The organism is Devosia geojensis (genome assembly GCF_000969415.1).
GTDB lineage: Bacteria > Pseudomonadota > Alphaproteobacteria > Rhizobiales > Devosiaceae > Devosia > Devosia geojensis.
Map to the genome: position 1 here is coordinate 1 of NZ_JZEX01000199.1, position 54,113 is coordinate 54,113.

A 54,113-nucleotide genomic window follows, 5' to 3' on the forward strand; every position below is an offset into this window, starting at 1 on the left:
CCCCAATCCCTCCCCCTTGAGGGGAGGGGCAGGCATGTGCGTGTGACACAATCGTCCACCCCACCGGCTGTCATCCCGGCGAAATCCTGGATCCAGCCCCGGTGTCATCCACGCGCAGCCGGAAAAGCCCTCACGCCACCTGCTGGATCGCCGCCTCGATCTCGGCGACGATGGAGGTGACGAGCGCCGCGTCGTCGGCTTCGCCCATCACGCGGATGACGGGTTCCGTGCCCGATTCGCGGATGACGAGACGCCCGGCGGTGCCGAGGCGGGCCTGGCTCTCGGCGATGAGCTTCTTGATGGTCTTGTCCTCGAGCGGCTTGCCGGCCTTGAAGCGCACGTTGCGCAGCAATTGCGGCACCTTCTCGAAGCGAGAGCATATCTCGGAGACCGAGCGCTCCTCCTCCTTGATGACCGAGAGGAGCTGCAGCGCGGCAACGAGCCCGTCGCCGGTGGTGGTAAAATCGGAAAGGATGATGTGGCCGGACTGCTCGCCGCCGACGTTGAACCCCTTGGCGCGCATGGCCTCGAGCACGTAGCGGTCGCCGACCTGGGTGCGCTCCAGCGTCAGGCCGATGGACGACAGGTACCGCTCGAGCCCGAGATTGGACATGATGGTGGCGACGATCCCACCACCGATCAGCATGTTGCGCTTCAGCCAGCTCTGGGCGATGACGGCCATGAACTGGTCGCCGTCGACGACCTGCCCCTTCTCGTCGATGATGATGACGCGGTCGGCGTCGCCGTCGAGGGCGATGCCGATGTCGGCACGCATCTCCTTGACCTTGGCGGCAACCGCCTCGGGAGCGGTGGAGCCCACCTTGTGGTTGATGTTGAAGCCGTCCGGCTCGACGCCGATGGTGATGACTTCCGCCCCCAGCTCCCAGAGCGCGAGCGGGGCGACCTTGTAGGCGGCCCCGTTGGCGCAATCGAGCACCACGCGGATGCCGGTCAGGTCCATGTTCCGCGGCAGGGTGCGCTTGGCGTACTCGATGTAGCGCGTGCGCGCCTCGTCGTCGCGATAGGCGCGCCCGATGTCGCGGCCCTGGGCAAGCTTGGGCAAGAGATCGGAATCGATGAGCTTTTCGATCTCGGCCTCGACATCGTCGGAGAGCTTGTAGCCGTCCGGCCGGAAGAGCTTGATGCCGTTGTCCTCGTAGGGATTATGCGAAGCCGAGATCATCACCCCGAGATCGGCGCGCAGCGACCGGGTGAGCATGGCGACGGCCGGCGTCGGCATCGGGCCGAGGAGGTAGACGTCCATGCCGACCGCGGTGAACCCGGCGACAAGCGCATATTCGATCATGTAGCCGGACCGGCGCGTATCCTTGCCGATGACGACGCGGTTGCGGTGGTCGCCATTGACGAATTTGAGGCCGGCGGCCATGCCGACCTTCATGGCCAGATCAGGCGTGAGCTTGGGCCCGTTGGCCTTGCCCCGGATACCGTCGGTTCCGAAATATTTCCTGCCCATCGGGAAGCCTCTCAACAGAACGGCGCGCATTATAGCGCAGCCCGGGCGCCGATGCGAAACAGGCGCTTGCGAGCGTTAATACCCATTTTGGGCGGAAAATCGATAGGGTCGGGTTAACGGGGTTAGGGGGCCTTCAGCGAGGCAAACCTTCAGAACAAGAAAAGGCCGCCCGGAGGCGGCCTTTTCGTATTCTAGCTGCCCGGCTGCGGCTCGAGGCCGCCTTCGGGCTCGGGGCCGGGGCGCTTGCGGCTCGACTTGCCGGCGCTCGGCACGCTCGAATGCTTGATGGGCGAGGCGTCGGCATCGTCCGGGCGCACCGGAGGCTTGCCGTCCATCAGGGCGCGCAGCTCGTCGCCGGTCAGCGTCTCGTATTCGAGCAGCGCCTGGGCGATGGCCTCGAACTGGTCGATGTTGCCGGTGATGAGCTCGCGCGCGGTGCGCTCGCCATCCTCGACGAGGCGGCGAACCTCCTCGTCGATCACCCGCGCCGTCTCGTCCGACATGTGCTGGGACTGGGTCACCGAGTGCCCGAGGAACACTTCCTGGTCGTTGGACTTGTAGCGCACCCGCCCGAGCTTCTCGCTCATGCCCCACTCCATGACCATGGAGCGCGCCAGGTTGGTCGCCATCTGGATGTCGCCGGACGCGCCGCTGGTGACCTTTTCCGGACCGAACTTGTAGATCTCGGCCTCGCGCCCGCCGAAAAGCATGGCGAGCCGGGAAATGGCCTTCTCGCGGCTGAACGAGTAGCTGTCGTTCTCGGGCAGGGTCATGACCATGCCCAGCGCCCGGCCACGCGGGATGATCGTCGCCTTGTGGATCGGATCGATGCCGGTGAGCTTCAAGGCGATGAGGGCGTGGCCGGCCTCGTGATAGGCGGTCAGCTTCTTCTCATCGTCGGTCATCGCCATGGTGCGCCGCTCGGCGCCCATCATGATCTTGTCCTTGGCGTCCTCGAATTCCTGGTGGGTGACGAACCGCTTGTTGCGGCGCGCCGCCATCAGGGCGGCCTCGTTGACGAGGTTCATCAGGTCGGCGCCCGAGAACCCGGGCGTGCCACGGGCGAGAATCTTCAAGTCGACGTCGGGCGCCAGCGGCACCTTGCGCACATGGACCTTCAAAACCTTCTCGCGGCCGGAAACGTCGGGATTGGGCACCACGACTTGGCGGTCGAAACGGCCCGGACGCAGCAGCGCCGGATCGAGCACGTCGGGACGGTTGGTGGCCGCGATGAGGATGATGCCCTCATTGGCCTCGAAGCCGTCCATCTCGACGAGGAGCTGGTTCAGGGTCTGCTCGCGCTCGTCGTTGCCGCCGCCAAGGCCGGCGCCGCGCTGGCGGCCGACCGCGTCGATTTCGTCGATGAAGATGATGCATGGCGCGTTTTTCTTGGCCTGCTCGAACATGTCGCGCACGCGGCTGGCGCCGACGCCCACGAACATCTCGACGAAGTCGGAGCCCGAGATGGTGAAGAACGGCACGTTGGCTTCGCCGGCGACGGAGCGGGCGAGCAGCGTCTTACCGGTGCCCGGAGGGCCGACCAGCAGCACGCCGCGCGGAATGCGCCCGCCCAGCCGCTGGAACTTGCCCGGATCGCGCAGGAACTCGACGATCTCTTCCAGGTCTTGCTTGGCCTCGTCGACGCCGGCGACGTCCTCGAACGTCACCTTGCCCTGGGTTTCGGTCAGAAGCTTTGCGCGCGACTTGCCGAAGCCCATGGCGCCGCCGCGCCCGCCGCCCTGCATCTGACGGATGAAGAAGAACCAGACGGCGATGATGACGATGAACGGCAGCCAGGAGGACAAGAGGATCGACCAGAAGGGCGAGCCTTCCGGCTCGCGCGCCGTGATCGACACGTTCCGGTCCTCGAGGCGGTTGATGACGTCGGCCCCGTCCGGGATGATCGTCTGGAAGCGCGTGCCGTCGCGCAGCGTTCCCGAGACGATGTTGTTGGTGATGGTGACGGCCTGGACGCTGCCCGCCTCGATGTCGGTGACGAACTGGCTGTAGCTCTTGTCCATCACCGAGATGGAACGGGTCGAGGACTGAAAGACCTGGAAGAGGCCCATCAGCATGAAGAGGATGACCAGCCAGATGGCGAAGTTGCGGAAATTTCCGTTCATCAAGAGTTCCGTCCCGGGAGGGGCGCCGGACTCCTCGAGCCCGGCTGTTGGCCCGAATGTATGACCAGCATTCGGGCGTTACAAGGGCAAGACCTGCGGCCCTTTCGCGCCGGCGTCCAGCTTTGCGTCACTTTCCGGTTAACGCAAAGCTCAGGGCAGGAGGTTCCCGAGCGCGTGGCGCTCAATCGATCAGCAGCTTCACCGCGATCCGCTCGTCGAACGACCAGCCGCCGAGCGAGAGCACGCCCCCCTCCCCGTCGCGCACGATCGGCGCGGTACGAATGGCCTCGGCGGGGGCGGTGACCTTGAAGCCCAGCACCTCCTGCAGCCGGAGGCGCGGCAGGTAGTCGGCGACCCCGGCGGTGAAGGCCGTGTCGGACGAGGCGTTGCGGATGAGGAAGCGCTGGTCCCAGACGATCTCGCCGTTGGGCGCGAGGACGAGATCGGCGGGAGCCCGCCGGCCCGGCTCGCGCGCGATCGAGATCGCCTCCTCCTCGGCCCGGATAACGCAGCCGAGCAGCGTCGTCGCCTTGACGGCACCGGGGGCGGCAAGCGCCTCGGCGAGCCGCTCGACCTGCGAAAGCGCGCGCGGGCGCTGGCGGCCGCCCACGATATTGAGGACGCGCGAGAGCACGCGGATGCCGATGGCCGGCGCAAGCGCCCGGAACGCGGCGCGGTCGAGCCGCGCGGCGCCGAACCCGTCGAGGAGAACGAGGCTTTCGAAGGCGGCTTCGGCGATCTCGGCGAGCGCCTTGTCGGCTTGCCCCATGCGGCGGGCGAAACGGGCGAGCGTTTCACCGTCGAGGCCGAGCTCCCTCAGCGGCCCGAGCATGGCGCGCCAGCGCACGCGTTCATAGGCCGTGTCGGCGTTGGAGGGATCGACGACGGGCGCCAGCCCCGCCTCGGCGACGAGCGCGGCAAGGTCCGCCGGATCGGCGTCGAGCAGCGGGCGGAAGATCGGCACGCCCTCGACTGCCGAGAACGACTCCATGCCCTTGAGGCCCTCGATGCCGCTGCCGTGGGCGAGGCGCATCAGCACCGTCTCGGCCTGGTCGTCGCGGTGGTGGGCGGTGAGCAGCACCTCGCCCCCGTCCTCGGCCATGGCAGCGCCGATGAGCCGGTAGCGCGCGGCGCGCGCCGCCTCCTGCAGGCCGCTCGCCGGATGCCCCTCGCGCCAGGCGAGGCCGCGCGCCGGCAGGCCGAGCTTGGCCGCCTCGGCGAGGACGAACTCGACCTCGCCGGCCGCCTCCGCCCGCAAGCCGTGATCGACGCTGTAGACGATGAGCCTGGGGGCCTTGGGCAGGGCCGCGGCCCAGCGCACCGCCAGCAGCATCAGCGCAAGACTGTCGGCGCCGCCCGAGACGGCAAGGCCGAGGCAGGATCGGTCGGCGACCGGCGCAAAGAGCCTGCCGAGCGCGGCGTCGTCGGTGAGCGGCGGGGTCAGGCCGGCGGGCATTCGGCGGTGGCCTTCTCCGTCTCGAGCCGCGCCCGGAAGGCGTCGGTGATGGCGGGGAAGCGCTGGGGGATCTCGTTGAAGGTGCGGCACGCGGTCTCGCGTTCTTCGGAGCGCGCCAGCGCGATGCCGAGGCGCAAGAGGATATCCGGCGCGCGCGGGCTTTCGGGCGCCGCCTGGAAGGCGTTGAGCAGCACCTCGGCCGCTTCCTGGTTGGCGCCGCGCGCCAAGAGCGCCTCGCCCAGCCAGTTGGCCGCGTCCGGCGCTTGCGGATTGTCGGGATAGAGCTCGACGAACTGGCCGAACTGGTCCTCGGCGAACTCGGTCTCGCCGCGCTGCAGCGCATCGTAGGCGGCCGAGAACTGCGCGTCGGCGTCGGGATCGCCGGTATCCATGCCCGGGCGCAGGTTGAGGTCCAGCGGCTGCGTGCCGGCCGAACCCGGCGCGACCGGCAGCTCGCCCAGAATGGCCGGCGTGCGCCCGTCCCCGGTGCCGATCAGCGGGTCGGCGGAATCGCCGACGTCCGGAGACGGCATGGCGCCGCCTCCGGTCATGCCGGCATCGCCCGGCGGCGTCGCGGTCGAGCCGTCGTCGAAGGTCGGATCGAATTCCTGCTCGCCCGGCAGGGGCCGGACCCCCTGCTCGGGAATGATGGTGGGCGCGACGTTTTGCTCGTCCGGCGGCGACCCCGCGGGCGGCGTTGCGCCCCCGGGCTGGGTCGCCGCCCCGTTAGGGTTTGCGGGGGCGCCCCCCTCGAGCTGCTGGAAGCGGAACTCGTTGTCCTCCTGCATGCGCTGGATCAGCGTCTGCATCTGGGTGATCTGGAAGGTCAGTCCCTCGATCTGCCCGTTGAGCACGCGCATCTGCTCTTCCATCTGCTGGATGCGTACGGCCAGCTGCGCCGATTCCTGGGTCTGGGCGACGAGCATGCGCTCACCTCCGATACCTGCCGGCGGCAGGCCGGGCGCGGCCTCGAAGGCGAGCGCGGGCGCGGCGAGCGCCAGCCCCGCGGCGAGCGCGGCAAGCCGCATCCGCACCGGTTTGCGTTTGAATTCCAAGTTCACATCGAGCCTCCAATTGCTGCGGATGACGCCACCCGCACTGTGCGTGTTCAGAGCCGCGCCATAAAAGCAAATTTTGGTGCTTTGGTGTCGCGTAAGGCGCATCGGTTTTGCGCCAACGCGTCGACCTGGGCGGCCGCCCCACAAAAGAAAGCGCCGGGACCACCTACGCGGCCCCGGCGCTCCTGCCTCCAGTTTTCCGCTGGATCGGCGGTCCTTCTGGACCGAACTCGAGCCTACTGGACGACCGTCACCGCGCGGCGATTCTGGCTCCAGCAGGAAATATCGTTGCAGATGGCCACCGGCCGCTCCTTGCCGAAGGACTGGCTCTGGATGCGGTTGGCCGCGACCCCGCGCGAGACGAGGTAATTGACGACCACCGAGGCGCGCCGGGCTCCGAGCGCGATGTTGTATTCGCGCGTGCCGCGCTCGTCGGCATGGCCTTCGATCATGATGCGGTAGTTGCCGTAGCGGTTGAGCCAGGCGGCCTGCTTGTCGAGGGTCGCCGAGGCTTCGGCGGTGAGCGAGGAGGAATCGGTCTCGAAGAACACGCGGTCACCCACGCTCACCAGGAACTCCTGCTGGCTGCCGGGCGTGGCGGCGCCTGCCCCGACATTGCCGACGCCGGTGGGCATCGTGTTGGGGGCGCGCGAACATGCGGCGAGCGCGACGACGAGGAGGGTCAGCGCGAAAAAACGCAAAACCCCGGAAATGGGTGCAACGATCGGCATCCGGGTGAGGCTCCTGAAAGCTAAACTCTTTGAACCGGTGTTTACCGTGTTCAGTGTTAAGGCCGGGTTTGCCCGCTTGGTTAATTGTTGCCTATTCAGGCGCGAATGTGGCGGGAAACGGGGCTTTTTCGTGATGTTGCCGGCGGGCAACAGGAATGTGATGCGAGAGGGTAGGGTTAAGGAGGCACAGCGCCATGTTCTCTACAGGCTGTCATCCCGGCGAAAGCCGGGACCCAGTAAACGGCGCCGCTTCGGCTCCTGACACAGAAGTTGCGTTGCAGATCCCCGGCAAGAGTCGCCTAACCAGCGTGTACTAGGTCCCGGCTTTCGCCGGGATGACAGCCTGTGGGTGGGCGACTTCGTGGCATAAGCTCCCCCCTTCCACAAGGTGAGGCGCCCCGGTGCGTCCTTACGCCCGCAGCGCCGACCAGGCGGGGTCGGAGGCGAAGCTGTCCGTCGGGACGGTCAGGGGATTACGGCCCCAGATGTCGACCGAGTGCAGGCGCGGCCCGTCGTTGCCACCGGGATCCTGGAAGAACATGATGACGCGCCCGTTGGGCGCCCAGGTCGGCCCCTCGGCATGGTAGCTCGAGGTGAGGAGCCGTTCGCCCGAGCCGTCCGGGTTCATGATGCCGATGGAGAACTGCCCGCCCGACTGGCGGGTGAAGGCGATGAGGTTGCCCTTGGGCGACCACACCGGCGTCGAATAGCTGCCCTGCCCGTAGCTGATCCGCTGCGCCTGCCCGCCGCCTGCACCCATGATGTAGAGCTGGGGAGAGCCGCCGCGGTCGCTCTCGAAGACGATGCGGCTGCCGTCCGGCGAATAGGAGGGGCTGGTGTCGATGGCCGCGCCCGAGGTCAGCTGCATGGGCTGGCTGCCGCCGATGTCGAGGGCGTAGATGTTGGTGGCGCCCCCCTGCTCGACTGAGAACACCACGCGCCGCCCGTCGGGCGAGAAGCGCGGGGCAAAGCTCATCTGTCCGAAGGAGCCCAGCCGCTGCTGCTGTCCGGTCGAGAGCTGCAGCAGGTAGACCTGCCAGTTGCCGCCGTCGAAGTTCATGTAGGCGACGAGATCGTTGTTGGGCGAGAAGCGCGGCGTCAGCACCAGGCTGTTGCCCTGGGTGAGATACTGGGAGTTGGCCCCGTCCTGGTCCATGATCGCCAGCCGCTTGACGCGGTTGGCCTTGGGTCCGCTTTCGGCGACGTAGATGACGCGGGTGTCGAAATAGCCGGTCTCGCCGGCGAGCGATTCATAGATCGAGTCCGAGATGATGTGGCCGATGCGCCGCCAGCTCTGGGCGTCGGTGCCCAGCTGCCTGCCCACCACCTGCACGGCCTGGGCCGTATCCCACACGCGCACCGACGCCGTGATCTGCGCCCCGCGCTCGACCGCGCCCATGACGACGCCATCGACGTTGACCGCCCGCCAGGAGGCGAAGTCGGGCTGCGCGTTGACGTCGCCGACCCGCACCGGGAGCGAGGCCGGATCGAGCGGCAGGAAGAGGCCGGAGCGGCGCAGATTGTTCCTGACGATCTCGGCGACCTCGCGCCCGAAGGTCGGGTCCGAGGAGGCGAAATCGGGAATGGCGATCGGCAGGGGCTGAAAGTTCGCGCCCTCAACGACGATCTGCAGCTGGGCGAAGGCCGGGCTCGCGGCGAGGGCTGCGCCGCCGACGAGGCCGAGCTTGATGGCATTGCGCCGGGTCAAAAGGGTCATCTTGGTCTCCATCATGCGCATTCGCTCGTCTTTTGCTTCTGTTGTCTTCCGCAAATGCGACAATTCTAATCATGCGGGGCGGGTCTGCACCCTCTTACTTCATTCTCAGGGTCATTCCCGCGAAAGCGGGAACCCCTGTTTGCTTGTCCGGTCCGTTCGAAACGCAGGTCCCCGCTTTCGCGGGGATGACCGGTGGAAGGAACCGCATATCCACTGCACGCTCCTCATGTTACGGCCGCAGCGTGACGTCGATCTGCCGCCACTGGTCGTAGGAGGCCGAGGACAGCCGGTAGGGCCCGCACTGCATCACCGCGCGCTGGGCCGCCCGCGCCATCGAGCCGCCGAGCGGCGAGCTGTCGGCCTCCAGCACCTGCGGCGTGCCCGAAACGGTCCCGTCCTGGTTGAGCGAGACCATCAGGCGCACCGAAAGTCCCGAGTCGATCTCGCCAGGCAGGAGCGACCAGCACTGCTTGATCTGCCCGATCAGCCCGTCGATCTCCGACCGGCTGAGGCGCGCCGAGGTGCCGGTGGTGTCGCCCAGCGTCGGCGAGCCGCCCTGGCCCGTCGTGCCGCCGCGCGAGGTTTCCTGGTTGATTATGGCGGAAATATCGTCGGCCGGCCGCGTGTTCGTCGGAGTCGGGCTCGGCTGTTGCGCGGCTGCCGCAGCGCGGGCGCGCTCCTCCTGCTCGCGGCGGCGGCGTTCTTCCTCTTCGCGGCGGCGCTGCTCCTCGGCACGCGCGAACTCGGCCCGCCGCTGGTCTAGCGAGGCGGTGCGCATGGCCGGCTGCGGCGCGACATTGGCCGGCGCTTCGGGCTCGGGTTCGGGCTGCGGTTCGGGTTCCGGTTCCGGGGCGGGCTGCGGCTCGGGTTCGGGCACAGGTTCCGGCTCGGGTTCGGGTTCGGGCCCCGGCTCCGGGGCAGGTTCCGGCTCGGGTTGCGGGGCCGGCTGCGGGCGCGTCGCCGGGGTCGGTGGCTGCGGCGTCGGTTCCGGCTCGGGCTCGGGCTGCGGAGCCGGCTCGGGTTCGGGTTCCGGCGTCGGCTGCGGTTCGGGCGTGGGAGGCGCCGGCGGCGCGGGGGCCGTGTTCTCCACCGGCCGCGGGCTCGGCGTCGGGGTGTCCTGCGGGGTCGGCTGGTCTTCCTGCGTATTGCCGGCGGGGCGCGCCAGTTCCGGCGGCTCCTCGGACTGCACGGGCGAGGGCGTCTGCGTCTCGACCACTTCGCTCTCGAGCGAACCGACGCGGATGTTGGAGAACTCCTCGATCGGCACCAGGTCGACCGCGATGGCCTCGACGACCGGCGGCTCGAGATGGCGGCTCGGCGCCAAGGTGATGAGCCCTACCGCCAGCAGCAGCGCATGCGCCGTGACCGATACTGCAAGGCCCGTTCTCACGTTTTTACCTGGGTTCCTGCTCGGTGATGAGCCCGATCCGCGAATAGCCCGCGCCCGACAACAGCCCCATGACCCGCATCACCGAGCCGTAGTTGGCGGTGGTGTCGCCGCGAACGAAAACGCGCTCCTCGGTATTGCCGCCCGCCCGCTCGTTGACGACGGCGGCAAGGTTCTCATAGGGAATCTGCTCGTTCTCGATGTAGATGAGCCCATCGGGCGTCACCGAAACGGTGATCGGCTGCGTCTCGGAATTCAATTCGCGCGCCTGCGTCTGCGGCAGATCGATCGGCACGCCGACCGTCATCAGGGGTGCCGCCACCATGAAGATGATGAGAAGCACCAGCATCACGTCGACCATCGGCGTGACGTTGATCTCGCTCATCAGCGCGCCCGAATGACGCCCGCGCCGTCCCCGGCGCCGGCCGCCGCCAGCTCCACCGCCGCCTGCCGACATACCCATCAGCGGGTGCTCCTGGCTTCGAGCTGGCGCGACAGGATCGTCGAGAACTCATCGGCAAAGCCCTCGAGCCGCGCGATCATCTTGCCGGCGTCAGACGAGAGCTTGTTGTAGGCGATGACCGCGGGAATCGCCGCGACAAGGCCGATGGCGGTGGCGAACAGCGCCTCGGCGATGGGGCCGGCAACGACCGCAAGGTTGGTGCTCGAGGCCTGGGCGATGCCCGTGAAGGCGTTCATGATGCCCCAGACCGTGCCGAAGAGGCCGATGAAGGGGCCGGCCGAGCCGACGGTCGCCAGGAAACTCAGGCGCTTCTCGAGGGTCTCGCTCTCGCGTGCGATGGCGACGTCCAGCACCTTCTCGAGCCGCGCCTGGACGCCGATGAAGGAGGCCGCGTTCTGCTCGTGGCTGCGCTTCCACTCCTTCATGGCGGCAACGAAAATCGCCCCAAGCCCGCCGCTCGTGCGCTGCGATTGGGCCTGGTAGAGCTCTTCCAGCGACTGGCCGGACCAGAACAGGCGCTCGAACCGGTTCATCTCCGACTTGGCGCGGCGATAGTGCACGGTCTTGTCGACGATGATCGCCCAGCACCAGATCGAGGCCGCCAGCAGCCCCAGCATGACCGATTTGACGACGATGTCGGCGGCCCAGAACAGGCCCCAGATCGACAGGTCGGTGTGGGTCGCCACCTGACCCACGGCATCCATCGCTTCCATTGAGTGATCCTTTTCGGCTCGGCCACCATTGCCTGTTGAGCCAGAGCGGTCCCGATGCGGTCGAAATTTGTCAAATTTAAGAGAAAACCCCCGGATTTCCGGACCTCTCGCGGGCGTTATCCCTATGGGCCGATCATGGTCAACAACTGGTTAAAAAAGGGTCTCCACCCGCATCATCACGTTGTTGTCATGAGGAACGACGGGCCGGGCGAAACCGTTGTCGCAGTGGAACGCCGATGCGTTCCGATCCAACAGGAGGAGACATCATGACCACCCGCTTCATGCCCGCGGCAGGCATCGCGCTCGCCGCAGTTCTGCTTGCGGCAGGCGCCGCCCGGGCCGAAACCGTCAATCTCCACGCCGAACTCACCGGCGCCGCCGAGGTGCCCGCCAACGACAGCGCCGGCACCGGCACGCTCGAAGGCACCTTCGACACCGAGACCATGGAGCTGACCTGGACGATCACCTATGAAGGCCTGACCGGCGAGGCGACCGCCGCCCACTTCCACGGGCCGGCCAGCCCCGAGGAGAACGCCGGCCCGGTCGTGCCGATCGAAGGCGACCTCGCCAGCCCCATCGAGGGTTCGGCGACGCTGACCGAGGAGCAGGCGACGGATCTGCAGGGCGGCATGTGGTATTTCAACATCCACACCGAGCAGTATCCGGACGGCGAGATCCGCGGCCAGGTGATGACGGGCGGCGCGATGTAGCCTGACCCAGGCGAGAGAGGGGCTCGCCGCCCCTCTTTAGCGTTCGACGTCCGCGGCAAGGCGCGCCCGCAGCTCCGCCGGCATGCGCGCCGCTCCGCCTCCGACCTTGATGGCGACGACCGTGACCTCGGCGCTGGTCAGCGTCGTCTCTTCACGCAGAATTGTCTGCCGGAGGGTCAGCCGCGCGCCGGTGAAGGCACCAACCTGCGTAACCACCGTGAGGAGATCGTCGATATGCGCGGCCGCCGCGAAATCGATGGTCATGGCCCTGACGGCAAAGGCGATGCCGTCCTTGACGAGCTCGGAGTGATGGATGCCGAGATCGCGCAGGAACTCGGTGCGCCCGCGCTCGAAGAACTTCAGATACGCGGCATGGTAGACATTGCCGGAAAAATCCGTGTCCTCGTAGTAGACGCGCACGGAAAAACGATGCGCGCTCATGCCTTGAAGCCTACCCCGCGCGCCTTCATCGCCGGCTCGAGGAAGACGAAGGTTTTCGGCCCGACGCCGTGAAGGTCGGCGACCTGCCTGCGCGTCCATTTTGTCAGGTCGGCATAGGTCACGATCCCGGCAGCCGCGAGCGCCGAATGCGCCGGCCGGCTGAGCTTCAGGGTATCGGCGATGCGGTCCGACGCCGCCGTCACTGGGCGGCCTCCACACGCTCGTCGAAAACGATATGCGCCGGGTTCGCCGGCAGGTTGCGCAGGAACGTCGGCAGCCAGCGCGGCAGGAGGTTCATGCGCTCCAGCGCATCGCCGGCGAGCGGCAGCCAGTAATTGTGGAGGAGATGGCCCTCGTCCTCGCGCACCAGCCAGGGCGCCTTGCCGTCCGGAACCGCGTGCAGCGGGAGCGTCGCGCGGTAGAAGAGGCCGATCTCGTGGAAATCCTCTCCGGCCCGATGATAGAAATTCTCCGAAGTCGCAAGAAGCGCGCCCACGGTGCCCGGCATGCCCAGCTCCTCGGCGATCTCACGCTCGAGCGAGAGGGCGCTGGCCTCCCCGAGCTCGACCCGCCCGCCGGGCAGCATCATGTAGTCATCGTCATCCTCGCGCGAGGCCAACACATGCCCGTCAACGACGATGACGGCGGCGACCCGATAGTTGAACCTCCGCCCTCCCAAGGGAAAGCTCAGCACCCACCGCTCGCTCATTCGTCCTCCTGCTCTTCGAAAAGGCTGGCCTGCAGCCCGACGAACCCCTGCGGCACCGATTTACCCAGGTGCTGGAAGGCGAGCGCGGTGAGGAGGCGTCCGCGCGGGGTGCGCTGGATGAAGCCCTGCTGGATGAGGTAGGGCTCGACGATCTCCTCGATGGCGTCGCGCGGCTCGGAGAGCGCGGCCGCGATGGTCTCGATGCCGACCGGTCCGCCGCCGTAGAAATCGGCGATGGTGGTCAGATACCGCCGGTCGAGCTGGTCGAGCCCGCGCGCATCGACATCGAGCCGCAACAGCGCCTTGTCGGCGACGGTGCTGGTGATCTCCTTGGCGCCATCGACGAGGGCGAAATCGGTGACGCGCCGCAGGAGCCGCCCGGCGATGCGCGGCGTGCCGCGCGAACGGCGGGCGACTTCCATCGCCCCATCCTGCGACATCGGCATGCCCATGAGCCGCGCCCCGCGCTCGACGATCTGCACCAACTCCTCGGGCGTATAGAAATTCAACCGCACCGGAATGCCGAAGCGGTCACGCAACGGCGTCGTCAGGAGACCGGCGCGGGTGGTGGCGCCGACGAGGGTGAACTTGGCGAGGTCGATCCGCACCGAGCGCGCCGCCGGCCCCTCGCCGATGATGAGATCGAGCTGGAAATCCTCCATGGCCGGATAGAGCACTTCCTCGATCGCCGGGTTCAGCCGGTGGATCTCGTCGATGAAGAGCACGTCGCGCTCTTCGAGGTTGGTGAGGAGCGCCGCCAGGTCCCCCGCCTTGGCGATGACCGGGCCGGAGGTCGCGCGGAAGCCCACCCCCAGCTCCTTGGCGATGATCTGGGCCAGCGTCGTCTTGCCGAGCCCCGGCGGGCCGACGAAGAGCACATGGTCGAGCGCCGCGCCGCGCTGCCTGGCCGCCTCGATGAACACCTCGAGATTGGCCCGCGCGCCCGCCTGCCCGATGAAATCGGCGAACCCCGAGGGCCGCAGCGAGACGTCGAGCTGATCGTCGCGGCCGGCGGAGGCGGAGGTGAGGGAGGTCACGCGAGGAGTTCCATTCCGGGCACACGTTTGGCAGCTTGCTTGTCGAATGTGGCCACTGCAACGCAGCCATCACGCATGGCGATGCGCGAAATCAGGACGTCGACGATGCCCACTTTGGGTTGTTCCGACATCCTCAACGCCTCTTCGACCAGATTCCGGCCTTCAATGACGAAATCGGGGCTTTCGAGCAGAGCAGTCAAGGCCAGCGCAATACTCTGCTTGGAATAGTCGTATGTCTTGCCGAGCAGCCACACGAACTCGGCAACAACAACCAGACTGACATAGGCAGGATCGTCAAGTGATCTTCTGGCGAAGAAGGCACCCGCAACCTCCTGCTGACTTGGATCATCGTCCACGAACAGGCGCGCAAGAAGGTTGGTATCCACACCAATCATTCTTGCGTCGACCGCTCAAAACGCTCGGCAACCGCCTCGGCTATCGCCTCGTCCATTTCCTCGATGGTCACATGCCGGCCATTCGGCGGCTTACCGAGCAAGCCGATCAAATCGACCGCCCGCCGCGTCCGCGGTTTCACCGTCGCCTTGCCGTCCTCGACGATCCACTCCACTTGCGCCCCCTCGCTCAGCCCCAGCTTTTCCCGCACTTCCTTGGGCACGGTCGTCTGGCCCTTGCTGGTCATTCGACCGAAGAAAGATTCCTTCCGAGTCACTGGCATTCTTACATCCAATCTATTCCTTACAATTAAGTTTAGTAAGGAATACGCGCCAGCGCAAGGAACTACACACTCAACTCCTTGAGCCCCAGCCGGATCAACCGCTCCGTCGCCGTCCCCTCGCCTTCCTTGGCGACCACCCGCGCCACTGCCGCCGAGGCCTGCGCACTGGAATAACCCAGGTTGGTGAGCGCCGAGACGGCATCGGCAACGTTGCCGCCGGCGATACCTTCGCCCAGCGCCGCCTGCAGACCGAGGACGCCCGCATCGACGGCGCCGATGGCCGGCACCTTGCCCTTGAGTTCGGTGACGATGCGCTGGGCAAGCTTCGGGCCGACGCCGTTGGCGCGGCCGACCATCGCTTTGTCCTGCAGGGCGATGGCGCTCGACAGTTCAGAGGGCGTCAGCGCCGAGAGGATGGCGAGGGCGACGCGCGCGCCCACCCCCTGCACGGTCATCAGGATGTTGAACCAGGCCTTCTCGGCTTCGCTGGCAAAGCCGAAGAGGCGGATCATGTCCTCGCGCACATAGGTTTCGATGAAGACGACCGCTGCCTCGCCGACCCGCGGCAGGGCCTGCAGGGTCTTGCCCGAGCAATAGGCCTCGTAGCAGACCCCTCCGACATCGATGAGGACATGGTCTTCCCCGAAGCTGTCGACGAGACCCTTGAGCTTACCGATCATCGTGCTTGCCGATCATGCAATGACCCTCGCGCGCCGCGCGGAAACCCTGTGATGGGCGTGGCAGATGGCGATGGCGAGCGCGTCGGCCGCATCCGCGCCCTTGAAGTCGGCCGTCGGCAGCAGGATCTTGACCATCAGCCCGATCTGCGCCTTCTCGGCATGGCCGGTGCCGACCACCGATTTCTTGACGAGATTGGCCGCGTATTCGGCCACGGGAAGCCCCCGCGCCGCCGGCGTCATCAGGGCGACGCCCCGCGCCTGCCCCAGGATCAGCGCCGAACGGACCCCCTGGTTGACGAAGGTTTCCTCGACGGCCACCTCATGCGGCAGGAACTTGTCGAGCACCTCGCAGAGCCCCGCGTTGAGCTCGGCCAGCCGTTCGGCAAGCCCTGCGTCCGTCCGCGGCGTCAACGTACCGCACGCGACGAACCGCAGCCGGTTGTCCTCGGCCTCGATCACCCCCCAGCCGCACCGCCGCAGCCCCGGGTCTATCCCCATGATTCGCACGACTTCGCCCATGCCCCCTCTTACGCTTGCCGAACGAGCCTACCAAGACGAAAGTGAACAAAGCGGCAACGAGATCTGTGGATCAGTAAACTTGCAACCGTTGGGGGAAGCTCTTCTTCAACCGGTTCGCCCTAGCCTCGCGCCGGAATCAGGAGAGGCACGACTTGTACGAGATCAGCACGAAACTTCCGCCGGCCGCATGGCGCCGCATCAGGCGCTTCACCGGAGTGCTGACACTGGTCTCCGTTGCCGTCTCGGTGATCGCCTCCAACATCATTCTCGAGGTCTTCTCGCAAGGCATCAACCTGCCCGGTCTCGCGGCCGCCGTGGTCATGCCGGCGCTGCTCGGCGGCCCGATGATGTTCTATCTCTCGGTGCGCCATGAGCAGCTTCGCCATGCCAACCGGCAGCTGCAGGTAATGGCCGAGACCGATTGGCTGACCGCCTGCCTCAACCGTGGGGCCTTCACCCGCAAGGTCGAAGCGGACCTGGTAAGCCCCGCGTCGGCCGGCGGGACCGGCGCCCTGCTCGTGGTCGACGCCGATGATTTCAAGCGCGTCAACGACCGCTTCGGCCACCAGGCCGGCGACGAGGCGCTGCGCCGCATCGCCGACGTCATCCGCGCGAATGTGAGAAAGAGCGATCTCGTCGGGCGTCTCGGCGGGGAGGAGTTCGGTGTCTACCTCGCCGAGGCCAGCCATGCCAAGGTCGACGAGATCGCCGAACGGGTGCGGCACGCCATAGCCGCCCTCGTCTTCACGCCATCGGGCATGCCCTGCCCGCTATCGGTCAGCATAGGCGGCATCAGCTTTTCCAAACCCGCCGCCTACGAGGATATCTATCGGCTCGCCGACGAGCGCCTCTACATGGCCAAGAGCAACGGACGCGACTGCATCGCGCTGACCAAAGCGGCGTGAGGATTCTCCAACGCCGGTGGCCGCTCCCTAGTATTCCCCGCCAGGTCATCCCCGCGAAAGCGGGAACCGCCGTTTGTGTAGCCGTGTCGAGTAACAGAGGTCCCCGCTTTCGCGGGGATGACCCGGTGGATAGCTGCGGATTGTGGTCAAAGGCACCAGGCCCTCAGGCCGACAGGCGCTCCACGTCCTCGTCGCTGAGGTCGTAGTTTGCATAGACGTCCTGCACGTCGTCGTCCTCTTCGAGGATCGAGATGAGCTTCAAAAGCGTCGTGCCCTTGTCGTCGTCGACGGGCGTCAGGTTCTGCGGCTTCCAGATGGCCTTGACCGATTCGGCCTCGCCAAGCGCCTTCTCGAGCGCCGAGGCGACCTCGCTCATGCCCTCGAAGGTCGTGTAGATGGTGTGGCCTTCCTCGTCGCTCTCGACGTCGTCGGCACCGGCATCGATCGCCGCTTCCATCACCTTGTCGGCATCGCCGACGCTCGCCGGATAGTAGATCTCGCCGACCCGGTCGAACATGAAGGAGACCGAGCCGGTCTCCCCCAGCGCCCCGCCGTTCTTGGAGAAATAGGAGCGCAGGTTCGAGGCGGTGCGGTTGCGGTTGTCGGTCAGCGTCTCGACGATGACGGCGATGCCACCCGGGCCGTAGCCCTCGTAGCGCATCTCCTCGTAGTTTTCGCTGTCGCTGCCCGCCGCCTTCTTGATGGCGCGCTCGATGTTGTCCTTGGGCATGGACTGGGCGCGCGCGTTGGCGACCGCCAGGCGCAGGCGCGCATTCATCGCCGGGTCGGGCACGCCGAGCTTGGCCGCGACGGTGATCTCGCGGGCGAGCTTGGAAAAGATCTTGGAACGGATCGCATCGCTCTTGCCCTTGCGATGCATGATGTTCTTGGCGTGTGAATGGCCGGCCATAGGTCCTCGGTCGACTTGCTGACGAGTGGATTTGGCGGCCTTATAGGGCCCCGAACGGCAAAAATAAAGCCGAACGGAACACGCGTCAGAAGTCCGGTATCGTCTGTGCGAGCGTTCCCCCGGAGCGCAGCGGGGCAACGCGAAGGACGAGGCCCGTCGCCGGGTCGGTTTCGATCATCACGCCTGAAAGCGTCGCCTCGCCCTCGGCCGGGGTGAAGCGCGCATTGGGCACGCCCGTCAGGAACCGGCTCAGTGGCTCTTCCGCATCGACCCCGATGACCGAGTCGTAATCGCCGCACATGCCTGCGTCCGCCATCAGCGCCGTGCCGCCCCTGAGGATGCGGTGGTCGGAGGTCGGGATATGGGTGTGGGTGCCGACGACGAGGCTGGCGCGACCGTCGAGGAAATGGCCCATCGCCTGGATCTCCGAGGTCGCCTCGGTATGGAAATCGACGACGACGGCGTCGGCCTGTTCGCCGAGCGGACAGGCGGCGATGGCGGCTTCGACGGCGCGGAACGGATCGTCGATCGGGTTCATGAACACGCGCCCGAGCGCGTTGACCACCAGCACCCGGTGTCCGCGCCGCCCCTCGACCAGCATGGCGCCGCGTCCGGGCGTGCCCTGCGGGAAGTTGATCGGGCGCAGCAGGGTCGGCTCGCGCTCGATGAAGGTGATCGTCTCGCGCTGGTCGAAGGCATGGTCGCCGAGCGTGACGATATCGGCGCCGGCGTCCTTGAGACCGGCAAAGTGGCTTTCGGTCAGCCCGCGGCCATGGCTGGCGTTCTCGCCGTTGACGACGACGAAATCGAGCTTCAGCCGTTCGATGAGGCCGGGCAGGCGATCGGCCACCGCGTCGCGCCCGACCCGGCCGACGACGTCTCCGAGAAACAGCAGCCTCATTGGCCCGGGCCGAAATGAATGACGCCGGCCTCGGTCACGACGGCGTCGAGCGGGATGTCGTGAGCCTCGCGCGGGATATGGTCGAGCTTCTGGGCGGCGAAGGCGAGGCCGACCAATCGCGGTTTCCTCGCCAGCCCGGCGAGCGTGCGGTCATAGTAACCCCCGCCATAGCCCAGTCGCGTGCCGCGATCGTCGAACCCCAGAAGCGGCATGATGATGACGTCCGGCTCAGCCGTGGGCGCCAGATCCTCGGGCGCCAGCGTGCCGAAGCCCGCCGGATAGAGCGGCGCTCCATCCTCCCAGACACGCAGTTCCAGCGGCTCGCCGTCGCCGGTGACGACCGGCAGGCACACGCGCTGCCCGCTGTCCATGAGCCTGACCAGGATCGGCTGGCAATCCATCTCGTCGCGGATTCCCCAATAGGCGGCGACGACCTCCTCCCCGGCGAGCGCGATGCCATCGAAGAAGTGCGCGCAGGCTGCCTGAGCGGCTTCGGCGCGCGCCGAAGCAGAGAGCGCAGCGCGCTTCTCATGGGCCTTTACCCGCAGCGCCGCCTTGGCGCGTTCGATGTCGTCCTCCACCATGGGCGGCTGCCGGTCCGGTCGTACTGGAGCGTCATCGGGAAAAGCCTGGCCGCTTTTCCGGTTCGAGACGCCGTAAAAAACAAAGAGCCAAGCTCTGGCAAATTCGGTGCCGCCCTGGCCGTGGGACAGTCGATCCCGGGAACCTACACAAGTAGGTGGGCGCCGTTTGTCCGAGCCCACGGGCCCGGTCAGGGACAGCTCCCTTAAGGATCGATAAGGCCCCGGGGATAATGATGGTCCTACACGCGCCGGGCAGCCTGCGAGATATAGGACGATTGAGGGTCGCGTGCAAAGGGGATGGCGCCGCGATCAGAGTTTGTTGATCCAGTCCTGTCTCTGGTGAAATACCCTGATGATCTCGATCCCTCTTGCATCGATACGATAGACGATGAGATGCGAGCCCTTTGGATAGGCACGCATCGCTGGCCGAAGTTCGTGGCGTTCCGGGGCCGCTTCGGGAAAATCGGCGAGCAGTTGGATCGCCTCATATAGACCGTCGTGATATTTGTCGGCCTGAGCCAAACCGAACTGATTGGCCGACTCCCGGTATATCGCGCGCATGTCTTTCGATGCTTGGGCGCTCAGGCGATAGCGCGGGCTCAATCGTCGAGCCCCAGATCCTTGCGTGCCATGCGGCGGATATCTTCCATCGTATAGTCGGTCATACCGCTATCGATCCCCTCCTGCACCAGTCGCTGGAACTCGGCGATCTTTTCCGTCCGCTCCTGATCGTGCCGGATGAGGTCGCGCACATAGTCGCTGGCGTTGCCGTACTTGCCGGATTTGGCCTGGGCATCCACCCAGTCCTTCATCTGGTCGGGCAGCGAGATGTTCATGGTGGCCATGGCTATTCTCCTTTGCACCGGAGAATAGCAAAAATTGGCAAACTTTGCCAATCATGCCTGCGGAATCTGCCCCGCGGTCTCGTCGATGGCTCCGGCCACCGCTTCGAGCTTTGCCGCGGCCTCGCCGAGCTTGCCGGCAAGCCGCCCCTCGATCTGGTCGATCTCCTCGGCCAGCGCCTCGCCGGCGCGGGTCAGTTCGGCCACCTGCTGCTCGAGGGCGGCGATGCGCCGTTCGGATTCGGCCAGCTCATCGAGCACGGCGATGCCGGCCATCACCGTCAGGCGCCCGTCGCCGATCTCCCCGATCGCCCCTTTCAGCCCCTCGACCTGCGCGTTGAAGCGGTCGGCAAGATCGATGAGGTGCTGCTGCTGGCCCTCCTCGCATGCCATGCGGTACTTGCGGCCATTGATCTCGACATTGACCTCGGGCACTTGGCGCCACTCCCCTATTTGGCCAGGACCGCGCGCACGGTCTCCATGGCCTCGACCAGCCGGCGCGACACTTCGTGCGCGCTGTCGTCGAGGCGCTTGGCCCGCGCCGACGCCTTGTCGAGGTCGGAAGCGAGCTTGGCGCGCTCGTTGATGAGCTGGCGGGTGTCCACCTCGATGCGCGTCAGCGTGCGCATGCGGGCCCGCAGATGCTCGAGGCTCGTATCGAGCCGCCCGATGGCTCCGTCGAGGCGCGCGATCGCCGCCTCCAGTTCCTCTTGGCGCTGAGTTCCGCTCATGGCTTTCGCCCGTTCCCCGTGGCCGATTCCGGCCTGACCAGTAAGCCCGACGCCTCAAGCGAATGCAACCGGCATGGCTGCAAACGTCGCGGCCGCCCGTCCAGCCTTGTCATTGACAGGCCTTTTGAACCTGTTATGCCCTTGTCCCGCCTTTGGGAGGAGGCCATCGGGCCTTTCTCCCCCCAGATTCGAGCGAATTTAAGAGCGAGCGACATGACCAACACGCAGGAGCAGAACGACCTGGCCAACGCCATCCGGTCCCTTGCCATGGATGCGGTGGAGAAAGCCAACTCGGGCCATCCGGGGCTGCCGATGGGCTGCGCCGACATCGCCACCGTGCTCTTTACCAAGGTGATGAAGTTCGACCCCGCCGATCCGCACTGGCCGGACCGCGACCGCTTCATCCTCTCGGCCGGCCACGGCTCGATGCTGCTCTACTCCTCGCTCTACCTCCTCGGCTACGAGGACATGACGATCGACGAGATCAAGAACTTCCGTCAGCTCAACCATAAGACCGCCGGCCACCCCGAATACGGGCACGCAACCGGTATCGAGACCACCACCGGGCCGCTCGGCCAGGGCCTTGCCAACTCGGTGGGGTTTGCCGTCGCCGAAGCCAAGCTTGCCGCCGAGTTCGGATCGGACCTCGTCGACCACCACACCTGGGTGCTGGCCGGCGACGGGTGCCTGATGGAAGGCGTCTCGCAGGAAGCGATTTCCCTTGCGGGGCATTTGAGGCTCAACAAGCTCACCGTCATCTGGGACAACAACTCGATCACCATCGACGGCGCCGTCTCCAACGCCGACTCGACCGACCAGGTCGCCCGCTTCAAGGCCGTCGGCTGGCACACCATCGAGATTGACGGCCATGACCAGGCGGCGGTCGAAGCCGCGTTGCTCGAAGCCAAGCAGGCCGACCGGCCGACGCTGATCGCCGCCAGGACCACCATCGGCTACGGCGCCCCCAAGAAAGCCGGCACCGAGAAGGTGCACGGCAATCCGCTGGGCGCCGAGGAACTGGCCGCCGCCAAGGAAAACCTCGGCATCACCTACCCGGCCTTCGAGATCCCGACCGAAACGCTCGCCAAGTGGCGCGCCGCAGGCACGCGCAGCCAGAACCTGCGCGGCGAATGGCAGGCGCGCCTTGCCGCGTCTTCGAAGAAGGCCGAGTTCGAGCGCCGGATGGCCGGCACCCTGCCCGAAGGGTTCGCTGCCGCCATGGACGCGCACAAGAAGAAGCTCGCCGAGGACAAACCCAAGGTCGCGACCCGCAAGTCGAGCCAGATGGCCCTCGAGGTCATCAACAAGGTCGTGCCCGAAACCGTGGCCGGTTCGGCGGATTTGACCCACTCCAATCTCACCAATACGCCCGAGACGCTGCCCTTCACCGCGTCCGACCGCACCGGCCGCTACATGATGTACGGCATCCGCGAGCACGAGATGGCCGCAGCCATGAACGGCATCGCCCTGCACGGCGGCTACATCCCCTATGGCGGCACGTTCCTGGTCTTTACCGACTATGCCCGCCCCTCGATCCGCCTCTCGGCCATCATGGGCCAGCGCGTCGTCTACGTGATGACCCACGATTCCATCGGGCTGGGCGAGGACGGCCCGACCCACCAGCCGGTCGAGCACCTCACGGCGCTGCGCGCCATTCCGGGCATGACCGTCTTCCGTCCGGCCGACGCAATGGAGACGGCCGAGTGCTGGCAGCTCGCCCTCGAGCACCAGGGCCCCTCGATCCTCGCGCTCTCGCGCCAGAACCTGCCGGCGGTGCGCACCGAATATACGGCCGAGAACAAGTCGGCCCTCGGCGCCTATACGCTTGCCGGCGCCGCCGACGCCGATGTCGTCATCTTCGCCACCGGCTCGGAAGTCGCCATCGCCGTCGACGGCATGAAGCTGCTTAATGATCAGGGCATCTCCGCCCGCGTCGTCTCCGTGCCTTCGATGGAGCTCTTCGCCAGGCAGTCCGACGCCTATAGGGCAGAGGTCTTCGGCAAGGCCAGGGCGCGCGTCGCCATCGAAGCCGGGATCGAGATGAGCTGGGGCAAGTTCCTGGGCGAGAAGGGCCGTTTCGTCGGCATGCACTCGTTCGGTGCCTCCGGCCCCATCGCCGATCTCTACGAGCATTTCGGGCTTACGCCTAAAGCCGTTGTTGAAGCGGCCACTGCTCAGTTGTAAGAGAGCGCCCGCCCACCCCTTTCTAAACCCTTTGCCTCCCAGGGAGCCCCACATGGCAGTCCGCGTCGCCATCAACGGATTTGGCCGTATCGGCCGCAACATTCTGCGCGCCGTCATCGAGTCGGGCCGCACCGACATTCAGGTCGTTGCCGTCAACGATCTCGGTCCGGTCGAGACCAATGCGCACCTCTTGCGCTTCGACAGCGTGCATGGCCGCTTCCCGCACGAGGTCAAGGTCGATGGCGATACGATCTCCACGGGCGGCCAGACGTTCAAGGTGACGGCCGTACGCGATCCGGCGGAACTCCCCCATGGCGAGATGGGCGTCGATATCGTGCTCGAATGCACCGGAATCTTCACCAGCAAGGAAAAGGCCTCGGCCCACCTCAAGGCCGGCGCCAAGAAGGTGCTGGTCTCCGCCCCTGCCGACGGCGCTGATCTCACCGTCGTCTATGGCATCAACCACGACCAGCTCGGCAAGGACCACGTCGTCATCTCCAACGGCTCTTGCACCACCAATTGCCTGGCGCCGATGGCGATGGTCATGAACGAGTTCGTCGGCATTGAGAAGGGAATGATGACCACCATCCATTCCTATACCGGCGACCAGCCCACTCTCGATACCATGCACAAGGACCTCTACCGCGCCCGCGCGGCGGCCCTGTCGCAGATCCCGACCTCGACCGGCGCCGCCAAGGCGATCGGCCTGGTGCTGCCCGAGCTCAAGGGCAAGCTCGACGGCATCTCGATCCGCGTGCCGACCCCGAACGTGTCGCTGGTCGACCTGAAGTTCGTGGCCAGGAAGTCGACGACCGCCCAGGAGGTCAATGAAGCCCTGATCGCCGCCTCGAACGGAAAGCTCAAGGGCGTCATGACCTACACCAACCATCCGCTGGTCTCGAGCGACCTCAACCACGACCCGCATTCGGCGACGATCCTGCTCGACCAGACCAAGGTCATCGACGGCAACTTCGTCAACATCCTCGGCTGGTACGACAACGAGTGGGGTTTTTCGAACCGCATGTGCGACGTCACGGCGGCGTTCGCCAAGACGCTCTGAGGATCGCCAGGCGTCATCCCCGATTCCATCACCACCAGGTCATCCCCGCGAAAGCGGGGATCTCCGTTTAGCGGCTCGGCAAGGTGAAACGGAGGTTCCCGCTTTCGCGGGAATGACCCAGTGGAGGTGGGACACCATGTGGTCACCGCTCCGATGTCACCCCGGCGAAAGCCGGGGCCCATCCTGAGCTGCCACGCCAGCCGCAAGGTGCGTGGACGGGAAAACGTGCGGTACCGCTCCTTCCGAGCGCATGGATGCGTTCAGGGCTGGGTCCCCGGCTTTCGCCGGGATGACAGCCGGTGGATGCGTTGATCCCATGCCCGACTGACCAGCCATCACGCTTCCAGTGCCCCGTGCGGAGCGCTTTCTTTTGCGTGGAGACTTGAAGCCCATCTGTGCGTTAGGGTTCGTCCCAACCTTTGACGCGAGGCTCCCATGCTCTCCCGATCCATCCGCTGGCGCACCCTCGACGGCGACGGCCTCGAGCACCTCCTCATTACCGAGGAGGCCGACGGCATCTTCGCCCGCGGCGTCATCGTCAGCGAGAACGAACGGCGGTTCGCCGCGAGCTATACCGTGTCGCTTTCGCTCGACTGGCTTTTCCGGGAAGTCGACATAGAGACCGTCGAAGGCACGCGCCTCAACCTCACCCGCGATCCGCTCGGCAACTGGACGGCCGACGGCATTGCCCTGCCCGAGCTCGGCGGATGCGTCGATATCGACATGTCGGCGAGCGCCTTCACCAACTCGCTGCCCATTCGCCGCGTCGGCATGCAGGTCAACGAGCCGCAGCGCTTCGACATGGCCTGGATCCCCCTCGATACGTTGAAGCCCTTTCCCGACGGCCAGATCTACACTGCCCTCGGCGAGGGGACTTACCGCTACCAGTCGGAGGCCAGCGGCTTCGAGGGACGGATCACCGTCGACAGCGACGGGCTGATCCTCAAATACGATCCGCTCTTCGAGCGGGTGTGATCGTCACCCACCCGCCACCGAACTGTCACACGCACGCAAACAAATCAGTGCAAAGGGCGGGCGATCGATCGGATCGGGTGACCGCATGTTCGTGACCGCGCGCCGCATCGCCCTCCTGGGCACGCTCACCAGCGCTCTCTTCGGCTGGCTGGGCCAGCCCATGTGGCTCATCGTGCCGCCCGCCTGCTACCTTGCCTACGTCGTCTGGCGCGACCAGGCTATCCGCGCCCGCATCGGCTCGGCTGCCTGGGCGAGCGACGGGTTCGCCCGCTTCCTCGTCGTCGCGGACGTCGCGCTGATGCTGCGTAACGCGGCCGGCAACGTCATCGTCTTCCTCCTTGCCGGCTTTACGCGCCAGAGCCTCGGCCTCGCCTGAGCGGTACCCCCTCATGTCACGCCGGGGCTTTCCCGGCATGCCGGCTTCTGTTACGCCAGCCGGAAGTTGCGCTAAAGTCCGCGCGCGTTCGGCAAACGACAACGGTGATCCCATGACCTCGGCCTTTAAGACCCTGAAAGACATCGATTTTAGGGGCAAGCGCGTGCTGCTGCGGGCCGATCTCAATGTTCCCGTCGCCGACGGCAAGGTGACCGACGCCACCCGCATCGAGCGGATCGTGCCGACGATCCGCGAGCTTCTGAAGCAGGACGCCAAGGTCGTCCTCCTCTCGCACTTCGGCCGTCCCAAGGGCAGGGTCGATCCGGAGTTCTCGCTCGAGCAGGTGGTGCCGGCCATTGCAGACATCACCGGCCACCCCGTCGGCTTCATCGCCACCGACTGGACCGATGTCGCCAACGCCAAGAGGGCCATCGAGGGCGCTCCCGAGGGCAGCATCCTCGTGCTGGAAAACACCCGCTTCCACCCGGGCGAGGAGAAGAACGACCCCGAGCTCGTCGAGCGCATGGCCGAACTCGGCGACGTCTACGTCAACGACGCGTTCTCGGCCGCCCACCGCGCCCACGCCTCGACCGAAGGCCTCGCCCACGCCCTGCCCGCGGCGGCGGGCCTTGCCATGCAGGCCGAGCTCGAGGCGCTGGAAGCCGGCCTCGGAGCCCCGAAGAAGCCCGTGGTCGCCGTCGTCGGCGGCGCCAAGGTCTCCTCCAAGATCGACCTCCTTGAAAACCTCGTGACCAAGGTCGACGCCCTCGTCATCGGCGGCGGCATGGCCAACACCTTCATCCATGCGCTCGGCTACGGCATCGGCAAGTCGCTGGCCGAAAAGGACCTCGCCGAGACCGCCCAGCGCATCCTCGACAAGGCCGACAAGGCAAGCTGCGCCGTGATCCTGCCGATCGACGCGCAGGTGGCCTGGCACTTCGAGGCCAACGCCCCGCACCGGCTCTATGGCGTCGACGCCCTCGACCCCGAAGGCATGGTGCTCGACATCGGCCCGGGCTCGGTCGAGCGCATCAAGGGCGCCATCGACGAGGCCCAGACCGTCGTCTGGAACGGCCCCATGGGCGCCTTCGAGATGGCCCCGTTCGACAAGGGCACCGTCGAGGTCGCAAAGCATGTCGCCGAGCGCACCAAGGCCGGCAAGCTGATCTCCGTTGCCGGCGGCGGCGATACCGTCGCCGCCCTTGCCCACGCCGGCGTCAAGGACGCTTTCACCTACGTCTCGACCGCGGGCGGCGCGTTCCTCGAATGGATGGAAGGCAAGCCGCTGCCGGGCGTCGAGGCGCTGCGGGCGGGGTAGGCGCTAACCTTCTTCCAGCGGCTCCGGCCACGCGTGCGCAGGCAGCAACTCGCGCAGTTTCCGGGTTTCGGTGCCGCCGAGGATCACGTCCGCTTCGAGATTGTCGTCGTCGATCTGCCGCATGAACTCCCTGCACACGCCGCAGGGCGCCAGGACGTGCAGTCTGCCGGTCTCTTCGTTCCGCCAGACCGCGACCACTTTGTCGATCCTGTATTCGCCCCGGCCGATCATGGCGGCGAGGGCGCTGCGCTCGGCGCAAAGTCCCCAACTCGGCGTGTCGACGCACACGCCCGTATAGATGTTGCCATCCGCCGACAGCACCGCCGCACCCACATCGCCGAGCAGCCTGCCCTGACGCGTCCTATGGGGCCTGAGCACCGCCGCCGCCCGGCCGATCAGGCTCCGGATCGTTCCGTCATCTTCCATACCAGTTCGCCTTTCGTCTCATATCCCTTGGTCTAATCGACGCTCTGCAACTTTCGGCCCTATCGTGAAGTTGAAGCTCCCGCCTCAACTTTCGCGAAGGACCAAAATGCCCTCCATGTCGCTCAATGCCATCGCCCAGAAGCTGATGACGCAGGGCCAGGGAATCCTGGCGGCCGACGAATCCGAGCCGACCATCGCCAAGCGTTTCGCCAAGATCAACCTGCCTTCGACGCTGGAGCTGCGCCGCGATTACCGCGAGATGCTGTTCCGCTCGACCCAGGCCATGCAGAACTACATCTCGGGCGTGATCCTGACCGAGGAAACCCTCGAGCAGTCCGCCGCCGACGGCACCACCTTCCGCGCCATCCTTGCCGATGCCGACGTCATTCCCGGCATCAAGGTCGACCGCGGCGCTTTCCCGATGCCGGGAGACACCGGCGAGAAGATCACCGAAGGCCTCGACGGCCTGCGCCAGCGGCTCGCGCGCTATGGCGAGCTCGGTGCGGGCTTTGCCAAATGGCGCGCCGTCATCACCATCAACGACATCGCCCCGACCCGCAACAACATCCGCGCCAACGCCCATGCGCTCGCCCGCTACGCCATCCTCTGCCAGGAAGCGGGCATCGTGCCGGTGGTCGAGCCGGAGGTGGTGGGCGACGGCGAACCCGGCAACCACTCCATGGAACGCTGCGCGCAGGTGACCGGCGAGGTGCTCGAGAACGTCTTCAAGGAGCTGCGCCTGGCCGGCGTCGACCTCTCCGGCATGCTGCTCAAACCCAACATGATCCTGCCCGGCATCAACTCGCGCGAGCGCCCCTCGGTCGACGAGGTCGCCCGCCGCACCGTCGAGGTGCTGCGCCAGCAGGTGCCGGCGGCCGTGCCCGGCATCGCCTTCCTCTCGGGCGGCCAGACCGACGAGGAGGCGACCGCGCACCTGTCGGCCATGAACCAGATTGAGGGCAAGCCCTGGCCGCTGACCTTCTCCTATGGCCGCGCGCTGCAGAACGTGGCGCTGCGCCTCTGGGCTGGCCGGCGCGAGAACTTCCCGCAGGCGCAGGCGGCCTTCACCCACCGGGCGCACATGAATTCGCTCGCCGCCCTCGGCCAGTGGACCAACGCCCTCGACCGGGCGGCCTGACGGTTCCGACGTCCCGACGTCGCTCCTGGCGGGCGCATGCTCCAGCATGCGCCCGTTTTCTTTTCTGGCGTCCGGATCGCTCACGCACTATTGCTCACGCAATCCCTTTTTCTCGCCAAAATGGCGAAGGAAGAGAACGCCTTCGTTGTCTGCCCGGTACCCATGGCTGCTGCACAGATCTTTCTCGTCACTCCGCGATCCGCCGAACCGGCGGCTTTTCCGGCCGTTCTTGGCGCGGTGTTCGCCGCCGCCGACATCGCCGCGCTCCTCGTGCGCCGGCACGAGCGGAGCGAGGCGGACTACCGCGCGCTTGTCGGGGCGGTGCTGCCGGTCGCGCAGGATGCCGGCTGCGCGGTGCTGGTCGAGGATGACGCCGCGCTCGCCCGCGCGCTCGGCGCCGATGGCGTGCATGTCAGCGGCAATTTCCGCGCGATCCGCGACGCGCTCGCCGCCGTCAAGCCGGACCTCATCGTCGGCGCCGGCCCGGCCCGCACCCGGCACGAGGCCATGACCATCGGCGAGCTCGGCGTCGACTACATCTTCTTCGGTGACCTCGACCAGCCCGCCGACGCGCCCGCCCGCGAGATGGGCGCCTGGTGGAGCGAGACGTTCGAGGTGCCGGCCGTCCTCTCGGGGGCCGCCGGCGAGGACGCGGCGGGCTGCGAATTCCTGGCCCTCGGCGAGGGCTTCTGGGCGGGCGGCGAGCCGCCGGCAGTCCTGGCCGCGCGCGCCGCGAGCGCACTGGAAACCGCATGATGGCGGTCCGCGCGCGCTTCCTCGCCGGCCTTCTCGCCCTCGGCCTTCTGGCCGGGCCCGCGATCGCGCAGGAGGCCGCGCCGACTGAAATCCCCGAGGTTCCGAACCCAACTGCCCCCGACCCGGCGGACACCGAGGCGGCCGACGACATCAGCGCCGACATCTTCGGGGGACCGCGCCGCCCGGTCGACATGGCCTATGGCGCCTTCCAGCGCGGCTTCTACCTCACCGCTCTCGAGCTCGCCCTGCCCCGCGCCGCCGAACACGATGCGCCGGCCCAGACGCTGATCGCCGAGCTCTATGCCAAGGGGCTGGGCGTCGGCCAGAACCTGGAGCGCGCCGCCAGCTGGTACCAGCTCGCCTCCGACAACGGCGACATGATGGCCTCGTTCGAGCTCGCCCTCCTCTACCAGAACGGCCAGGGCGTCGAGCGCGACCGCCAGAAAGCCGCCGATCTCTTCCGCAAGGCCGCCGAGGCCGGCAGCATCGAGGCCAAGTACAACCTGGCGCTGCTGCACGTCGAAGGCGTCTATGCCGAGCCCAGCCTGACCACCGCCGCCGGCCTGATGAAGGAAGCCGCCGACGCCGAGCTGCCCGAGGCGCAATACGACTACGGCGTGATGCTGATGGAAGGAGCGGGCGTCGCGCCCAATCCGGCCGAAGGCGTGCGCTATGTGGCGCTGGCGGCCGAAGAAGGCCTCGCCTCGGCGCAGATCGACTACGCGACCATGCTCTACCTCGGCCGGGGAGTGGAGCGCGACCTTGCCGGCGCGCTCGAGTGGTACCGGCGCGCCGCCGACGGCGGCAATCCCGTAGCCCAGAACCGTTACGCCAAGCTTCTCGCCGCCGGCGAAGGGGTCGAGCGCAACTTCGAGGATGCCGCCATGTGGCGGGTGCTCGCCCGCCGGCAGGGCGTGACCGACCCGACCCTCGACGAGCTCCTGGCCGCTGCTCCGCCCGAAGCCATCGCGCGCGCCGAGACCCGGGCCCGCTACTGGCCCGCCGAACCACCGAGCGCGGAACCCGCACCCGCGCAGGGCTTTGCGGCCGAGCCCGCGGCGATCGAACCAGCTCCGGCCGGTGAGACCGCCGACGAGACGGAACCACCGGCGCCCGAGGCCGAAACCCAAGGCCCTTGAACGCAGCGGCGTTCTCGGGCAATAAGCCCGCCTGAATTCACGGGTCGACGTATAACGCTTACCCCCTCATCCGCCCTTCGGGCACCTTCTCCCACGAGGGGAGAAGGGAACGGGCGGCACCCTCCCCTCTCCCCTCGTGGGAGAGGGTGGATCGCGCAAAGCGCGAGACGGGTGAGGGGGATGCGCGACCCGGTATCACCGGCCCTTCTTTCCACACGGTACTCCAAGGAACTTTTCGCCCATGGCCCGCTCCGCCCTCCTCCATGTCATGGTCCAGGCCGCCTTCAAGGCCGGCAAGTCGCTGACCCGCGATTTCAGCGAGGTGGAGAACCTGCAGGTTTCGCGCAAGGGCCCGGCCGATTTCGTCTCCGCCGCCGACAAGCGGGCCGAGCAGATCGTCTTCGAGGAGCTGCGGAAAGCCCGCCCGACCTACGCGTTCCTGATGGAGGAGAGCGGGGAGGTCGCAGGCACCGACGGCCAGCACCGCTGGATCATCGACCCGCTCGACGGCACCACCAATTTCCTCCACTCGATCCCGCTCTTTGCCGTCGCCATCGCGCTCCAGCGCGGCGACGAGATCGTGGCCTCCGTGATCTACAACCCCATCCTCGACGAGCTCTATACCGCCGAGAAGGGCGGCGGGGCGTGGCTTTCGGACCGCAAGCGCCTGCGCGTCGCCGGCCGCCGGCACCTGGCCGACTGCGTCGCCGTCACCGGCATCAAGACGCAGGGCACCGCCAACGACACGCTGGCGCTGCGCCAGGTGGCCGCCGTCAACCCGGCCGTCGCGGGCCTGCGCCGCTCCGGCTCGATCTCCATGGACATGGCCTGGCTCGCCGCCGGCCGCTACGACGTGCTCTGGGAAGCGGGCCTCTCCCCCTGGGACGTCGCCCCCGGCCTTTTGATGGTGCGCGAAGCCGGCGGGTTCGTCTGCGACTATTCGGGCGGCCCCGGCTCGATCTGGAATGGCGAGGTCGTCGCCGGTAACGAGACCGTGCAGGCCGCGCTGCTGAAAGTGCTGAAGACGGTGAAGTAAGTTTCGCCCGCGCTGCATCGGCTTGCGCACCAAATCCCTCACCTCACCGGGTCATCCCCGCGAACGCGGGGACCTCTGTTCCGGTATTCGCCATACAAACCGAGGTTCCCGCTTTCGCGGGAATGATCCTGTGATTGTTTTCGCCTGACGTGAAAATCGACACCAACTGTGGTTACCGGTCCCGGCTCTCGCCGGGATGACAGCCGGCGGAGGGGGTGAGTGAATGCGCACCCTTATGACAACTTCGTGCGCCCCCTGCCCGACCAACGCTCTGTTAACCTTTGTCATTGTCAGGCCACGTTGGTCTGACTAGTCTCATCTGCATATCCGCCAGATGATTTGCCGGACCGGGGGCCAGGGTTTCACCAGACGATGACGCAAGGATACGATCCCTACCGCCTCGCCAGCCCCACCGTTTATCTCATCAAGATGCTCATCTTCCTGGTGCTGGCGGCGCTGGTGGGGGCAATCCTCTATACCACCCTCGTCACCTTCTTCTGGGCCAACCCGTTCATCAACTCGATGATCCTCTTCACCCTGGCCGTGGGGATATTCCTCTCCTTCCGGCAGGTGGTGCGGCTCTTTCCCGAGGTGAAATGGGTCAACTCGCTCCAGGAGGGCGGGCTTTCGGGCGGCCGTCCGCCCGTGCTGCTGGCCCCGGTCGCCGGCATATTGCGCGAGCGGATCGGCGAGGCGGTCATCACGCCCTCGGCCATGCGCTCGATCCTCGATTCGGTCGGCAACCGGCTCGACGAGGCCAAGGACACCTCCCGGTACCTCACCGGCCTCCTCGTCTTCCTCGGCCTGCTCGGCACGTTCTATGGCCTCCTCGAGACCGTCACTTCCGTCGCCGGCGTCATCAATGCCCTCGACGTCACGACGAGCGACACGACAACGCTCTTTTCCGACCTCAAGGACGGCCTCACCGCCCCTCTCGGCGGCATGGGCACGGCGTTCTCGTCCTCGCTCTTCGGCCTTTCCGGCTCGCTGATCCTCGGCTTCCTCGACCTGCAGACCAGCCAGGCGCAGAACGCCTTCTATACCGACCTCGAGGACTGGATGACCTCGATGACCGAGCTCGACCATCCGGTGACCGCCATGCAGGCCTCGGGCCTTGGCGTCTCCGGCAGCGAGATGCAGGCCATGCTCGAGCGCCTCGGCACAACCATGCAGACGACGAACTCGTCCCAGAACGCCATCCGCGCCATGGCCGAGCTCGCCCGCGGCATCGACGGCCTCGTCAAGCACATCCGCACCGAGCAGGACGACCTGCGGCGCCACATCCTCGAGCAGGGCGAGACCAACAAGAAGCTGCGCGACCTGATCGAAGCCATGCTCGCCGAAGGCGACGACGAGCGGCGGGGCTGACGCCATGGCGCTCGCCACCCGCGCCCGCCGCCGGGAAGCTACCAACTACTGGCCGGGGTTCGTCGACGCGCTGTCGAGCCTGCTGCTCGTCATCATCTTCATGCTCAGCCTCTTCATGCTGACGCAGTTCTTCCTCAATCAGGAGATCCAGGGGCGCGACACGGCGCTGCAGCGCCTCAACAGCCAGATCGCCGAGCTGACCGAGCTCCTGCAGCTCGAGCGCGCCAATTCCGACGACCTCGAATCGACCATCTCGATGCTGACCGCGACCCTCTCCAGCGCCGAGGCCGAGCGCGACGACCTCGCCAACCAGCTCTCGGGCGTCGGGACGGGCCTCGAGGGTCGCGACGCCGAGATCGCGCGGCTGCAATCGGAGCTGACGAGCGCCGAGGAGCTGTCGGACGAGGCGAACGCTGCCGTCGCCTTGCTCAACCAGCAGCTCGCGGCGCTGCGCACCCAGATCAGCGCCCTCGAGGCCGCGCTCGAGGCCTCCGAGGCGCGCGATACCGAGAACCGCACGCAGATCGCCGACCTCGGCCGCCGCCTCAACGTGGCGCTGGCCCAGCGCGTGCAGGACCTGACCCGCTACCGCTCGGACTTCTTCGGGCGCCTGCGCGAAATCCTGGAGGGACGCGCGGACGTGCGCGTCGTCGGCGACCGCTTCGTCTTCCAGTCCGAGGTGCTGTTCGCCGCCGGCCAGGCGACGATCTCGCAGGAAGGCCTGCCCGATCTCGATGCGCTGGCTGATGCCATCCTGCAGCTCGAGGACGAGATCCCCGACGACATCAACTGGGTGCTGCGCATCGACGGCCACACCGACCGCCGCCCGATCTCGAGCGCCCAGTTCCCCTCCAACTGGGAGCTCTCGGCCGCCCGCGCCATATCCGTCGCCAAATACCTCGTCGAGCAGGGGGTGCCGCCCGCCCGGCTCGTCGCGGCGGGCTTCGGCGAATTCGCCCCGCTCGACCCGGCCGACAACGACGAAGCCTACCGCCGCAACCGCCGCATCGAGTTCAAGCTGACCGAGGGGTGATCTCTCGGGGGATGCAGGATTCGCGGAAAGGCCCCCTCACCCGCCGGCTTCGCCGCCGACCTCTCCCCCAAAAGGAGAGGTGGCGGGCTTGCGAGCCAGAGTGCCCCTCTTCACCTCTCCCTTCGGGGGAGAGGTCGGCGCATAGCGCCGGGTGAGGGGGCCTTTCCCACGGCGCCCAACCATCGAAGTCCGCTTTTCCTGGAAACGCTCTAAAGCGGCAGGAATTCCAGTCCGATGTGTCCGGAGGCCGTGCGCCCGATTCGCACATCCACGCCGTAGACCTCGCGGATGCGCTCGGCCGTCAGCACCTCCTGCGGCGCGCCGGCGGCGACCACCTTCCCGGCCTCCAGCATCACCAGCCGGTCGCAATACTGCGCGGCGAGGTTGAGGTCGTGGAGGGCCGCGAGCGTCGTGAGGCCCAGCCGCTTGACCAGCCCCATCAGTTCGAGCTGGTAGCGGATATCGAGGTGGTTGGTCGGCTCGTCGAGGATGAGGACATCGGTCCCCTGCGCCAGCGCCCGCGCCATCAGCACGCGCTGCTTTTCTCCGCCCGAGAGCGTCATGAACGCGCGCTCGGCCATGCCCGCCATGCCGACTTCGGCAAGGCTCGTGCGCACAATCCGCCGATCCTCGTCCGTCTCCGGCTCGAAATCGCGCTTGTGGGGCGTGCGCCCCATCATCACGATCTCGGCGACGGTAAAATCGAACTCGCCCATGCGTTCCTGGGCGACGACGGCCAGCCGCTGCGCGGCGTGCCGCGCGGGCAGGGCCCAGAGATCGCTGCGGTCGAGCCGGACGACGCCTCCTTGCGGCTTTAATACCCGGTAGAGCGTGCGTAACAGGCTCGACTTGCCGCTGCCGTTGGGTCCGACGAGCCCGAGGAACTCGCCGGGCCGCAACTCGAGCGTCACCCGATCGATCAGCGCGCGGCCCTCGACTGCGTAGGAGACGTCTTGCGCTGCGAGCGTCATGAGAGGCTCTCCTTTCGCCGCACGCGTTGGGTCGCGAGCATGTAGACGAAGAACGGGCCGCCGATGAGCGCGGTGATGACGCCGACCGGCAGCTCCACCGGCGCAAAGAGCATGCGCGCGCCCACATCCACCCAGATGAGGAAGATCGCCCCGCCGAGCACCGCGACCGGCAGCACCCGGCGGTGGTCGGTGCCGACGAGCATGCGCACGATGTGCGGGATGACGAGGCCGACGAAGCCGATGGCCCCACTGACTGCCACCATCACCCCGGTAAGGAGCGAGGCGAGGAGGAAAAGCGTGCGCCGCACCTGCGTTACTTCGATGCCGAGTGTCGCCGCCGTTTCGTCGCCGACCATCAGCGCGTTGAGCGCGCGCGCCCGCAGCAGGAGCAGCCCCGTCCCCAGCGCCAGCACCGCCGCCGGCACGCCGAGATCGCTCCAGCTCGCCCCGGCGAGGCTGCCGAGGATCCATTCCATCGCCTGGCGCGCCAGTTCCCGGTCCGGGGAGGTGAGGACGATGAGGCTCGTCAGTCCCGAGAGTGTATAGGAGCAGGCCATGCCGGCGAGCACCAGGCGCAGCGGCGAGATGGTGCCGCCCGCATGGGCGACGAGGTAGACGATGAGCAGCGCCAGCATCGCGCCCGCGAATGCCCCGAGCGACACGGCAAAGACCCCTGCGAACGCGAGCCAGCCGAGCCCCAGCACCGAAACCGCCCCGACCGAGGCGCCCGAGGAGATGCCGAGGATATAGGGGTCGGCCATGGGATTGCGCACCACCGCCTGCATGGTGACGCCGACCGCCGCGAGTCCGGCTCCGACCATCGCCGCCAGCAGTACGCGCGGCAGGCGCAGCATCAGCACGATATTGGCCTGCGCCGCGCTCCAGTCGCCCTCGCCCCCGACGATCTGGGCGAAGATGATCTGCCACACCCGATGGGCCGGCAGCGGCACCGGGCCGATGGCGACCGCCGCCGTGACCGTGGCGAGAAGCCCCGCGACCAGAAGCCCGACGATCGCCCCGAACCCGAGGCGCGCCGCCGCCGGCGCCCGATCGAGCGCCCGCCCAACCACCTCCCCGCTCACTGGAAGAGCTCGGGATAGAAGCCGCTCGCAAGGGTGCGCACTGCATCCGGATTGCGCACGCCCTCGAAGGCGCTCGGCAACGGCATGACGACGAAGCGCTCCTCGGCGATGGCGGGGATGGTGGCGAGCGCCGGGTTGGATTTGAGGAACGCGATCTTCTCCTCGGCGCTGACCTGGCCATAGTCGTTGATGACGATGACCTGCGGCGCCTTGGCGACCGCCTCCTCCCAGCTGACGTTCGCCCAGGTCTCGTCGAGGTCGGCGAAGACGTTGACACCGCCGGCGAGTTCGATGAGGTGCGTCTGCAGCGCCTTGCCGGTGGTGTAGAGCGTGTCGGTGCCGCTGTCGTAGACCATGACGGTCACCGGCTCCTCGACGTCCTCGACCACCGCCGTCACCTCGGCGATCTCGCTGCGGATACGGTCGATCAGCGCCTCGGCCTCGTCGTTGATGTCGAAGATCGCCCCGAGATTGGCGATGTCGAGATAGACGTCGTCCATGGTGGCGCCCTTGATCAGCGTGCGCCGGTCACCGCATAGGCCTCGATCCCCAGTTCCTGCAGCACCGGCACCGGGGCGACAGCGGTGTCGCGGAAGGCGCTGAGGCGCCCGAGCGCAAAGTCCGGCTCGACGCCGAGCACCACCTCGAGCGAGGGCGACTGCTCGGCAAGGACCGGGATCGCGTCGTACTCGGCCTTGAGGCTCTCGAGCACGGGGTGGTTCATGTAGGCGGTGCCCACCATCCGGTCGGCCAGCCCCAGCGCCAGGAGCAGCTCGGTCGTGTGCCCGTTGAAGGTGACCGCGCGCTCCGGCGCCTTCTTGAAGGTCAGGGTATTGGGGCCGTTCTCGATGGTCAGCGGATAGACCGTCGGGTCGGCGGCCGCCGGCAGGGCAAGGCCGAGGGTGACGAGGAGGGCAAGGCTCAAGCGGCGCATCAGGTGGTCTCCGGAACGGATTGGGAAAGCGCGGGCCGTTGCTCGACCCGGTGGATGAGGTGTTCGGACAAGGTCCGCCCCTCGCCGACGACCTGCGTCACGAAGTCGGCGACCGCCGTCTCGTCTGCGAGGCGATACCACTCGCCGGCCGGATAGATGGCGAGCAGCGGCCCCTGGTTGCAGGGATAGAGGCACCCGGTCTGGGCGATGAGGCAGAGTTTTGAAAGGTCCTGCCGGGCCAGCTCCTCGGCCAGCGCCGCCCGCAACGAGCGCGCCCCGTGGAAATGGCAGCGCGGCCCGGTGCAGACGAGGATGTGGTGGACGAAGGGCGGCGGATGCTGCCAGCCGGGCTTGCCGAGGCTCGGCTTCACGCCCTCGACCGCCGGCGCGGAGGCGGCGTTGCGCATCGCCTGCGCCGCGACCTCGGCAAGGACCGGACGCTCATCGCACTGGTCGGCGCCGAGCCGCAGCACCATGCCGTGCCCCTCGCCCTGCTGCGCGAGCCAATGGGCGAGCACGCCCGGCAGCCAGGCTGTCAGGCTCTCGGAAAGGGGAAAGCCCAGCGGCTGCACGCTGATCTCGCGCCAGCCGGCATCGCGCATCGCATCGAGCGCTTCGGCAAGGTTGGTGCCCACGCCTTCGAGCCGGACCAGCCGGCTCGGCAGGGGCGTCAGTTCAGCCAGGTGCGCCTCGAGCAGGCGCTGCCGCCTGGCGCTGAGGTTCTGCTGGGAGATGAGATAGACGATCGCCTCAGCCAATCGCACGCCCTCTCCCGATGGGAGAAGGCAATCGATGTGGGACGATCACGTTTGACGTGCCGGTTACCATTCGCGCCCTCTGCCGGCACACCTCGTCCGGCTTGTGGTTGATTGCGAACGGCAGGTCTCCTGGCTCGCGGCTCTGTCGCGTCCCGCCCCTTCCCGGTCCCGCTGGACCAGTGGTTATGGCAGTCGGCTTGCCGCTTACAGTTGCGAGGGCAGCTCCGGTCTTGGCCCCTGATGGGTAATCCGCACCGGCATTCCCTTTTCATCCGCGCGTCATGGCGGAACCGTCAGCCCGGTGATGATTAAGGGCGAATGTGTTGTGGCGCAAGACCTATTCGGCCGCTTCCGGCAGGCGGAACTGCAGGCGGGCGAGCTCGGCATAGCGCCCGCCCTTGGCGACAAGCTCGTCATGGGTGCCTTGGTCGATGAGGCGGCCGCTGTCGATGACGAGAATGGCGTCGGCATCGCGGATGGTGGCGAGCCGGTGGGCGATGACCAGCGTCGTGCGCCCCTCGCGCAGATGGTCGAGCGCCGTCTGCACCGCCTTCTCGCTCTTGGCGTCGAGAGCGCTCGTTGCTTCGTCGAGCAGCAGGATCGGCGCGTTCTTGAGGATGGCGCGGGCAATGGCGAGCCGCTGCTTCTGACCGCCCGAGAGCATCACCCCGCGCTCGCCGACGACCGTGTCATATCCGGCCGGGAGCTCGGCGACGAAATCGTCGACGAGCGCCGCGCGCGCGGCGGCGCGCACCTCCTCGTCGCTCGCATCGGGCCTGCCGAAGCGGATGTTCTCGGCAATGGTGCCGGCAAAGATCGTCGGCTCCTGCTCGACATAGGAGATGCGCCTGCGCAATTCCGCCGGGTCGACCTCGCGCACGTCGATCCCGTCGACCCTCACCGCGCCGCCCGCCACGTCGTAGAACCGCTGCAGCAGCGCCAGGATCGTCGACTTGCCCGATCCGGACGCACCGACCAATGCTACCGTCTGGCCGGCGCCCACCGCAAAGGAAAGGTCGTGCAGCACCGGCCCGTCGCTGTCGGCCCCGTAGCTGAACTCCACGTGCTCGAAGGAGAGCGTGCCGAGCGGAGGCTGCGGCATGGGCTGAGGGGTTGCGGCGATGCGGATGCCGGGCCGCGTTTCCAGAAGCTCCACCAGCCGTTCGGTCGCGCCGGCGACGGTATTGAGCGTGCCCATAACTTCCGAAAGGTTGGTGAGCGCGCCCGAGGCCATCAGCGCATAGATGAGGAACTGGGCGAGCTGGCCGGCGCTCACCGTGCCGTCAAACACCGAGCGAGCCCCCCACCAGACCATGAAGACGACCGACGACGTGCCAAGGAAGATGACGAGCGCCACGAGCGCCGAGCGGGCAAAGAGGCGCTTCACCTCCGCATTGTAGCTCGTTTCCGTGCGCTCGGCGTAGTTGGCCCGCTGCTGGTCCTCCTGGGTGAAGGATTTGACCGTGCGGTTGGCGCCCAGCATCTCGGTCGCCATGGCGGAAAGCTCGGCCAGCGCATCCTGGGTGCGGCGCGACATCCGCCGCAGCCGGCGCGCATAGGCGATGATCGGCAACAGGATGGCGGGCCCGGCGATGACGACGGCCAGCGTCAGCATCGGGCTCGTCAGGAACATCATGATCAGGGCGCCGATGATGGTGACGAGCGAGCGCAGTGCCAGCGACGCGCTCGAGCCCACCGCCGAACGGATGACGGTGACGTCGCCGTTGAGGCGCGAGGTCAGCTCGCCCACCCGGTGGGTGTCGAAGAAGCGCGTGTCGAGCGAGAGCAGGTGCGAGAACACCGCCTGGCGCAAGTCCGCCACCACGCGCTCGCCGATGACCGAGATGAAATAGAACCGCGCCCCGCTCGCCAGAGCCATCACCACCGCGATGCCCACGATCACCCAGCCGTAGCGTGCGATGTTGTCGAGGTTCTGCTCGAGGAACCCGTCGTCGATCACACCGCCGAGCATGGCCGGAATGGAGAGCGAGGCGATGGCCGAGATCAGGAGGAACGCGACCGTCAGCGACAGGCGCAGCGGATAGCGCAGCACGAACGGCAGCAGCCGCCTCAAAGGCTGCAGCCGGCCAACCTGCGCCTCGGCGCCGTCGACCGCCTTTTCCTGCGTGCTGGAAACCTTGACGGCCTCGTTGGTCATTGCCTGCGCCCGGTTTGAACGTGGCCCACTAAATAGGCCCCCCGGCCCAACCCCGCAACCGCCTTGGCTGCGACCAATTCGGCTGACCTCGATAAGTTTGACTTTCGATTGTGATAGCACATATACTATCAGTAGTGATCGACATCGTCCTTGATACCAACGTTTTCGTTTCCGCCTTGCGCTCGGATGGCAGCGCTTCGCGCGAGCTATTGCGGCGCGTGTTGCTTGGAGAGTACCGACCGTTGTTCGGTAACGCACTTTGGCTCGAGTACGAAGACCTCCTTGGGCGCAAGGTATGGTCGGATGCGACAACTGCGGAAGAGCGATTGATCATTCTGGCAGCTCTGGCTGAGGCAGGCAGATGGGTGACGAACTGGTACACCTGGCGTCCGAACTTGCCAGACGAAGGTGACAATCACTTGATCGAACTTGCAGTTGCAGGCAATGCAGCAGCCATCGTGACGTTCAACGTGCGTGATCTCACGCACGGAGAACTCATCTGGGAATCGCTGCGGATTCTGACGCCTGCCCAATGTCTGGAGCAATTGAAATGAGCACACTGACAATCAGGTTGCCCGACGACACCGCCGAGCGTTTGAAAAGCCTTGCCCGCCAACGCGGCCTCAGCGTTAACAAGCTCGTCGAGCGCATGGCGCATGAAGCGCTGACGGCGTTTGACACGGAAACGAGATTCCGTGCTCTTGCCGCCAGGGCAGACCGCAAGGCGGCGCTGGACGTGCTCAACCGGCTTGACGGCAAGCATTGAGGACCGGGTCCCATGACCCTTGCGATCCGGCGCTGCTTTCTGTAAGAAGCGCGCCACGACATTCCATTCAGCTCACCGGGCGCTGCGGCGCCCGTTTGATTTGAGGCTCGGAGCCCATGAAGACCGATATCCATCCCGACTATCACACCATCAACGTGGTGATGACCGACGGCACGACCTACCAGACCCGTTCGACCTACGGCAAGGAAGGCGACACGCTGCAGCTCGACATCGACCCCAACACCCATCCCGCCTGGACCGGCGGCACCGGCCAGCTCATGGACCGCGGCGGGCGCGTCTCGCGCTTCAAGGAGCGCTTCAAAGGCCTCGGCATCTAAGCCCGTCCCTTCCTGCGAAGAGTTCGAAGCCCGGCCATTGCGCCGGGCTTTTTTGTCCTGGGTACCCGCTCGCGTCTCAGTCCGACGAGGGAATCGGCGTCGCCGGATCGCCGTCGACGGCGGCGGCGAGTTTCGCCGGCAGGATGTCGAGCAGATACCCGAGCGACAGCGGCGTCTGCCAGCTCATCGCCGCGTAGGCGAGCCCGTCGCCGTCGTCGAGCCAGATGGAACGCCCTTCCCTGGCGATGTCGAGGAGCTGGTAGAGGCCCATCGCCTCGATGGTTTCCCGGTCGCTGTTCTGCGGATCGGAGACCGGCCAGATCACCACGTCCATCTCCAGCAGGTCCATGCGCTCCGGGCTGACGTCGATCCGGTTGCCCTCCTGCGCCAGGGCGTCGAGCTCGGGCGGGAAGGCGAGGCCGAGGTCGATGAGGAACTTGCTGGCGAGATCGTCGCTCGACCAGACGACGAATCCGCCGTCGCGATAATAGACATTGGTGCCGGTCTTGCCCTGCAGCTGCGGATACTCCGCCCGCACCGCGGCATAGCGCTCGGCGAACGAATCGATGATCGCCTCCGACTTTTCCGTGCCGCCCGAGGTCGCCTTGTCGATGATCGTCAGTTCCGCCTGCCAGGGCGCACCCCAGTGTTCGTAGCCGGCCGGCGTCACCACGACCGGCGCGATCTCGGAGAGCAGGTCGTAGGTCGCCTCGTCCATTGTGACGTAGATGGCGATGATGAGGTCGGGCTGCTGCGCCGCGACCCATTCGAGATTGATCCCCGATCCGTACATCACCTCGGGTTCGGCCCCGACCGCCGCGCGCGCCTCCTCCGCCCACGGCCAGGTGGCATAGGGCCGCTCACCCCACCATTCCTTGACGCCTATGGGTGCGATCCCCAGCGCATAGAGGAAATCCTGCTCGTGCATCCCGACCGAGACGACCCGCTGCGGCTCCTCTTCGATGGTGGTGGTGCCGTAGACATGCTCGACGGTGACCGGAAAATTCTGCGCGGCGGCCGCACCGACCAAGGCCAGCAGTATTGTAAGGACCAAGCCGAATACGCGTTCCATCCATCTGCCTCCCATCCGGACTAGAGGGATGTTAGATGAATTATGATCTACAAAGTCAAGTTAGAGGTTGCTCAATCCATTCGCCCGAACGCGGCCTTGAGGCGGTTGAGCTGGTCGGCGATGGAATTGGCCGTGCCCGGATCGATGTCGGGGATCTTGCCGCGCTCGAGCCTGTCGAACTGCAGGACCCGGTCGAACAGGCGGTCGCCGCGCGCGATGAAATCGACAAGCGCCGGCGGCAGATGCGTGAAGCCGGGGCCGCCGCGTTCGGAGGGAGTGGCGGAGAACTTGACCTTCTCCTTCTCGACGCGCGCATTCTCGGCGGTGATCTCGCCCTCGTTCACCGCCCGTTGCAGCAGCAGCCAGGAGGCGAGCTGCATCAGCCGGGTGGTCAGGCGCATGGATTCGCTGGCATAAAGGAAGGACGTCTCGCGCGCGAGCAGCCGGCTGTCCTCGCGGCCCTCGCCATCGAGATAGGCGGCGACCTCTTCGATCAGCGCCATGCCTTCGCGGTAGAGCGCATCGAACCCGCCCGAGGCGACGATGCGCGGCCCGAGCGCCACCGCTGGTCTTTCTCCGCTCGCTTCGCCCAAGGGAACTCCACTGGCCTACTTTGCCGAGGGCGAGGACCTTAAGCCCATTCGCACGGGCCGTCATCCTTGCGCCTGCCTCAGCCTCAAGAGACGCTTAATCCGTTCGCACCGGCAATGCAAAATGCGATTTGCCCGGTCGCCACAAAAGAAAAGAGCCGTCGAAACGGCTCTCGGAAGTTAACAGGGAGGCGTCAAACAGAGGGAGAAACCACTCTGAAATCCAGAAGAACTCTGAATAATGAGAGGTTACCGCGAACGTCTTAATTGCACGTTAACGCGACTCCCTTTCTTAACCCTGGCGGTTCAAGGCTTGTGAACCAGCCGCCGCTTGCGGACGTGCCGGCTCATATCTTGAAGATCGACTCGGCCTCCGAGCGCGTTTTTCCTTTCGCCTCGATCGCCGCCTTGAGCCGCGCGATCTCGCCTTCGAGGAGCACGATCCGGTCGGCCAGTTCCTCGACCGACAGGGTATCGAGCCGCATGCCCACTTCGTGAGCTACCGGCTTCTTGGGCTGCTCGTCGTCGAACATTTCCGTCTCCTTTCTGGCCGCCACGACATCCGAACCGGCAATATTATCCTTGGCCGCTTGCCCGGCAAGCATCGCGAGGCAACACTCGGGTCCATGACGATTTTGCAGACGATTCCCGAGCGCATGACCGCCATCTCCATCTCCGCCCCCGGCGGGCCGGAGGTGCTCACCCCTGTCCATCACGACGTGCCGCGGATCGGCGAGACCGACGTCCTGATCCGCGTCGCCGCCGCCGGCGTCAACGGGCCTGATCTCTCGCAGCGGCGCGGCCAGTACGCTCCGCCCCCCGGCGCCTCGCCGCTGCCCGGCCTGGAGGTCGCCGGCGAGATCGCGGCGGTCGGTTCCGCGGTCGACGGCTTTGCCGTCGGCGACGAGGTGATGGCGCTGACCAATGGCGGGGGTTATGCCGAGTACGTCGCGGTGCCCGCCGGCCAGGTGCTGCCGTTGCCGACCTTCTGGTCGATGGAGGAGGCGGCGGCCCTGCCCGAATGCTGGTTCACGGTGACGCAGACCCTCGTCATGCGCGCCGGTCTCGAGCCCGGCATGAGCGTCCTCGTCCATGGCGCGGCCGGCGGCGTTGGCGGCGCGGCGGTTTCGATCGCCGCCGCGCTCGGCGCCTGGCCCATCGCGGTCGTCTCCTCGCCGCGCAAAGCCGCCTATGCCCGCGCCCTCGGCGCCGCCGAGATCATCGACCGGACCCGCGAGGACCTTGTCGAGCACGCCCTGGCGCTGACCGGCGACAGGGGCGTCGACCGCGTCGTCGACCTGCTCGGCGGCGAGACTGCGGCCAAGAACATCGCCGCCTGCGCCCGCGGCGGCCATATCGTCCAGGTCTCGACGCTCGCCGGCGGCACCGCTGAGGTGCCGCTCCGCCAGATGATGGCCAGGGACCTCACCCTTTCCGCCTCGACCCTGCGTCCGCAGTCGCCCGCGACCAAGGCGGCCATCGCCCGGCACATCCATGAGCACCTCTTCGTGCATCTGGAAAACCGCGACTTTCCGCGCCCGCGCCTCACCGTCCTGCCCCTGGAAGAGGCTCCCGCAGCCCACCGCGCCCTGGAAGCGAGCGACCACTTCGGCAAGGTCGTTCTGCTGACCGCATGGGGACGGCGAGAGGAAATCTAGGCCGCCAAGCTTTCCACCGCGCCGACAATTCCGTTGCGGATCGATGAGGCAAACCCTATATTGCGGGCAAATCCCCCTCAACTTGGAATGACGAGGCGGAGCGAGCCGGAGGAAAACCGGCCGCGCCTTTAGGAGAGTTTTTACCATGGCAACACAATTGCTGATGCCCAAGGCCACCGCCGTCTGGCTCGTCGACAACACCGCACTGTCCTTCGAGCAGATCGCGGCGTTCTGCACCCTGCACCCGCTCGAGGTGCAGGGCATCGCCGATGGCGACGTCGCCGCCGGCATCATGGGCGTCAATCCGATCCAGAACGGGCAGCTGACCCGCGAGGAGATCGAGAAGGCCGAGGCCGATCCCAACTACCGCATGAAGGTCTCCGACCCCAAGGTGCGCGTGGCCGCCGCCAAGCGCAAGGGTCCGCGCTATACCCCCATCTCGCGCCGCAACGAGCGGCCGAACGCCATCAAGTGGCTGGTGCGCAACCACCCTGAACTCAAGGACGCGCAGATCATGCGCCTCGTCGGCACCACCAAGTCGACGATCGAGGCGGTGCGCGAGAACACCCACTGGAACGCGGCCAACCTCACCCCGATGGACCCGGTGACGCTCGGTCTCTGCAGCCAGATCGACCTCGACCTCGAGGTCAAGCGCGCCTCCAAGGGCACCATCCCCACCGATGAGCTCAATGAAGGCACCATGCTCCTGACCGCCGAGGAAGCGCTGGCGCGCGCCGGCGGCCACGCCCACGAGGACGTCGAAGGCGAGGGCGAGGAGCGTCACGCGCCCGAGGCGGCCGAGGCGTTCGATGCCGATTCGGTGTTCTCGAAGCTGAAGTCCTTAAAGACCGACAGCGAAGAGTAATCTCAGACTGGCGGGAGGACGACTTGGAAACCAACCTCCTGCCGGTCATCTTCGCGGTGCTGGCGGCCTGTGTCGTGCTGGTGCCGCTGGCCAAGTGGGCCGGGCTCGGCACCGTTCTCGGGTATCTGGCCGTCGGCATTCTCATCGGCCCCTATGGGTTCGGGCTCATCCCCGATGGCGAGACCACCCTCAACGTCGCCGAATTCGGCGTCGTCATCATGCTCTTCTTGGTCGGCCTCGAGCTGCAGCCGCGCGAGCTCTGGCGCATGCGCCACCGGCTCGTCGGCCTCGGCGTCACCCAGATTCTCGTCACCGCCGTGGCGCTCGCCGCCATCCTCACCCTCTTCGGCTATGCCTGGCAGGTGGGCATCGTCATCGGCCTTGCCCTCGCGCTCTCCTCGACCGCCATCGCCATGCAGTCGATAGAGGAGCGCAACCTGACGCAGACCGATACCGGACGCACCAGCCTTGCCATCCTGCTGCTGCAGGACGTCGCGGTCATCCCCATCCTCGCCGCCATCCCCCTCCTCGTGACGCTGGGGCCCCTCAGCCCCGACGCGATCGGGGCAGGCCTTGCCGAAGCGGCCCACGCGGTCGAGGATCCGGCCGACTGGGTGGACGCCCTTTTTATCCTCGGCGCCTTCATCGCCGCCATCGCCGCCAGCCGCTTCGTCGTGCGCCCGGCCCTGGCGCTGGTGGCCGGGAGCGGCGTGCGCGAGATCTTCACCGCCCTCGCCCTCGCCCTTGTCGTCGGAGCGGCCCTCCTCACCCAGCTCGCCGGCCTCTCGCCGGCGCTCGGCGCCTTCATCGGCGGGGTGCTGCTTGCCGACAGCGAGTATCGCCACGAGCTCGGCAGCATCCTCGAGCCGTTCAAGGGGCTGCTGCTCGGGCTCTTCTTCATCTCGGTCGGCGTCTCCATCGCCTTCGACGTGCTGCAGGCCGAGCCCTGGCGCATCCTCTCGCTGGTCCTGGCCCTGGTGACGGTCAAGGTGCTGGTGCTGCTGGTCCTCACCAGCTTTGCGCGCCATCACATCGCCGACCGGCTGCTGGTGGCGGTGCTGCTGAGCCAGACCGGCGAGTTCGCCTTCGTCGTCCTGCAGTTCGCCATGTCTTCGGGCGTCATGGGGCTCGCCGACTACCAGGTGCTGACCGTCGTCGTCGCCCTGTCGATGGCGACGACCCCGCTGCTGCTCGTCGTCTTCGACCGGCTGGTCGCCCCGCGCCTCGATACCCGCGCCGCAAAACCGCCCGCCGAGCCCATCGACAGCCGCCAGTCGATCGTCGTCCTCGGCTATGGCCGCTTCGGCCAGATCATCACCCGCATGCTGCGCGCCCAAGGGTTCGAGACCACCCTCATCGACGATGATCCCGCCCAGATCGAGCTGATGAAGCGGTTCGGGGTCAAGGTCTTCTACGGCGACGGCTCGCGGCTGGAGCTCCTGCATGCCGCCGGCGTCGCACAGGCGCAGCTCGTCGTCGTCGCGGTCGCCGGCGGACACCGCATCGTCTCGATCGCCCGCATGCTGCGCAAGCACTTCCCCGATGTGAAGATCGCCGCCCGCGCCATCGATCGCGAGCATGCCCATGAACTGATGGAGCTGGGCGTCGAGGCCATCGAGCGCGAGACGTTCCTCTCGGCCGTCAGCCTCGGCGCGCAGGCGCTCGAGCTCCTCGGCTACCCGCCCGAGCACGCCAGACGTCTGGCCGAGGCCTTCGAGCGGCACGATCGCCAGCTCCTTGCCGACTCCTTCGAGCTGCGCCACGACGACGAGGCCTATGTCGGCCTCTTCCGCCGCCGCTCCATGGAGCTTCTCGACGAGGTGATGAAGGCCACCCCGCCGGTTGACAAGAAGGGCTCCGGGGGGTCCGAATAGCGCGCTCATCTTACAGCCGATGATTTGCGAGCACCGGCTCCCACCCACCACAGGGTCATTCCCGCGCAAGCGGGGACCTCTGTTCATTGCCTTCCAGAAATCAAACGGAGGTTCCCGCTTGCGCGGGAATGACCCTGTGAAAGACGAACAACCGCGGCACGTGCTCAACAACCGAAACTCCGGGATATCCTTGCCGTGACCTTCGACCCCTTCTTCGTGACCATCGCCGTCTCGACGGTACTGCTGGTCGGCCTCTCGAAAGCCGGGCTCCTCGGCAGCCTCGGCATGGTCGGTGTGCCGCTCCTCACCTTCATCATGCCCGCTCGCGACGCCGCCGGCATGATGCTGCCGGTGCTCCTGGCAATGGATGCCTTCGCCGTCTGGAGCTACCGCAAGGACGTCGACTGGCACATCTTGAGGATCATGCTGCCTGGCGCCATGGTCGGCACGCTCATCGGCTGGGCGCTCTGGGCCCTGGTCAGCGATGCGGCCGTGCTGCTGATGGTCGGGATCATCACCCTGCTCTTCATCCTCGATGCCATCCTGCCGTTGAGGAAGCGGCTCGAGGGACTGCCGCCGTCGAAGCCCTGGGGCAGTTTCTGGGGCGCCTTCTCCGGGTTCACCAGCTTCGTCAGTCACTCGGGCGCCCCGCCCTTCCAGATCTACGTGCTGCCCCGGCGCCTGCCGCCCGCCGTCTATGCCGGCACCTCGGCCTATTTCTTCGCCATCGTCAACGCGTCCAAGCTCGTGCCCTACTACTTCCTCGGCCAGCTCAACACGGCCAACCTCACGCTCTCGGCCATGCTCGCGCCGGTCGGCGTCGTCGGCGTGCTGGCGGGCGTGTGGCTCGTGCGGCGCATCTCGGCCAAGTACTTCTACCGCATCGCCTACTGGCTGGTGTTCCTGCTGGCCCTGAAGCTTGTCTGGGACGGGGCGACGGGTCTGATGGCCGGCTGATATCCGGCAACAAAAAAGGCCGCGGAAAAAATCCGTGGCCTTCAGCCTTCGATGATGAGTGACGCGTTCTCGTCAGTGTGCCGCTGCGCCCTTTGCCTTAGTCAGTTCGTCCTTGACCACCAGTTTCCGGCGCTTGAGGGCGGAGATCCGCATATCATCCTGGATGCGACGCTGCATCTCGGCCTGGATCTCGCGGTCCAGCTCCTGGTGTCGCCGCTCGAGAGCAGCGATGTGGCCTTCAGTCGTCATGACAACTCCTTTCAGCTTTGGACGCCCTGATCGTCACAAATATTTCACGCCTTGTCGACTGCCTTGCACGAATGGTTGAAAAGCGGGTGCAAAACCCGGGCCGATCGGCTAACCAGAAGTGAACGTTTCGGGGGGTGGGACCGGACGCGCGATGCTGCCGCTGACCAAGGAACAGGAAGCCGCTCTCGGCCTCGAACTGGCCGCCAAGCGCCAGGAACACGCCGATCTCGACGCGGCCATCGACATGCTGACCGAGTCGCAGGTCGCCGACCGCATGCTCATCCAGCGTTTGAAGAAGCGCAAGCTGATGCTCAAGGACCGCATCGTCCAGCTCGAGAACATCCTGCTGCCCGATATCATTGCTTAAGAGCCGGTACGGGCAACCCAGCAGCAACGCCGGTGCCGGAGCTCCACGATCCTATTTTTCCTCCGACTGTCATCCCGCGAAAGCCGGGACCCAGTAAGCGGGGCACCCGCAAGTGGGCACCCAAACAATACCAACCACCGGGTCATTCCCGCGAAAGCGGGAACCTCTGTTTTGCACAACCGCTAGCGAAGACCCGCTTTCACGGGGATGGCCAGAGTGGTGGGCATCATGGATAGGAACCGGACCTATAGCGTATACTGGGTCCCGGCTTCCGCCGGGATGACAGTCGGTGGATTGGACAAGCTTTGTGCCTTAGCCGTCACCGAATTGGGGCGGACGTAAAACTGCGCCCGAAATCTGCCAGCCGATTTGCCGCGCCCCTACGTCCTAGGCTCCCCTTGCGCCTACCTCGCTCTCCGGTTAAACACCACCATCCGACCGACGGTCGGTTTGCCGACAAACTGGCCACATCGCCTGGAGCTCCCGATGACCCGCATCGTCAAGCCCGCCACGGTCCGCCGCGAGGAAATCCTCGACTGCGCCCAGCGCCTCTTTAGCCGGCAGGGGTATGATGCGACCTCGGTCAATCAGATCATCGTGACCCTCGGCCTCTCCAAGGGCGCGTTCTACCATCACTTCTCGGCCAAGGCCGATCTCATCGAGGCGCTGGCGCTGCGCTTTGCCGATGATGCGGCGCGCATGGCCCAGCCGGTGCTGGACGACGAGAGCCTCGACGCGTTCTCGCGCCTGTCGAAGTTCCTCGCCAGCATGCGCGACAGCAAGGTCAACGCCGCCTTCGAAGTGCGCAACACCTTCGAGCCGCTGTTCCGCCCCGAGAACGCAGCGCTCTACGAGCGGGTCGAGGAGGCTCTGTTCGGGGTCGTCCGGCCGACGCTCACCCGCATCATCGCCGAGGGCGTCGCCGAGCAGACCTTCGACACCAGCAATGCCGAGCTCGCCGCCGACACCATCCTCGGCCTGATGGGCTCGACCCGACGCGCCGTCACCGACCTCTATGCCGCCCGCAATGCCGCCGATTTCGACAGGGCCGCCTGCGACCTCGTCGAGCGCTACCGGTATCTGGGCACCGTGGTCGACCGCATCCTCGGCCTGCCGGAAGGCAGCATTGTCCTTTCCGACCCGCAGACGATCCGCTTCATGATCGATACCTGGCGGCGCGAAGAAACCGCTGCCTGAACTTTCGGGGCGAAAGCGCGGCAGACTTGAAGCACCCGCGGCTTTCGGCTAAACGCCGGTTTTATCGCGCCGGAGGGCCCGTGGCCGATGCTTAACCCGCCGCCTGTCGCCATCGTCATGGGCAGCCAGTCCGACTGGCCGACCATGCGCCACGCCGCCGATACGCTGGAGGCGCTGAAGGTCGAATACGAGGCGCGCATCGTCTCGGCCCACCGCACCCCCGCCAGACTCGTCGCGTTCGCCGGCTCCGCCCGCGACGAAGGCTTCAAAGTGGTCATCGCCGGCGCCGGCGGGGCCGCGCACCTGCCCGGCATGATCGCCGCCATGACGCCGCTGCCGGTGCTCGGCGTGCCGGTCGAATCGCGCGCCCTTTCGGGCCAGGACAGCCTGCTTTCCATCGTGCAGATGCCCGGCGGCATTCCCGTCGGCACCCTCGCCATCGGCAAGCCCGGCGCCATCAATGCCGCGCTGCTCGCCGCCGCGATCCTCGCCATTTCCGACGATGACCTTGCCGAACGGCTCGACGCCTTCCGCCGCGCCCAGACCGAGGCTGTGCCGCAATTCCCCGCAGACGACGAGTAGCCCGTTGACCGCCACCACTCCCCTGCCCGCAGGCTCGACCATCGGCATTCTCGGCGGCGGTCAGCTCGGACGCATGCTCGCCCTCGCCGCCGCCCGGCTCGGCATGAAGACTCACATCTTCTGCCCCGACGCCGAAAGCCCCGCCTTCGACGTCACGCCGCTCAAAACCGTCGCCGCCTATGACGACGAGACGGCGCTCGCCGCCTTTGCCGACGCCGTCGACGTCGTCACCTACGAGTTCGAGAACGTGCCGGCGGCGACCGCCGAGTTCCTGGCGGCCCGCAAGCCGTTGCGCCCCGGCGCCAATGCGCTCGCCATCTCCCAGGACCGCCTCGCCGAAAAGGGCTTCCTCTCGGCCCGCAACATCGCCGTCGCCCCCTATCGGCCGGTCGATTCGCCGCCTGCGCTGGAGGCGGCCATCACCGAGCTCGGCCTGCCGGCCGTCCTCAAGACCACCCGCCTCGGCTATGACGGCAAAGGCCAGCGCATCATCCGCGCGCCTGGGGAGGCGGCCGCCGCCTTTGCCGCGCTCGAGCCCAAGCCCCTGGTGCTCGAGGCGTTCGTGCCGTTCGAGAAAGAAATCTCCGTCGTCGTCGCCCGCAGCGCCGACGGCTCGGTGAAAAACTTCGATCCGGCCGAGAACGTCCACCGCGACCATATATTGAAGACCAGCACCGTGCCCGCCGACATCCCGCCCGCGCTCGAGCGCCACGCGGCGATGATGGCCAAGGCCATCGTCATCGCCCTCGACTATATCGGCGTGCTCGGCGTCGAATTCTTCGTCGTCACCGCCGAGGGCCGCGCCAGCCTCCTCGTCAACGAGATCGCCCCGCGCGTCCACAATTCCGGCCACTGGACGGAGGCGGTGTGCCTCACCGACCAGTTCGAGCAGCACATCCGCGCCATCTGCGGCTGGCCGCTCGGCGATGTGACGCGCATGGCCGATGTCGTCATGGAGAACCTCATCGGCGACGAGGTGCTTGCAGCGGTCGACTCGGCCGCCGGGGTCCAGGTGCACCTCTACGGCAAGCGCGAGGTGCGCGCCGGACGCAAGATGGGCCACATCAATCGAATTGCCCCGAAAACCGCAACGGTTTAGCGGGCGTCCGCATTATGGGGTGTGGACAAGCCATGGGGCTTGCGCTATAGAGCGCCCCACGGTGACCAGCTCGGCTGGTCGGCGGCGCGGTTCCTTTGGCCCCGCTGCTTCTCCTTAAGACACAGATTCAGGCTTCGAAAGGGCGGTTGACCTTTGCAAGTAGTCGTTCGCGATAACAACGTTGATCAGGCGCTCCGCGCGCTCAAGAAAAAGCTTCAGCGCGAAGGCGTCTTCCGCGAGATGAAGCTGCGCAACTACTACGAGAAGCCCTCCGAGAAGAAGGCGCGCCAGAAGGCCGAGGCCGTGCGCCGCGCCCGCAAGCTGGCCCGCAAGCGCGCGCAGCGTGAAGGCGGCCTCGCCGCCCCCGGCCGCCCGACCGCTCCCCGTCCCGGCGCCCCGGCGCGCTAAGTCGGCAGACATCGAGTTTCACGAAACGCCGCCCCTCGGGCGGCGTTTTTGTTTTCGGGCTGTAGGGTCGCCGTACGACCCCCTTCCCCTCTCCCCTTGTGGGAGAGGGACAGCTTTTTCGCGTCCAGCGGAAAAGCAGGGTGAGGGGTCTGCGATCTCGCCGCAATCGCGGATGCTCGCGGCGGCATTGCAGCCCCCTCATCCGCCCCTTCGGGGCACCTTCTCCCACAAGGGGGAGAAGGGAAACCCTATTCGACAGCCGCCGCCGTGAAGAAATCCTCGGCCCGCGCCCAGATGCCGCGATCCCAGAGGTCGCCGTGGTCGGCGCCCTCTTCGATCCAGATCCCGTAAGGGTTCGGCGCCAGCGCATAGAGCCGCTCGCCGTTGGAGACGTCGATGGTCAGGTCCTGCGTCCCATGGGCGACGAACACCGGCTCCTCAACCTCAGCAATCCACTCATTGGAGCGGAACTGGTCGAGCATCACCCAGCCGACCGGCAGCAACGGATAGCGCTCGGCAGCGACCGTCACCGCCGATAGGAACGGCGTCTCAAGCAGCAGCGCCCCGGCCTCGCGCTCGCTGGCGACGTAGGTCGCCGGCCCCGAGCCGAGCGAGCGTCCCCAGAGCACGAGCGGATGGCCCTGTCCGGCCGCCCAGTCAAAGGCGGCGAGCGCGTCCTCGAGGATGCCGGCCTCGCTGATCTGGCCGGGTGAGGTGGGAAAGCCGCGATAGTCGAAGGCGAGGAACCCGTAGCCGTCCGCCACCCACTGCGCATAGCGCTCGTGCTCGCCCGAAAAGCTGCCCGAATTACCCTTGAAGTAGACGATGAGCGGATGCCCTTCCGCGGGCGGCGCGTACCAGCCGTTGACGCTTGCACCCTCCCCGACGGGTATCGCCACCTCCTGCGCGGTGAGCCCCGCGTCGGCGATGAGCGTCACCTCGCCGTCCGCATCATACTGCAGAGCGCGCTGGTTGACGTACATGTACCCGACGACCGCCAGGTACGCGAGGACGAGCAGGGCCGCCGCGACGGCGGCGATACGCACGAGGAGCTTCACGCCTCGCCCTCGGCCAGCGTGTGCTCGATGGCCTTGAGGAACATCTCCTCGGGCTGCGCGCCCGAGAGCGCGTACTTGCCGTTGAAGACGAAGAACGGCACGCCGCGGATGCCCTGCGCGGACGCCTGCGTCGCCAGTTCCTCGGTGATCGCCAGTTGCCTGGGGTCGTTCATCGCTGCGATTGCCTCGTCCCGTTCGAACCCGTGCGCCTCGGCCAGTTCGGCCAGCATCCCCTCGTCGATCTCGCGGTGGTCGAGAAAATAGGCCTCGGCGATCGCGTTGGCCAGAGCATGCTGCGTGCCGTAGGGCTTGGCAAGGCGGGTCAACGTATGGGCCCGCGCCGTCGGCACCATGCGCGGCTGCCTGGAAAGATCGAGCGCGATGCCGGACTTGGCCGCCTCCGCCTCGACCCGCGCCCACATCTCGGCCGGCTCGCGCCCGTATTTGGCGCGCAGCATGTCGGCGACGATCACGCCGTCCTCGGGTACCGACGGATCGAGATAGAACGGATGGTTTTCGATATCGACGTCGATGCCGTGCGGGAGCGCAGCCACCGCCTTGTCGAGCCGCGCTGAACCGACGAGGCACCAGGGGCATACGACATCGGTGAAGACATCGATCTTCAAGCTCTTGGCCATCGCGCGTCCTTTTCGCCTGTGAGAAGTGCATCTCACATGGACCGCACCCCGCGCAACCGCAAGAACGCACCGGCGTGTAACCTTGTCACCAGGGGTAAGGGTGGGCACCAGCCCGCCTACCCCACCGGCTGTCATCCCGGCGAAAGCCGGGACCCAGCAAACGATGCCGCGTCGGGCTAGCGCTCGACGCGCCTCACCCACCGGGTCATCCCCGCGAAAGCGGGAACCTCCGTTTACAACATCGTAAGCAAACAGAGGTCCCCGCTTTCGCGGGGATGACCCGGTGGTGGGGGGTTTTGTTGAAAATCGCCCGCCGCAACGCCGTTCACTGGGTCTCGGCTTTCGCCGGGATGACAGCCGCTGGCCGTTGCAGCATGGCGTTCAGTTGAAAGCGAACACCGCGCAGAGCACCACGCCGAGGAGCAGAACGCGCATGACGAGGCCGAAGACCTGCGGCTTGATCGCCGTCGGCCGCACCGCGGCAAGGACCAGCAGGACGAGCATGATGACGATGAGCGCGATCTTGGCCTGGAACCAGGGCCCGAGCCCGGCGAAATCGCCGCCATAGCGCACGAACACCATGGCGAGCCCCGTGATGACGAGGAGGCCGAAGGCGATACGCCCATTGCGGCCGATTTCGGCGCCGAGCCCGCCGAATGCGGCCCGCGCCTCCGGCCCGGCATTGGCCATGCGCTTGCCGATGAGCGGGCCGATGATGTTGCCCGCAAGGCCGACCCCCAGCGCAATGAGATGCACGAAGAGCAGCAGGTTGAAGATGATGATATCCACGTTCCGTCTCCCCTGATTCGGGCGCCTCAACGCGCCACCGGTTGAAAAACCGGCCTCCTGCTACGACCTCAAGCAAGCTTGAGGTCAAGGGAAATCTTTGAAATGACACCCGAACTCACCGTCGGCG

Annotated in this window: 64 protein-coding genes, 1 other RNA gene and 1 riboswitch (1 of these 66 running past the window's edge); of the genes, 26 read left to right on the plus strand and 39 right to left on the minus strand. The window is 66.8% G+C overall.

Annotated elements, in window-relative coordinates; all coding sequences use genetic code 11:
• Positions 1-130: 130 nt before the first annotated feature.
• The 9 genes from glmM to tolQ all read right to left on the minus strand — a co-directional run bounded on the left by glmM (position 131) and on the right by tolQ (position 11,113).
• Positions 131-1,474, minus strand: coding sequence for a phosphoglucosamine mutase (gene glmM, locus VE25_RS20880; RefSeq protein WP_046110617.1), 1,344 nt, complete (start codon positions 1,472-1,474; stop codon positions 131-133).
• Between the two features lie 191 nt (positions 1,475-1,665).
• On the minus strand, positions 1,666-3,597 hold the full coding sequence (gene ftsH / locus VE25_RS20885) for an ATP-dependent zinc metalloprotease FtsH (RefSeq protein WP_046110618.1): 1,932 nt from the start codon (positions 3,595-3,597) through the stop codon (positions 1,666-1,668).
• A gap of 181 nt (positions 3,598-3,778) precedes the next feature.
• Positions 3,779-5,053: a tRNA lysidine(34) synthetase TilS gene (gene tilS, locus VE25_RS20890; RefSeq protein WP_052732132.1), complete on the minus strand. Its 1,275-nt coding sequence runs from the start codon at positions 5,051-5,053 to the stop codon at positions 3,779-3,781.
• A complete protein-coding gene (gene ybgF, locus VE25_RS20895) occupies positions 5,038-6,114 on the minus strand; it encodes a tol-pal system protein YbgF (protein ID WP_046110619.1) in 1,077 nt (358 codons plus the stop codon). Before ybgF ends, tilS begins: the two co-directional genes overlap by 16 nt.
• 233 nt (positions 6,115-6,347) lie before the next feature.
• Positions 6,348-6,842 (minus strand): peptidoglycan-associated lipoprotein Pal, encoded by a 495-nt coding sequence (gene pal / locus VE25_RS20900; RefSeq protein WP_046110620.1) that lies wholly within the window; start codon positions 6,840-6,842, stop codon positions 6,348-6,350.
• Between the two features lie 409 nt (positions 6,843-7,251).
• Complete coding sequence (gene tolB / locus VE25_RS20905; RefSeq protein ID WP_046110674.1) at positions 7,252-8,559, minus strand: Tol-Pal system beta propeller repeat protein TolB; 1,308 nt, start codon at positions 8,557-8,559, stop codon at positions 7,252-7,254.
• Positions 8,560-8,788: 229 nt separating this feature from the next.
• The gene (tolA, locus tag VE25_RS23130) at positions 8,789-9,949 is read right to left on the minus strand and encodes a cell envelope integrity protein TolA (RefSeq protein WP_052732134.1); all 1,161 of its coding nucleotides are present in this window, start codon (positions 9,947-9,949) and stop codon (positions 8,789-8,791) included.
• Positions 9,950-9,953: 4 nt separating this feature from the next.
• Positions 9,954-10,409, minus strand: a complete 456-nt coding sequence (tolR, locus tag VE25_RS20915; protein WP_046110621.1) for a protein TolR — start codon at positions 10,407-10,409, stop codon at positions 9,954-9,956.
• Entirely contained in the window at positions 10,409-11,113 is a 705-nt protein-coding gene (gene tolQ, locus VE25_RS20920) for a protein TolQ (protein WP_046110676.1), read from the minus strand. The genes tolR and tolQ overlap by 1 nt, the downstream gene beginning before the upstream one ends.
• Before the next feature lie 275 nt (positions 11,114-11,388).
• Here tolQ and VE25_RS20925 point away from each other — a divergent pair, with 275 nt between their 5' ends.
• A complete protein-coding gene (locus VE25_RS20925) occupies positions 11,389-11,832 on the plus strand; it encodes a CHRD domain-containing protein (protein WP_201776130.1) in 444 nt (147 codons plus the stop codon).
• Between the two features lie 36 nt (positions 11,833-11,868).
• Here VE25_RS20925 and ybgC read toward each other — a convergent pair whose 3' ends face one another.
• From ybgC to ruvC, 8 genes are all read right to left on the minus strand, one after another.
• Positions 11,869-12,273 (minus strand): tol-pal system-associated acyl-CoA thioesterase, encoded by a 405-nt coding sequence (ybgC, locus tag VE25_RS20930; protein ID WP_046110622.1) that lies wholly within the window; start codon positions 12,271-12,273, stop codon positions 11,869-11,871.
• Positions 12,270-12,476, minus strand: a complete 207-nt coding sequence (locus tag VE25_RS20935; RefSeq protein ID WP_046110623.1) for a helix-hairpin-helix domain-containing protein — start codon at positions 12,474-12,476, stop codon at positions 12,270-12,272. The genes ybgC and VE25_RS20935 overlap by 4 nt, the downstream gene beginning before the upstream one ends.
• Positions 12,473-12,982, minus strand: coding sequence for an NUDIX hydrolase (locus VE25_RS20940; RefSeq protein ID WP_046110624.1), 510 nt, complete (start codon positions 12,980-12,982; stop codon positions 12,473-12,475). Before VE25_RS20940 ends, VE25_RS20935 begins: the two co-directional genes overlap by 4 nt.
• Positions 12,979-14,019: a Holliday junction branch migration DNA helicase RuvB gene (gene ruvB, locus VE25_RS20945; RefSeq protein WP_046110625.1), complete on the minus strand. Its 1,041-nt coding sequence runs from the start codon at positions 14,017-14,019 to the stop codon at positions 12,979-12,981. The genes VE25_RS20940 and ruvB overlap by 4 nt, the downstream gene beginning before the upstream one ends.
• A complete protein-coding gene (locus tag VE25_RS22125) occupies positions 14,016-14,405 on the minus strand; it encodes a type II toxin-antitoxin system VapC family toxin (RefSeq protein ID WP_160300012.1) in 390 nt (129 codons plus the stop codon). Before VE25_RS22125 ends, ruvB begins: the two co-directional genes overlap by 4 nt.
• Positions 14,406-14,410: 5 nt before the next feature.
• Complete coding sequence (locus VE25_RS20955) at positions 14,411-14,659, minus strand: AbrB/MazE/SpoVT family DNA-binding domain-containing protein (RefSeq protein ID WP_052732136.1); 249 nt, start codon at positions 14,657-14,659, stop codon at positions 14,411-14,413.
• Positions 14,660-14,757: 98 nt separating this feature from the next.
• Positions 14,758-15,375, minus strand: coding sequence for a Holliday junction branch migration protein RuvA (gene ruvA / locus VE25_RS20960; protein ID WP_046110627.1), 618 nt, complete (start codon positions 15,373-15,375; stop codon positions 14,758-14,760).
• A 12-nt stretch (positions 15,376-15,387) separates the two neighbouring features.
• The gene (ruvC, locus tag VE25_RS20965; RefSeq protein ID WP_046110628.1) at positions 15,388-15,894 is read right to left on the minus strand and encodes a crossover junction endodeoxyribonuclease RuvC; all 507 of its coding nucleotides are present in this window, start codon (positions 15,892-15,894) and stop codon (positions 15,388-15,390) included.
• 152 nt (positions 15,895-16,046) lie between these two features.
• Between ruvC and VE25_RS20970 the strand changes: the two genes are divergently transcribed.
• Positions 16,047-16,799, plus strand: a complete 753-nt coding sequence (locus VE25_RS20970; protein ID WP_152664700.1) for a GGDEF domain-containing protein — start codon at positions 16,047-16,049, stop codon at positions 16,797-16,799.
• Between the two features lie 163 nt (positions 16,800-16,962).
• Here VE25_RS20970 and VE25_RS20975 read toward each other — a convergent pair whose 3' ends face one another.
• From VE25_RS20975 to VE25_RS21005, 8 genes are all read right to left on the minus strand, one after another.
• Entirely contained in the window at positions 16,963-17,709 is a 747-nt protein-coding gene (locus VE25_RS20975) for a YebC/PmpR family DNA-binding transcriptional regulator (protein WP_046110629.1), read from the minus strand.
• 85 nt (positions 17,710-17,794) lie between these two features.
• Positions 17,795-18,610 (minus strand): TIGR00282 family metallophosphoesterase, encoded by an 816-nt coding sequence (locus VE25_RS20980; RefSeq protein WP_046110630.1) that lies wholly within the window; start codon positions 18,608-18,610, stop codon positions 17,795-17,797.
• Positions 18,607-19,194 (minus strand): 5-formyltetrahydrofolate cyclo-ligase, encoded by a 588-nt coding sequence (locus VE25_RS20985; protein WP_046110631.1) that lies wholly within the window; start codon positions 19,192-19,194, stop codon positions 18,607-18,609. Before VE25_RS20985 ends, VE25_RS20980 begins: the two co-directional genes overlap by 4 nt.
• Before the next feature lie 104 nt (positions 19,195-19,298).
• Positions 19,299-19,456, minus strand: a non-coding RNA gene (ssrS, locus tag VE25_RS22555) — 6S RNA.
• Positions 19,457-19,503: 47 nt separating this feature from the next.
• Complete coding sequence (locus VE25_RS20990) at positions 19,504-19,797, minus strand: type II toxin-antitoxin system RelE/ParE family toxin (protein ID WP_152664701.1); 294 nt, start codon at positions 19,795-19,797, stop codon at positions 19,504-19,506.
• Entirely contained in the window at positions 19,794-20,039 is a 246-nt protein-coding gene (locus tag VE25_RS20995) for a type II toxin-antitoxin system ParD family antitoxin (protein WP_046110633.1), read from the minus strand. Before VE25_RS20995 ends, VE25_RS20990 begins: the two co-directional genes overlap by 4 nt.
• A gap of 51 nt (positions 20,040-20,090) precedes the next feature.
• Positions 20,091-20,471 (minus strand): cell division protein ZapA, encoded by a 381-nt coding sequence (locus VE25_RS21000; protein WP_046110634.1) that lies wholly within the window; start codon positions 20,469-20,471, stop codon positions 20,091-20,093.
• A gap of 14 nt (positions 20,472-20,485) precedes the next feature.
• Positions 20,486-20,767 (minus strand): DUF4164 family protein, encoded by a 282-nt coding sequence (locus VE25_RS21005; RefSeq protein ID WP_052732137.1) that lies wholly within the window; start codon positions 20,765-20,767, stop codon positions 20,486-20,488.
• A 213-nt stretch (positions 20,768-20,980) separates the two neighbouring features.
• Between VE25_RS21005 and tkt the strand changes: the two genes are divergently transcribed.
• The 5 genes from tkt to VE25_RS21030 all read left to right on the plus strand — a co-directional run bounded on the left by tkt (position 20,981) and on the right by VE25_RS21030 (position 26,680).
• Positions 20,981-22,951: a transketolase gene (gene tkt, locus VE25_RS21010; protein ID WP_046110635.1), complete on the plus strand. Its 1,971-nt coding sequence runs from the start codon at positions 20,981-20,983 to the stop codon at positions 22,949-22,951.
• Between the two features lie 52 nt (positions 22,952-23,003).
• A complete protein-coding gene (gene gap, locus VE25_RS21015) occupies positions 23,004-24,011 on the plus strand; it encodes a type I glyceraldehyde-3-phosphate dehydrogenase (RefSeq protein ID WP_046110636.1) in 1,008 nt (335 codons plus the stop codon).
• A gap of 435 nt (positions 24,012-24,446) precedes the next feature.
• Complete coding sequence (locus tag VE25_RS21020; protein WP_046110637.1) at positions 24,447-24,986, plus strand: putative glycolipid-binding domain-containing protein; 540 nt, start codon at positions 24,447-24,449, stop codon at positions 24,984-24,986.
• Positions 24,987-25,071: 85 nt separating this feature from the next.
• On the plus strand, positions 25,072-25,362 hold the full coding sequence (locus VE25_RS21025) for a hypothetical protein (RefSeq protein ID WP_046110638.1): 291 nt from the start codon (positions 25,072-25,074) through the stop codon (positions 25,360-25,362).
• A 112-nt stretch (positions 25,363-25,474) separates the two neighbouring features.
• Positions 25,475-26,680, plus strand: coding sequence for a phosphoglycerate kinase (locus VE25_RS21030; RefSeq protein ID WP_046110639.1), 1,206 nt, complete (start codon positions 25,475-25,477; stop codon positions 26,678-26,680).
• Between the two features lie 3 nt (positions 26,681-26,683).
• Here VE25_RS21030 and VE25_RS21035 read toward each other — a convergent pair whose 3' ends face one another.
• The gene (locus VE25_RS21035; RefSeq protein WP_046110640.1) at positions 26,684-27,106 is read right to left on the minus strand and encodes a cytidine deaminase family protein; all 423 of its coding nucleotides are present in this window, start codon (positions 27,104-27,106) and stop codon (positions 26,684-26,686) included.
• A 106-nt stretch (positions 27,107-27,212) separates the two neighbouring features.
• Here VE25_RS21035 and VE25_RS21040 point away from each other — a divergent pair, with 106 nt between their 5' ends.
• The 6 genes from VE25_RS21040 to VE25_RS21065 all read left to right on the plus strand — a co-directional run bounded on the left by VE25_RS21040 (position 27,213) and on the right by VE25_RS21065 (position 33,576).
• On the plus strand, positions 27,213-28,244 hold the full coding sequence (locus tag VE25_RS21040) for a class I fructose-bisphosphate aldolase (protein ID WP_439328922.1): 1,032 nt from the start codon (positions 27,213-27,215) through the stop codon (positions 28,242-28,244).
• A gap of 162 nt (positions 28,245-28,406) precedes the next feature.
• Positions 28,407-29,000 (plus strand): thiamine phosphate synthase, encoded by a 594-nt coding sequence (locus VE25_RS21045; RefSeq protein WP_052732138.1) that lies wholly within the window; start codon positions 28,407-28,409, stop codon positions 28,998-29,000.
• Positions 28,997-30,139, plus strand: coding sequence for a tetratricopeptide repeat protein (locus tag VE25_RS21050; protein ID WP_083989099.1), 1,143 nt, complete (start codon positions 28,997-28,999; stop codon positions 30,137-30,139). Before VE25_RS21045 ends, VE25_RS21050 begins: the two co-directional genes overlap by 4 nt.
• Positions 30,140-30,380: 241 nt before the next feature.
• Positions 30,381-31,175, plus strand: coding sequence for an inositol monophosphatase family protein (locus VE25_RS21055; protein WP_046110642.1), 795 nt, complete (start codon positions 30,381-30,383; stop codon positions 31,173-31,175).
• 372 nt (positions 31,176-31,547) lie between these two features.
• The gene (locus tag VE25_RS21060; RefSeq protein ID WP_046110643.1) at positions 31,548-32,543 is read left to right on the plus strand and encodes a hypothetical protein; all 996 of its coding nucleotides are present in this window, start codon (positions 31,548-31,550) and stop codon (positions 32,541-32,543) included.
• Between the two features lie 4 nt (positions 32,544-32,547).
• Entirely contained in the window at positions 32,548-33,576 is a 1,029-nt protein-coding gene (locus VE25_RS21065) for a peptidoglycan -binding protein (protein ID WP_046110644.1), read from the plus strand.
• Between the two features lie 209 nt (positions 33,577-33,785).
• On the opposite strand, the gene VE25_RS21070 is transcribed toward VE25_RS21065, so the two are convergent.
• The 6 genes from VE25_RS21070 to VE25_RS21090 all read right to left on the minus strand — a co-directional run bounded on the left by VE25_RS21070 (position 33,786) and on the right by VE25_RS21090 (position 39,479).
• Positions 33,786-34,547: an ABC transporter ATP-binding protein gene (locus tag VE25_RS21070; RefSeq protein WP_046110645.1), complete on the minus strand. Its 762-nt coding sequence runs from the start codon at positions 34,545-34,547 to the stop codon at positions 33,786-33,788.
• Entirely contained in the window at positions 34,544-35,629 is a 1,086-nt protein-coding gene (locus VE25_RS21075; protein WP_083989100.1) for a FecCD family ABC transporter permease, read from the minus strand. The genes VE25_RS21070 and VE25_RS21075 overlap by 4 nt, the downstream gene beginning before the upstream one ends.
• A complete protein-coding gene (locus VE25_RS23470) occupies positions 35,626-36,129 on the minus strand; it encodes an ABC transporter substrate-binding protein (RefSeq protein WP_052732140.1) in 504 nt (167 codons plus the stop codon). The genes VE25_RS21075 and VE25_RS23470 overlap by 4 nt, the downstream gene beginning before the upstream one ends.
• 14 nt (positions 36,130-36,143) lie before the next feature.
• Positions 36,144-36,563 (minus strand): TroA family protein, encoded by a 420-nt coding sequence (locus VE25_RS22135; protein WP_052732141.1) that lies wholly within the window; start codon positions 36,561-36,563, stop codon positions 36,144-36,146.
• Positions 36,563-37,321 (minus strand): (2Fe-2S) ferredoxin domain-containing protein, encoded by a 759-nt coding sequence (locus VE25_RS21085; RefSeq protein ID WP_052732142.1) that lies wholly within the window; start codon positions 37,319-37,321, stop codon positions 36,563-36,565. Before VE25_RS21085 ends, VE25_RS22135 begins: the two co-directional genes overlap by 1 nt.
• Before the next feature lie 102 nt (positions 37,322-37,423).
• A riboswitch (cobalamin riboswitch) is annotated at positions 37,424-37,631 on the minus strand.
• Positions 37,632-37,658: 27 nt separating this feature from the next.
• Positions 37,659-39,479, minus strand: coding sequence for an ABC transporter transmembrane domain-containing protein (locus VE25_RS21090; protein WP_046110647.1), 1,821 nt, complete (start codon positions 39,477-39,479; stop codon positions 37,659-37,661).
• 134 nt (positions 39,480-39,613) lie between these two features.
• Between VE25_RS21090 and VE25_RS21095 the strand changes: the two genes are divergently transcribed.
• From VE25_RS21095 to rpmE, 3 genes are all read left to right on the plus strand, one after another.
• Positions 39,614-40,033, plus strand: coding sequence for a putative toxin-antitoxin system toxin component, PIN family (locus VE25_RS21095; RefSeq protein ID WP_083989101.1), 420 nt, complete (start codon positions 39,614-39,616; stop codon positions 40,031-40,033).
• Positions 40,030-40,245 carry a ribbon-helix-helix protein, CopG family gene (locus tag VE25_RS21100; RefSeq protein ID WP_046110648.1) on the plus strand — a complete coding sequence of 72 codons (216 nt, stop codon included), beginning with the start codon at positions 40,030-40,032 and terminating at the stop codon, positions 40,243-40,245. The genes VE25_RS21095 and VE25_RS21100 overlap by 4 nt, the downstream gene beginning before the upstream one ends.
• A gap of 116 nt (positions 40,246-40,361) precedes the next feature.
• The gene (rpmE, locus tag VE25_RS21105; RefSeq protein ID WP_046110649.1) at positions 40,362-40,583 is read left to right on the plus strand and encodes a 50S ribosomal protein L31; all 222 of its coding nucleotides are present in this window, start codon (positions 40,362-40,364) and stop codon (positions 40,581-40,583) included.
• Between the two features lie 76 nt (positions 40,584-40,659).
• On the opposite strand, the gene VE25_RS21110 is transcribed toward rpmE, so the two are convergent.
• The 3 genes from VE25_RS21110 to VE25_RS21120 form a co-directional block, all read right to left on the minus strand.
• Positions 40,660-41,655 (minus strand): ABC transporter substrate-binding protein, encoded by a 996-nt coding sequence (locus tag VE25_RS21110; RefSeq protein WP_046110650.1) that lies wholly within the window; start codon positions 41,653-41,655, stop codon positions 40,660-40,662.
• Positions 41,656-41,726: 71 nt separating this feature from the next.
• On the minus strand, positions 41,727-42,218 hold the full coding sequence (gene rcdA / locus VE25_RS21115) for a protease adaptor protein RcdA (RefSeq protein ID WP_046110651.1): 492 nt from the start codon (positions 42,216-42,218) through the stop codon (positions 41,727-41,729).
• Positions 42,219-42,592: 374 nt separating this feature from the next.
• Positions 42,593-42,778, minus strand: a complete 186-nt coding sequence (locus VE25_RS21120; RefSeq protein WP_046110685.1) for a DUF1192 domain-containing protein — start codon at positions 42,776-42,778, stop codon at positions 42,593-42,595.
• A gap of 93 nt (positions 42,779-42,871) precedes the next feature.
• Between VE25_RS21120 and VE25_RS21125 the strand changes: the two genes are divergently transcribed.
• The 4 genes from VE25_RS21125 to VE25_RS21140 all read left to right on the plus strand — a co-directional run bounded on the left by VE25_RS21125 (position 42,872) and on the right by VE25_RS21140 (position 47,599).
• Positions 42,872-43,903, plus strand: coding sequence for an NAD(P)H-quinone oxidoreductase (locus VE25_RS21125; RefSeq protein WP_046110652.1), 1,032 nt, complete (start codon positions 42,872-42,874; stop codon positions 43,901-43,903).
• Positions 43,904-44,048: 145 nt separating this feature from the next.
• Positions 44,049-44,768, plus strand: coding sequence for a DUF1013 domain-containing protein (locus VE25_RS21130; RefSeq protein WP_046110653.1), 720 nt, complete (start codon positions 44,049-44,051; stop codon positions 44,766-44,768).
• 23 nt (positions 44,769-44,791) lie between these two features.
• Positions 44,792-46,642, plus strand: a complete 1,851-nt coding sequence (locus tag VE25_RS21135; RefSeq protein ID WP_046110654.1) for a monovalent cation:proton antiporter-2 (CPA2) family protein — start codon at positions 44,792-44,794, stop codon at positions 46,640-46,642.
• A gap of 195 nt (positions 46,643-46,837) precedes the next feature.
• A complete protein-coding gene (locus tag VE25_RS21140; protein ID WP_201776131.1) occupies positions 46,838-47,599 on the plus strand; it encodes a sulfite exporter TauE/SafE family protein in 762 nt (253 codons plus the stop codon).
• 72 nt (positions 47,600-47,671) lie between these two features.
• Here VE25_RS21140 and VE25_RS22560 read toward each other — a convergent pair whose 3' ends face one another.
• Positions 47,672-47,848 (minus strand): YdcH family protein, encoded by a 177-nt coding sequence (locus VE25_RS22560; protein ID WP_083989103.1) that lies wholly within the window; start codon positions 47,846-47,848, stop codon positions 47,672-47,674.
• 160 nt (positions 47,849-48,008) lie between these two features.
• On the opposite strand from VE25_RS22560, the gene VE25_RS21145 reads away from it, so the two are divergent.
• The 5 genes from VE25_RS21145 (at position 48,009) to rpsU (ending at position 51,501) form a co-directional block, all read left to right on the plus strand.
• Positions 48,009-48,215, plus strand: coding sequence for a YdcH family protein (locus VE25_RS21145; RefSeq protein ID WP_046110686.1), 207 nt, complete (start codon positions 48,009-48,011; stop codon positions 48,213-48,215).
• Between the two features lie 486 nt (positions 48,216-48,701).
• Positions 48,702-49,412: a TetR/AcrR family transcriptional regulator gene (locus tag VE25_RS21150; RefSeq protein WP_046110656.1), complete on the plus strand. Its 711-nt coding sequence runs from the start codon at positions 48,702-48,704 to the stop codon at positions 49,410-49,412.
• 87 nt (positions 49,413-49,499) lie between these two features.
• Positions 49,500-49,994, plus strand: a complete 495-nt coding sequence (gene purE, locus VE25_RS21155; RefSeq protein WP_046110657.1) for a 5-(carboxyamino)imidazole ribonucleotide mutase — start codon at positions 49,500-49,502, stop codon at positions 49,992-49,994.
• A 4-nt stretch (positions 49,995-49,998) separates the two neighbouring features.
• Positions 49,999-51,093, plus strand: a complete 1,095-nt coding sequence (locus VE25_RS21160) for a 5-(carboxyamino)imidazole ribonucleotide synthase (protein WP_046110658.1) — start codon at positions 49,999-50,001, stop codon at positions 51,091-51,093.
• Between the two features lie 153 nt (positions 51,094-51,246).
• Positions 51,247-51,501 (plus strand): 30S ribosomal protein S21, encoded by a 255-nt coding sequence (gene rpsU, locus VE25_RS21165; RefSeq protein ID WP_046110659.1) that lies wholly within the window; start codon positions 51,247-51,249, stop codon positions 51,499-51,501.
• A gap of 248 nt (positions 51,502-51,749) precedes the next feature.
• Here rpsU and VE25_RS21170 read toward each other — a convergent pair whose 3' ends face one another.
• The 3 genes from VE25_RS21170 to VE25_RS21180 all read right to left on the minus strand — a co-directional run bounded on the left by VE25_RS21170 (position 51,750) and on the right by VE25_RS21180 (position 53,986).
• The gene (locus tag VE25_RS21170) at positions 51,750-52,559 is read right to left on the minus strand and encodes an alpha/beta hydrolase (RefSeq protein ID WP_052732143.1); all 810 of its coding nucleotides are present in this window, start codon (positions 52,557-52,559) and stop codon (positions 51,750-51,752) included.
• Entirely contained in the window at positions 52,556-53,197 is a 642-nt protein-coding gene (locus VE25_RS21175; RefSeq protein ID WP_046110660.1) for a DsbA family oxidoreductase, read from the minus strand. Before VE25_RS21175 ends, VE25_RS21170 begins: the two co-directional genes overlap by 4 nt.
• Positions 53,198-53,578: 381 nt before the next feature.
• Positions 53,579-53,986: a hypothetical protein gene (locus tag VE25_RS21180; protein ID WP_046110661.1), complete on the minus strand. Its 408-nt coding sequence runs from the start codon at positions 53,984-53,986 to the stop codon at positions 53,579-53,581.
• Positions 53,987-54,088: 102 nt separating this feature from the next.
• Between VE25_RS21180 and soxR the strand changes: the two genes are divergently transcribed.
• Positions 54,089-54,113, plus strand: the start of a protein-coding gene (soxR, locus tag VE25_RS21185; RefSeq protein ID WP_046110662.1) for a redox-sensitive transcriptional activator SoxR. Its footprint extends 416 nt past the window's final position; only the first 25 of its 441 coding nucleotides appear in the window; the start codon lies at positions 54,089-54,091; its stop codon lies off the right edge, out of view.

Coding starts and splice junctions, on each gene's coding strand:
- VE25_RS21045 (WP_052732138.1), top strand. CDS start 28,407: ATGGCTGCTGCACAGATCTTTCTCGTCACTCCGCGATCCGCCGAACCG.
- tolR (WP_046110621.1), bottom strand. CDS start 10,409: ATGGGTATGTCGGCAGGCGGCGGTGGAGCTGGCGGCGGCCGGCGCCGG.
- VE25_RS21150 (WP_046110656.1), top strand. CDS start 48,702: ATGACCCGCATCGTCAAGCCCGCCACGGTCCGCCGCGAGGAAATCCTC.
- VE25_RS21050 (WP_083989099.1), top strand. CDS start 28,997: ATGATGGCGGTCCGCGCGCGCTTCCTCGCCGGCCTTCTCGCCCTCGGC.
- VE25_RS21110 (WP_046110650.1), bottom strand. CDS start 41,655: ATGGAACGCGTATTCGGCTTGGTCCTTACAATACTGCTGGCCTTGGTC.
- ruvC (WP_046110628.1), bottom strand. CDS start 15,894: ATGGGCGAAGTCGTGCGAATCATGGGGATAGACCCGGGGCTGCGGCGG.
- rpmE (WP_046110649.1), top strand. CDS start 40,362: ATGAAGACCGATATCCATCCCGACTATCACACCATCAACGTGGTGATG.
- VE25_RS21090 (WP_046110647.1), bottom strand. CDS start 39,479: ATGACCAACGAGGCCGTCAAGGTTTCCAGCACGCAGGAAAAGGCGGTC.
- VE25_RS22135 (WP_052732141.1), bottom strand. CDS start 36,563: ATGCGCCGCTTGAGCCTTGCCCTCCTCGTCACCCTCGGCCTTGCCCTG.
- VE25_RS21175 (WP_046110660.1), bottom strand. CDS start 53,197: ATGGCCAAGAGCTTGAAGATCGATGTCTTCACCGATGTCGTATGCCCC.
- VE25_RS21040 (WP_439328922.1), top strand. CDS start 27,213: ATGCCCTCCATGTCGCTCAATGCCATCGCCCAGAAGCTGATGACGCAG.
- VE25_RS21020 (WP_046110637.1), top strand. CDS start 24,447: ATGCTCTCCCGATCCATCCGCTGGCGCACCCTCGACGGCGACGGCCTC.
- gap (WP_046110636.1), top strand. CDS start 23,004: ATGGCAGTCCGCGTCGCCATCAACGGATTTGGCCGTATCGGCCGCAAC.
- VE25_RS21025 (WP_046110638.1), top strand. CDS start 25,072: ATGTTCGTGACCGCGCGCCGCATCGCCCTCCTGGGCACGCTCACCAGC.
- VE25_RS21100 (WP_046110648.1), top strand. CDS start 40,030: ATGAGCACACTGACAATCAGGTTGCCCGACGACACCGCCGAGCGTTTG.
- tkt (WP_046110635.1), top strand. CDS start 20,981: ATGACCAACACGCAGGAGCAGAACGACCTGGCCAACGCCATCCGGTCC.
- pal (WP_046110620.1), bottom strand. CDS start 6,842: ATGCCGATCGTTGCACCCATTTCCGGGGTTTTGCGTTTTTTCGCGCTG.
- VE25_RS21035 (WP_046110640.1), bottom strand. CDS start 27,106: ATGGAAGATGACGGAACGATCCGGAGCCTGATCGGCCGGGCGGCGGCG.
- purE (WP_046110657.1), top strand. CDS start 49,500: ATGCTTAACCCGCCGCCTGTCGCCATCGTCATGGGCAGCCAGTCCGAC.
- VE25_RS20940 (WP_046110624.1), bottom strand. CDS start 12,982: ATGAGCGAGCGGTGGGTGCTGAGCTTTCCCTTGGGAGGGCGGAGGTTC.
- VE25_RS22560 (WP_083989103.1), bottom strand. CDS start 47,848: ATGACGACTGAAGGCCACATCGCTGCTCTCGAGCGGCGACACCAGGAG.
- VE25_RS20980 (WP_046110630.1), bottom strand. CDS start 18,610: ATGAGGCTGCTGTTTCTCGGAGACGTCGTCGGCCGGGTCGGGCGCGAC.
- tolB (WP_046110674.1), bottom strand. CDS start 8,559: ATGACCCTTTTGACCCGGCGCAATGCCATCAAGCTCGGCCTCGTCGGC.
- VE25_RS20925 (WP_201776130.1), top strand. CDS start 11,389: ATGACCACCCGCTTCATGCCCGCGGCAGGCATCGCGCTCGCCGCAGTT.
- VE25_RS21120 (WP_046110685.1), bottom strand. CDS start 42,778: ATGTTCGACGACGAGCAGCCCAAGAAGCCGGTAGCTCACGAAGTGGGC.
- VE25_RS21130 (WP_046110653.1), top strand. CDS start 44,049: ATGGCAACACAATTGCTGATGCCCAAGGCCACCGCCGTCTGGCTCGTC.
- VE25_RS20955 (WP_052732136.1), bottom strand. CDS start 14,659: ATGACCAGCAAGGGCCAGACGACCGTGCCCAAGGAAGTGCGGGAAAAG.
- VE25_RS21070 (WP_046110645.1), bottom strand. CDS start 34,547: ATGACGCTCGCAGCGCAAGACGTCTCCTACGCAGTCGAGGGCCGCGCG.
- VE25_RS20995 (WP_046110633.1), bottom strand. CDS start 20,039: ATGGCCACCATGAACATCTCGCTGCCCGACCAGATGAAGGACTGGGTG.
- ftsH (WP_046110618.1), bottom strand. CDS start 3,597: ATGAACGGAAATTTCCGCAACTTCGCCATCTGGCTGGTCATCCTCTTC.
- VE25_RS21065 (WP_046110644.1), top strand. CDS start 32,548: ATGGCGCTCGCCACCCGCGCCCGCCGCCGGGAAGCTACCAACTACTGG.
- tilS (WP_052732132.1), bottom strand. CDS start 5,053: ATGCCCGCCGGCCTGACCCCGCCGCTCACCGACGACGCCGCGCTCGGC.
- VE25_RS21125 (WP_046110652.1), top strand. CDS start 42,872: ATGACGATTTTGCAGACGATTCCCGAGCGCATGACCGCCATCTCCATC.
- glmM (WP_046110617.1), bottom strand. CDS start 1,474: ATGGGCAGGAAATATTTCGGAACCGACGGTATCCGGGGCAAGGCCAAC.
- VE25_RS21055 (WP_046110642.1), top strand. CDS start 30,381: ATGGCCCGCTCCGCCCTCCTCCATGTCATGGTCCAGGCCGCCTTCAAG.
- VE25_RS21060 (WP_046110643.1), top strand. CDS start 31,548: ATGACGCAAGGATACGATCCCTACCGCCTCGCCAGCCCCACCGTTTAT.
- ybgC (WP_046110622.1), bottom strand. CDS start 12,273: ATGAGCGCGCATCGTTTTTCCGTGCGCGTCTACTACGAGGACACGGAT.
- VE25_RS21005 (WP_052732137.1), bottom strand. CDS start 20,767: ATGAGCGGAACTCAGCGCCAAGAGGAACTGGAGGCGGCGATCGCGCGC.
- VE25_RS20975 (WP_046110629.1), bottom strand. CDS start 17,709: ATGGCCGGCCATTCACACGCCAAGAACATCATGCATCGCAAGGGCAAG.
- tolQ (WP_046110676.1), bottom strand. CDS start 11,113: ATGGATGCCGTGGGTCAGGTGGCGACCCACACCGACCTGTCGATCTGG.
- VE25_RS23470 (WP_052732140.1), bottom strand. CDS start 36,129: ATGGACGACGTCTATCTCGACATCGCCAATCTCGGGGCGATCTTCGAC.
- VE25_RS20985 (WP_046110631.1), bottom strand. CDS start 19,194: ATGGTGGAGGACGACATCGAACGCGCCAAGGCGGCGCTGCGGGTAAAG.
- ruvA (WP_046110627.1), bottom strand. CDS start 15,375: ATGATCGGTAAGCTCAAGGGTCTCGTCGACAGCTTCGGGGAAGACCAT.
- VE25_RS21030 (WP_046110639.1), top strand. CDS start 25,475: ATGACCTCGGCCTTTAAGACCCTGAAAGACATCGATTTTAGGGGCAAG.